The organism is Ruegeria sp. HKCCA5763 (genome assembly GCF_013034545.1).
Taxonomy (GTDB): domain Bacteria; phylum Pseudomonadota; class Alphaproteobacteria; order Rhodobacterales; family Rhodobacteraceae; genus Ruegeria.
Genome location: NZ_WQGF01000009.1, coordinates 169,920 through 226,758, shown reverse-complemented (window position 1 = coordinate 226,758; position 56,839 = coordinate 169,920). Strand labels below are relative to the sequence as shown.

Below are 56,839 nucleotides of genomic sequence, written 5' to 3'. Positions count from 1 at the left end.
TAGCCTCACGAGGGGCACCGTTGGCCCGCACGAATGTTATGACGCATGGCACCCAGCGCTGGACCATGCTTATCACTTCAAATGCCGGAACAGCGCGGTTGCGATTGTGTCGTACAACTACGGGCCAGTGGGCCTGAGAAGGCGGGCTGACCTACCGCCTGGCCTCGACGTATACGTGCTGCCGGTCAGCGCTTATGGGTTGGGGACGGCCGCGTATCTCTACGTCAGAGAAGGCATGGAGGTCGAATATGACGAAACAGCGCTGGCTCTGCATCATCACACCCAAGACATTGAATTTGCATAACATTACCTAATGGACGGGTTTTTGGTTTACAGGACAAATGTTCTGAGCAATGGTATATGAGTCGGTGCTTTACGGCCCGTGGGCCAAGGACCAGTGAGTGGGGTCCGAGGTACACCGAGCGCTGACACCTAGAAAGGAAACCGAGTCTGTCTGTTCCGCTCCGGCGGGCCGGACATAGCCCGTTCAGCGCTGAGGCTGGGCGGGTCAGGCAAACCTTTACTAGGAGGCTTCTTATGGCCAACGATATGACGACGACCGAACTGCCGCTGCCCGAAGACGTGGGCAAACTCGAAAGCGTAGCAGGCCCCGACCCCGAAATGATCACCTTTGCACGCGAAGCTGTCCGGCTGCGCAAACTGCGCTATTGGCGGCTGGGCTACAAGACGAAGCTCATCAGCAAGCGCGAGTGGTACGAATATCTGGCCGCGACTGAAGTCCCTGCCAAAGCCTCATAATAGAAAACCCCCAACGCCGGAACATCGAGCGCTGGGGGTTCAGGATTTGGTGAAAATGACTCCACACTTGCAGGGGTATATTACGCCAGATCCTCTAACATTGGCAATTAGAGGAAGTACCAATATGACCGAAAGCCCCACCAGAAAGGAAACCTCACCTTTTAATCTGGAGGACCTTTCATGGCCGCTAATGACGATAAGAAACACAATAGCGCTGACGCAATCGACTTGGAGCAGGTATTTGTCATAGAAGACAGAGATGAGGTTGAAAAGGACGACCATCACCAAGGGCTAATTGATCTTGACGTTGGCGGAAAAGACCGCACCTCCTTTTTACGCCACCCATTAGAATGGCAAATCCAGACGCTTATCGTTCATCCCGCTTTTCAGGAGGTACTTAAAGGAGTGCCGGAAAATACCCAGCGCGTGTTGATTGAGTCAGCGCTGATTGGGGACATTGCGTTTGACTCAAACCTGCCGCAATACAAAGCCAAGGCCAAAATGGGCATGGTCGTGATTAAGAAGCACCGCAAAACGCTGCGCGCGCTGTTCGATAAACACTGGCCCGAAGAAAACGTAATTATGGGCGATGCGAGTTACGGGTTGGCAAAGGAGGCTGACAGGTTATTCCCGCCACTGATCTGGGCGCGCGAACAGCGCTGGATGATGTATCAGAAAGGCCGATGGGTTCAGGTGACAGAGGTCTATGTCAAAAACCGACTTCGTAAGCTGGCAGACGGCCTGATCTTCGAAAAGCCCAGCTTAACGACTGCGCCCGGCCTCAGCCCCATGTCAGCAGCAGCGCTCAACACTTGCTCGATCTCATCGACACTCAACACACGCTGACGGACCGCGCTCGCTTTTATCTTCAACCGATAAGCGACGGGCTGGCAAAATTCCCGATCTGCGAGCCAACCGATCACCGAACTGAGCAGACGCGCCCCAGCCGCCGCCGTCGAAGGTGTTTTACGCCGCTTAAGGTCGTCGACCATGGTAACCACCGTCCCACGGGTCATGTCCTTCAAAACCGTCCCCTGAGCGGTTTCAGACAGGTCCCGTTTCCAATGGAGCTTGATTTGGTCGGGCCGTTTCAAGTTCGGTTCTGCGTGCTGTTCCCACCAGAGATCGAACCCGTCCTGCAATTTGACAGGTCCTGTCGGCGCTTCCGGCTTGACGTTAATGTTTTCGCCACGTTCGCGCCTGTCCTTTGCAGCGCTGACGTAGGCCCTTGCATCAGCCAGACCCATCTGCGGGTACAAGCCGATCGTCTGAGTCTTTTGCTTACCGTCCGTCAGCAGACGCATGAGAAAACGGGTGCTGCTGGTGCTCTTCCTGACGCCGAGGCCAGGTACTGACGCATCCCACAGAACTACAGCGCTCTTACCTTGCGGCACTTTGGCGGTGTCGATGAGCCGCGCGGTCAGCGGCTTCTTAGCGGTTCTTGACATAGCTTTTCCTTTCTATGTCGCCGCTCGGTGTTTGTCTATTTTCATCTAATGTTTAGCTAATGATATGCCACTTAGAGTGGTCAACCACTTGCCGGAAGGGTGAGCAGCAACCCCGCTCAAAATCGACCAAAACCCTTGTAATGTATATAGAAAATAGCTACGAATGGGGGCATATCCGACCACATCGATTTGTAGAGGCAATTTCTTACAAATCAGTTGCTCTACCAGCTGAGCTATAGGGGCACTGGCAGTCGATTACTTCCTCTGGCGGGGGACTGCAAGCCTCATTTTCAGCTTGAACTAAGGTATTGTCGGTTTTCCTGAGAAAGTGCAAAAACCACTCAGGCAGAAACCCCACATACGTCTGGTACAGCGAAGGACATGTGCGAGGTTGGGTATTGTATGTGAGGGTACGGAAGTCGACATGCAGGTAATCATTCATGCCGGTGCAGCCTTTACCGATGAAGGCCACATTTTGTCGTCGCTTGTTGCAAACAGACAGATGCTGGCAGAGATGAAGACTGCTCCGATGGGCCCGCGGATGTCCCGACAATTCGTCAAGATCATGTCGGACGCGCTGACCCAGGGCACATCGATCGACGAAACGCGGGACAGTCTGGCCCCTCTTTTTCCACAAGACGTCAACCTGGAGCGTGTAGTTCTGTCGAGCGACAAGTTCTTTGGGCCTCGACGGACTGCGCTGCAACATGGTCAGATTTATCCTTTTGCGGGAAGGCGGACGGCATTTACTGAAACCCTCTTGGAAGGTGCGCAGCTAGAGCTGTTTGTCGGGCTGGTGAACCCTGGAATTTTCATTCCCAAAACACTGATGTCCATTCACGAAGACCATCGGCGGGATATTCTGGCCAGCACTGACCTCAGTTGTCTCAGTTGGCTCAGCATGATTGAAGACCTGCGCGAACTTGCGCCTCAGTTTAAACTGACCGTATGGGAAAACGAAAATCTACCTCTGATCTGGGGTGATATTGTCCGGGCTATGACAGGGCTGCCCAGCGAGACACCCCTTCCCGATGAGTACTCCTTTTTGACGTCGCTCTTGACCGACGCAGGACAAGGACAAGTGCAGGAGATCCTTGGGCGGCGCACACCCTTGGATATACAAGGCCAACGCGAAGAATTGGCGCAAGTCCTCGAGGATCAAGCGCGCCCCGAGCTGGTTGAAGAAGAGTTGGATTTGCCTGGGTGGAACACGGACATATTTGACGCGTTTACAGAGCTTTACGCGCAGGACATGGCCGCCATCCGCACCATGTCAGATATTCGCGTGTTTTAGCCTTCGATCTCCGTTTCAGGCAGCACCCCAGATGCCCGTCTCTGATCCGTCATAACTCCGAATTATCCGTCATAACGACAGAATACCTGTACGTTTCGTCACATTTCACCCTGCCACCCGAACAGCCTTCGAACCATCGTTAAGTGAGGCATAAATTGGGAGGCTAAGACAGTAATGTCCTGGAATGTGTGTATCGTAGGCGCAGGCAAAATCGGGCAGATGATCGCGACCCTACTGAAAGCATCGCCAAATTACACCGTGTCTGTTGCGGATCACGACCTCAAATCACTGGCAGAAGTTGCAAAGCTTGGTGTGCCCACCAAGCAAGTCGACGCCAGCGACACACATAGTCTGGCCGCAAGTCTTAAGGGCTTTGATGCCGTAATCTCGGCGGCTCCCTTCTTTTTGACACCAAAGATTGCTGAGGCGGCTCAAAAGGCAGGCGCGCATTACTTTGATCTGACCGAGGATGTGGCCGCCACGAACGCTGTGCGCGCCTTGGCCGAGGGCAGCCAGACAGCATTCATGCCGCAATGCGGGTTGGCGCCGGGCTTTGTTGGTATCGCGGGCGCTTCTCTGGCCGCCGAATTTGACGAAATCGACAGCCTGCATATGCGGGTCGGTGCGCTGCCGCTCTATCCAACCAACGCGTTAAAATACAATCTGACCTGGTCAACTGACGGGCTGATCAACGAGTATTGCAACCCCTGCGATGCCATCGTGAACGGCCAACGGGTCAAAACCGCGCCGCTGGAAGACTACGAGGTTCTGGGGCATGACGGCGTGGAATACGAATGTTTCAACACTTCGGGCGGGCTGGGTACATTGCCCGAAACGCTTGAAGGCAAGGCGCGGTCAGTCTCGTATCGGTCGATCCGTTACCCGGGCCATTGTGACATTCTGAAACTGCTGCTGCATGATCTGGGCCTGGAACGTCGCCGCGATTTGCTGAAAGAGATTTTCGAATCCGCCCTGCCCCGTACAGATCAGGACGTTGTTCTGGTCTACTGCACAGCCAAGGGCATGATCGACGGCGCGCTGCGTGAAAAATCACTGATCAACAAAAGCTTTGCCCGTGACATCAGCGGCCAGACCTGGAGCGCTATTCAGGTCACGACAGCCGCAGGCGTTCTGGGCGTTGTCGACCTGATGCGCACGGGTGCGCTGCCTTCGAAAGGCTTTGTCCGGCAAGAGCAGGTGAAGCTGCCCGACTTCCTGAAGACTGAATTTGGCGCGCTCTATCGCGCTGGTGATGCAACCCCTCAAAACAAAGCGGCCTGAGACATGAAAGACGTTGTAATGACTGCAGAAACCACACTTTCGAAACTGGACCTGACTGTGGCTGAATTGACCGGCGGCACCTTGCAGGTGACGTCTCCGATAGATGGTCGTGTATTGGCCGACGTGCATGAAACGCCCGCCGCTGAGATGAAATCGATCATCGCCCGGTCGCAAGCTGCGTTCAAAGCCTGGCGCGTGGTGCCCGCACCGCAGCGGGGCGAGTTGATCCGGCTGCTGGGTGAAGAACTGCGCGCTGCCAAAGACGATCTTGGCGCGCTTGTGAGCTGGGAGGCTGGTAAGATCACCTCCGAAGGTTTGGGCGAAGTGCAAGAGATGATCGACATCTGCGATTTTGCCGTTGGCCTGTCGCGGCAGCTTTACGGACTGACCATCGCATCCGAGCGTCCGGGGCACAGGATGATGGAAACCTGGCATCCTGCCGGGCCGGTAGGTGTGATCTCGGCCTTCAACTTTCCGGTTGCGGTCTGGTCGTGGAACGCGGCGCTGGCGATTGTCTGTGGCGATCCGGTGATCTGGAAACCGTCCGAGAAGACACCGCTGACTGCAATGGCGTGCCAGAAGATCTTTGAACGTGCTCTGGCCCGTTTTGGCGATGCCCCTGACGGTCTGTTGCAGACCGTGATCGGTGGCGCGGCTTTGGGCGAGGCTCTGGTTTCAAGCGAAGATGTACCCGTAATCTCGGCAACCGGTTCGACGCGTATGGGTCGTGCGGTGGCGCCCATCGTCGCGGCGCGCTTTGGCAAGTGCATTCTGGAACTGGGTGGTAACAACGCGATGATCGTTGGCCCCTCGGCAGATCTGGAAATGGCCGTGCGCGCCATTGTGTTTTCGGCAGTTGGCACCGCAGGTCAGCGCTGCACAACCTTACGCCGCCTGATCGTTCACAACTCGATCAAGGACGAATTGGTGGCCCGCCTAAAGAAAGCTTATTCTGGTTTGCCCATCGGCGACCCGATGGCCGAAGGCACGCTGGTTGGGCCTTTGGTGGATGAAGCCTCGGGCGCAGCCATGACAGCTGCGCTGAAGGCGGCAGAGGCCGAAGGTGGTAAGGTGTTCGGCGGCAACTGTGTGACCGAAGGTGTCCCCGGCGGTGTCTATATGGAACCTGCGATCGTCGAGATGCCCGGGCAGTCCGATACTGTGAAGACCGAAACATTTGCGCCTATTCTTTATGTCTTGGGCTATGAGGATTTCAACGAGGCCATCGAACTGCAAAACGATGTGCCGCAGGGGCTGTCTTCTTGCGTGTTCACCCTGAATATGCGCGAGGCCGAGCAGTTCCTGACCGCGGCCGGATCCGATTGCGGCATCGCCAACGTCAATATCGGGCCATCAGGGGCCGAAATCGGCGGGGCATTTGGCGGTGAAAAGGAAACCGGGGGCGGACGTGAAAGCGGTTCGGACGCGTGGAAAGCGTATATGCGCCGTCAAACGAATACCGTGAACTACTCAGCGGAACTGCCGCTTGCGCAGGGTGTAAAGTTCGACATCTAAGGCCCGCGCTGTTCGTAAAAGAGTAGCCTCTCAAGCAAACAAGAACTGGCCGCATCGGGTAGGAAGACCCCGGCGCGGCCATTTTGATCCATTCAGCTAGCCAGCTGATCGCCGGTGCTTTGACTGCTTTATCAACCAATCCGAAAAGACCTGAACAGCTTCGTTTTTTTGCCCGGTTGGGAAAGCCACGTAATACGCGCTGCCTGACACATTCGCGACCTGACCAATCTCGACTAGGGCTCCCGAGGCCAACTCGGCCTCGATCAGATAAGACGGCAGGATCGCAGCCCCCAACCCGGCAACGGCCCCCTCGATCAGCATCGAAAACTGATCAAAGCGCATCCCCGGAAACACAGCGCGCGCACCCAATCCCAGGCTGTCATGATAGTCTGACCATTGCTCGGACCGTGAGGTGAGATGCAATAGCGGCAGATCGAACACATCTTGTTTTTCGTCAAGCCCAGCGCTGCCCACCAGTGCAGGCGCAGCCGTGACCACCAGATGCTCCGGGAACAGCTTGCGCAGCGCGGCACCCGGCCAGTCATCATGGCCAAAGTGGATGGCAACGTCCACGCGCCGCTCTTCCAAACTAAACGGCGTCGTATAGGAGTGAAGGTCCAGTACGATCTCTGGATGTGACGCTTTGAAATCGGCCAGGCGGGGCACCAGCCATCGCGTCGCGAAGGTGGGCAACACTGCCATGGTTAAAAGGGTGGCGCCGTCCCCAGCGGCAATGGCACGGTTGATTGTACCGCTCAGTCGTTCAAGATCGCCGGCCAGTTCCTCGCGCAAAGCGCGCCCTGCTTTTGACAGCCGAACGGCCCGCCCAACGCGGCGAAACAGCGTAACACCTATTGCCGCCTCCAACTCGCGCACCTGACGACTGACCGCGCCCTGCGTAACGCCCAGTTCCTCTGCCGCCATGGTATAGCTTTCGTGACGCGCTGCGGCTTCAAAACTGCGCATCAGGGCAAGAGACGGAAGAGCGTTGATCCTGGGCATGACATCCATGAGCTTTAGTCACAGAAAAGATACCTATTGAGGTGTTTTTCTCAAGTAATTTAGGCATTAGTTTCATGCTGAATTTCAAAGGAAATGACATGTTGTTCCAACGTGCAGAGCGGCTAAACGGGATCGAACTCTCTGAGATCGTGCAGATTTCCGAGGCTGCTGCCCGTTTGCGCGCGGATGGCCGCGATATTGTGGCGCTGTCAACGGGTGAGCCGGATTTGCCCACGCCGCCACATGTGGTCGAGGCGGCCCACGCCGCAGCGCAAGACGGTAAGACAAAATACCCGCCGACAGCGGGTATTCCCGACCTGCGCACCGAGATCGCTCGTCAGGCAAGGGTCGAGATGGCGCAAGTCATCGTATCGACCGGGGCAAAACAAGTGATTGCCAACGCTATGTTGGCAAGTCTGAACCCCGGCGACGAGGTGATCATGCCCGCGCCCTATTGGACCAGCTATTCCGATATTGTTCGCATGGCGGGAGGAACGCCGATTGTCCTGCCTTGCCCGATGGAACAGGGCTTCAAGCTGCTGCCCGAACAGCTTGAGGCCGCGATCACGCCCCGTACCCGCTGGCTGATGCTCAACACACCGTCGAACCCGTCCGGGGCCATCTACACGAAGGATGAGATCGCCAGCTTGGCTACCGTTTTGGCGCAGCACCCGCATGTCTGGGTTCTGGCGGATGAGATTTATCAACGCCTCAGCTTTGTTCCGTTCACCTCGGTAGCCGAAGCCGCACCAGAACTTGTCGGGCGCATGTTGGTCGTCAATGGCGTGGCCAAGGCCTGGTCCATGACCGGTTGGCGCATCGGTTGGGGGATTGGACCCGCCGAACTGATCAAGGCGATGGCGGCGGTGCAAGGTCAGGTGACCTCGGGCGCGTGTTCGATTTCGCAGTGGGCCTCTTTGGCGGCTATCACTTGTGATCCGAAGTTGCTGGAAGAACGCCGCGACCTGTTCGCCCAACGCCGTGATCTTGTGGTTGCCGGGCTGAACGCGGTTCCTGGGCTGCGTTGTGACGCGCCTGATGGGGCCTTTTATGCCTTCCCCTCTTGCGCGGAATTGCTTGCAGATCACGGCGGACCCTTCAAGAATGATGCGGACTTTTGCGGCTGGGTGCTGGAAGAAGCCGGTGTCGCCCTTGTCCCCGGTCGTTCATTTGGCTTGCCCGGACATTTCCGCCTGAGCTTCGCTTACGCCCAAGATACAATAGCAGCTGGCCTTGAACGCCTTAAATCGGCTGTAGAAAGGAAACTCTGATGAAACCACAATCCCGTCCGCAGCTTGGCCCCTTCACCTGGGAAGACCCGTTCCTGCTGGAAGACCAACTGGCCGAAGACGAACGCATGGTGCGTGATGCCGCGCGTGCCTATGCGCAGGACAAACTGCTGCCACGCGTGACCGAAGCCTTTGCCAAAGAAGAAACCGACCCTGGCATATTCCGGGAAATGGGTGAGATGGGCCTACTGGGGACCACCATCCCCGAGGAGTTCGGCGGCATCGGGTCCAGCTATGTGACTTATGGCCTTGTGGCGCGTGAAGTTGAGCGTGTCGACAGCGGTTACCGCTCGATGATGTCGGTCCAGTCCAGCCTGGTGATGTATCCGATCTATGCCTACGGCACCGACGAGCAGCGTCAGAAATACCTACCGAAACTGGCCAGTGGTGAGTTCATTGGCTGTTTTGGCCTGACCGAACCCGACGCAGGTTCAGACCCTGGCGGGATGAAGACCGTCGCCAAAAAAACCGAAGGCGGGTATGTGTTGAATGGTTCGAAAATGTGGATCTCGAACGCGCCGATTGCGGATGTGTTTGTGGTCTGGGCCAAGTCCGAGGCACATGACGGCAAGATCAAAGGCTTTGTTCTGGACAAGGGCATGGCCGGGCTGTCCGCGCCCAAGATCGAAGGCAAACTGTCGCTGCGCGCCTCGATCACTGGTGAGATCGTGATGAACAATGTTGAGGTCGCAGAAGACGCACTGTTGCCCAATGTCGAGGGCCTCAAAGGTCCGTTCGGCTGTCTGAACCGCGCGCGGTATGGGATTGCTTGGGGCACCATGGGTGCGGCCGAAGCTTGCTGGCACGCCGCCCATCAATACGGGATGGATCGCAAGCAATTCGGGCGACCTTTGGCGCAAACCCAGTTGTTTCAATTGAAACTTGCCAACATGCAGACCGAGATTGCCCTTGGCCTGCAGGCCGCCCTTCGCGTGGGTCGCCTGATGGACGAAGCCCGCGCCGCGCCCGAAATGATCAGCCTGATCAAGCGCAACAATTGCGGTAAAGCACTTGAGATCGCGCGCCACGCCCGTGACATGCATGGCGGCAACGGTATCAGTCAGGATTTTCACGTTATCCGGCACATGGTGAATCTGGAAACGGTGAACACCTATGAAGGCACACACGACGTACACGCGCTGATTTTGGGGCGCGCGCAAACGGGCCTGCAAGCCTTCGCCTAAGGACAGTCAACATGGATCGCGCAGCCATTGTGCACGAAAACTTCCTGCGTCGCGTGGCGGCGCGGGATTTCCCTTCAGGTGACGCCCCTGCTGGCCCTTTGACCCAGGCCGAAGCCGTGCGGCTGTATCGTGCACAATGCCTCAGCCGGGCGCTGGATCGGCAAAGCCGCGCGATGCAGAAAGCCGGTCAGGGGTTTTATACCATTGGGTCGTCCGGCCACGAAGGCATGGCAGCTGTCGCCGCCGCCCTGCGCCCGACCGATCCCGCCTTTCTGCATTATCGCGATGCCGCCTTTCAGATAGCCCGCTCTGATCAGGTGCCGGGGCAAAGCCCAACCTGGGATATTCTACTGTCTTTTGCTTCGTCTTCTGAAGACCCGATCAGCGGTGGGCGGCATAAAGTATTGGGGTCCAAGGCACTGTGCATTCCGCCGCAGACCTCAACCATTGCCAGCCACCTACCCAAAGCGGTGGGCGCGGCATATGCCATTGGCGCGGCTCGCCGCCACCGCCCGGAACATGCTGACATGCCGGATGATGCGATTGTCTATTGTTCCTTTGGCGATGCCTCGGCCAACCATTCAACCTCGCAAGGGGCGTTCAACACCGCGCAATGGACGTCTTACCAATCTGTGCCTCTGCCATTGCTGTTTTGTTGTGAAGACAATGGTATTGGTATTTCGACCAAAACACCGCAGGGTTGGATCGCAGCGACCTTCCAAAATCGGCCGGGGCTGAAATACTTCAGCTGCAACGGGCTTGATCTGTTCGACACATTCCGAGTCGCGCAAGAGGCGGCCGACTACGTGCGCCGCCGCCGCAAACCCGCCTTCCTGCATGTACGCACGGTGCGCCTTTACGGTCATGCCGGGGCGGACATGCCGACAACCTATCTGCCGAAGTCGGAAGTCGAGGCAGAAGAGGCCAACGATCCCCTGCTGCATTCTGCCCGACTGCTGGAACAATCCGGGGCTATGCAGCCCGAGGACGCCTTGGGCATCTATACCGATACCTGCGCACGTGTCGCCCGTGTCGCAGACAAAGCCGTAACCCGCCCGCGCTTGAAAACAGCAAGTGACGTGATGGCCAGCCTGATCCCACCTGCGCGCCCCTGTGCACCGACCAATGGCCCAAGCCCAGAGCACAGAGCCGAAATCTTCGGCAGCGATCTAAAGGCGCAATCCGAGCCTCAGATCATGTCGCGCCTGATCAATTGGACCCTAACCGACCTGATGCTCGAACACGATGAGATCGTGATGATGGGCGAAGACGTCGGACGCAAAGGCGGCGTCTATGGTGTGACGCAAAAATTGCAGGCGCGCTTTGGCCCTGATCGGATGATCGACACTTTGCTGGACGAACAATCGATCCTGGGTCTGGCCATCGGCATGGCACAAAATGGCTTTGTTCCGATGCCGGAAATCCAATTCCTAGCCTATCTGCACAATGCCGAAGACCAACTGCGTGGCGAGGCGGCCACCCTTTCCTTCTTCTCGAACGGGCAATACACCAACCCGATGGTCGTGCGCATCGCCGGGCTGGGATACCAGAAAGGCTTTGGCGGGCATTTCCATAACGATAACTCGGTCGCCGTTTTGCGCGACATTCCGGGCCTGATCCTGGCCTGCCCGTCAAATGGTGCAGATGCCGCGCGGATGCTGCGGGAATGTGTCCGACTGGCGCGCGAAGAACAACGGCTCGTTGTCTTCCTTGAGCCCATCGCGCTCTATCCGATGCGCGATCTGCATGAAGCGGGCGATGGTGGGTGGATGCAAACCTATCCCGCCCCTTCCGAGCGCATAGAGTTAGGGGAGGTCGGCGTAGAAGGTGACGGGGACGATCTGGCCATCGTGACTTTTGGCAATGGCGTCTATCTCAGCCACCAAGCGCAAAAGGCGTTGCAGGCGGATGGAATCAAAACCCGGATCATCGACCTGAGGTGGCTGTCGCCACTGCCGAAGGATGCGCTGACCCAAGCCGTAGCCGGGGCCAAACGTATCCTGATCGTTGACGAAACCCGACACCACGGCGGTGTGGCCGAGGGCCTGATGGCGCATTTTCATGAAACCGCAAATGTGCCATTGGCCCGCATCACGGCCGAAGACAGCTTCATCGCAACCGGCCCGGCCTATGCCGCCACAATGCCGTCAAAAGACAGCATCGAGGCTGCAGCGCGGCGCCTGATGGAGACCGAGGTATGAGCCAAGAAAAACAGACCGCCGTTGTCATATGCCCCGGTCGGGGCACGTATAACAAACCCGAACTGGGGGTGTTGGGGCGGCAATTCTCGGACAAGGCTTTGTTGGCGCGGTTCGACCAGATGCGCAGCGCACAGGGACAGGAAACTCTGACTGAGTTGGACGGTGCAGCGCGGTATTCAGTTGCGAAACATACGCGCGGCGATAACGCCTCGGCCCTGATCTATGCTGCGACGCTGGGCGATTTCCGTGCCATTGACCGCAACAAGATCGACGTGGTGGCGGTGACGGGTAACTCGATGGGTTGGTATTCGGCCCTGGCCTGCGCGGATGCGCTAACCGCCGAAGGTGGGTTCGAGGTTGTCAACACAATGGGCACGCTGATGCAGGACAACATGATTGGCGGGCAACTGGTTTATCCATTTCTGAACGCGGATTGGCACCCGGATCCAGCCCGCAAGGCCGAGCTGATGGCTCTGATCGACCGGATCGACGGCACGAGCGCAACGCTGACTCTGTCGATTGATCTGGGAGGAATGTTGGTTCTGGCCGGGGATGAAGCCGGGCTTGCTGCGTTCGAACAAGCCGTACCGGTGGTGCAGGAGCGCTTCCCTTTGCGCCTCGCCAACCATGCGGGCTTTCATTCACACCTTCAAGCCCCCGTCGCCGCACAGGGGCGCGCGCGACTGGGTGTAGATCTTTTCCACCAACCCGGTCTTCCGATGATCGACGGGCGCGGCCATATCTGGTGGCCCGGAGCTTGTGACACGCACGCGCTGTGGGACTACACATTGGGTCATCAGGTCACGGAAACCTACGACTTTACCCATGCGATTGCGCAGGCCGCTCGAGAGTTCGCGCCGGATCTGTTCATCGTCACCGGCCCCGGCACCACGTTGGGCGGGGCTGTGGCGCAATCCCTAATCCTCAGCAATTGGGACGGGCTGGGTGACAAGGCCGCCTTCCAAAGCGTACAACGCACCGCACCATTTCTGGTTTCAATGGGGATGGATGATCAAAGAGCACAAGTCACCTAGCCTTGCCCTCTTTTTTGGTTTCTGCCTTTGGCTGGCGGGAAATACCGCTACAGGTTGACGAGTTTGTGCTGACCGTCAGACCCCAGAAAGCTTGTTTGGCCGGACCCAAACGCCGCCTGAAAGGCTTTGTCCGTCTTGGCCCATTCCAGCAGCGCCTTGGCCTCTTTCAGCGCGTCAGGTCCTGTTGGCGCAGCAGAGATGGCCGCCAGGATTTGTCGCAGTTTTGAGTTTTTGTCCGCGACGCTTGCCCCGACCTCAAGCACAAGGCCAACAACCGGTGGCGGGGTATACACATAGTCCGCATCGGATTGCGCCGCGATACGGGCCTGCAGGGCCGGAACGATGTCGACTGTGTCATGGACATAGGTCCAACTGGTGGACAGCCCCTCGATCATGGGATTGTCGGTCCCGGCCAGCATTGTGATCGGTGTGGTTTTGTAGATCACGATCGGTTTGCCGGCCGCATAGGCAATAGAGGATTCAACCAGACTGCCCCCGTCAGGCACACGCCCATCCATGTTGAAAACCAAACATGTACACCGACCGATCAACTGATAGATATCCAGCGAATAAGTGACTTTGCGCACGATCGAGAGCGCGATTTGCCCTTCTTGCGATGAAATCTGGGGATCAAGAAGCAAAGCCATCAGCTTGCCAACTTCAAGCCCGTCCCTCTGCGGCAGATAGGTTGTGAACCCACCGGCCTCAAGCACGGCGGCAATGTTCTGCTGCTCCCAAAGATCCCCGACGCTGAACATCGGCCCCGAGCAATAAACGATCTGTTCTGACATTTGAAAAAGCTCCACAAATAAACTTCAGGTATTAACGGCAGTAAAAACGCGGGATGCCCTTTGCGCATCCGGAGTGTCTGTGCCGGGCTCGAGTGCCTTGAGAACAGTCGCCAACCGATTTCGGGTGGTCCGATCCTCGGTTCCGAGTACGTCATCCAGCGTCAGCAAAGCCCGCAACTCCAACGAGCGGGCATTGTTGCCGCGTGCCAGGTCCACAGCTTCGGACAGGCTTTCGACCGCTGCGGTGCGGTCACCCATCGTTGCCTGCACCACACCCAACAGACGTTTCAGTTCAGCGTCCCAGAAATGCTGACCCAACATCGCCGACATCTGGCTGCCTGTTTGCAACACGCCCAGCGCTATTTCGGGGTTGCCCTGATCCGTATGCGCGCTGGCCATAATGGCAAAGCCCAGACCCACAGCAGACTGACTGCCGCTGCCGGACAGGATGCCAAGCCCCGCTTCGATGTCTTGCAGGCGTTGTGCAGGCGGATCAACCTTTTGACCCGCGCGCAGTAGCAGGCATAACCCTTGCCAAAACGGTATCCCAAGATTGGCGCAGAACATAACTGTTTCGTCCGCGACCTCATAAGCCAACGCCTCATCCCCTCGGTAATGATGAATGAGCGCCAGATAAGAGCGTGCGGCGGCAAGGCTGAGGGCGGATTCAAGCCCTTCGGCAAGGGCAACCCCCTGACATGCCCGTCTGAGACCGGTTTGCGCCGCCCCTAACCACCAATGCGAGGCCGCAGCAGCCCCATAGGCCACAACACCCTGATCGGTACCGACACCGTAGGTCACATTTGCAAAATCTTCGGGTTGATACAGCGCGACCGCCGTTTCCGCATGGTCCAGCGCGTCTTGTACATCACCGATCTGAAACTTCGCATTTGCCAGTGAAGAATGGGCCCGAAGCAACCCAATGCGATGATTGGCAGGTTCTGACCACGACAATATCTGAAGCGCAAAGTCACAGGCTTTGCCGCAGTCGCCCTTCCCAATCCAATAGGCGGCCAACCCATTCAGTGCCGAGGACCGCTCATCATAGTCCTTTAGCGTTTCTGCTATGCTCAGCGCACGTTCCCATACCGGAACGATTTCATCTGATCCAAACCCGCGCACTCCCATCAAAGCGTTACCCAGCAATATCTGTAGCGACAGCTCAGAGACGTGGCGCTCGGGCGATTCCGGTGCGCCTTCCAACGCTTCTAGCGCGCGCCTGTACAGGGTTGCGGCGTCCTCGACCGCAGCCTGTTTTGCTGCGCTTCGACCTGCTTTTTTGAACCACTCCGCAGCTGGGTTGAACTGCTCGGACTCAAGCAAATGGTAGGCCACCACAGACGGAGCCATGCCTCCTTGCCGGCTGAACTGGGTCGTCAACTGATCTGCCGTTACTGCATGAAGCGCCTTGCGACGCTGACGCAGCAAAGTGCTGTAAGCCCCATCGCGGGTCAGGGCGTGGCGGAAGAAATAGCTGTCTGGTTGACCTTCATGCCGCCGGATAAGATCAGCCTCCAGTAGCTGGTCAAGCGCCGCATCCAATCCATCGGCGTCGAGTTCCGAGACCGCTGCCAGAAGCGTCCGATCAAACACCTGCCCCAGAACAGAAGCCACCTGAGCGGTACCTTTCGCGTTGCCCGACAGACGGTCAAGCTGTTGCATGACAAGACCGTCAAGTGATGTCGGTATGAGGGAATGACGCCCGGCCTCATCACGCAGCGCTTGTCGCGTCAGTTCTTCCAGAAACAACGGCACACCCTGCGCCCGATCAATCAGTTGCTGTATGTCTTCGGCGCTGAGACGCTGAGCGTCATCGATCACGCGAATGAGCTCACGCGCCTCAGTGTCTTCCAGCGTCGCCAGTTCGATAACGCGGCCTAGCAGTTTCTTTGCCACCCCGTCTTTGGCATGTCGCGAAGTGACGACGCACAGGACCTTCGCAGGCGTATCCCTCTCCAACATCAAGTTCAGCAAGTCGATCGTCGTCGCATCGCTCCAATGCAAATCTTCGCAAACCAAAACGACAGGGCGCTGATTAGACAGAAACTCGATCCAGCGCACCAAGGTTTCCAACGTCAGCTTGCGCAGACTTTCTGGGCTCTTGTTCGCCAGCTCTGAGGATTCCGGCACATGGATACCCAGAAGGTTGGCAATGACGGGAAACGCATTGTCCGGCCTATCGTCCCAAGCTGCCAAACCGTCTTGCAACCGGGACGCGGCGTCCTCAGTTTCCTGTGGATCTGCAATCCCCAGACTTTTCAACGCCAATTCGATGAACGGATGCAGGGCCGCGCCGGTCTGCAATACATCACACCTGGCCTCAAGCCAGGTATGCGGCGTTTCATTAAGACCGGCCCGAAACCTGTCGATCAACGAACTTTTTCCCAATCCGGGCTCAGCAACGATGCTCACACTGGACCTAGAGCCATTAAGAACCGCCCCAAATTCTGAGGTCAGCGCGGACAGCTCCTCGCTTCGACCCACCAGAGCATTCATTTGCCGCACCGCAGATCGCTTTGCCGCCGCGGATCGGCGCAATTGATGAAGAACTACTTTGTCTGCAATCCCCTTCAGCTGAACCGGTGGCTGGGGTCTTGAAGCGAACTTTCCTTTCAGCAATTGCAGTGCGGATTCACTGGTGAAGATCGTGCCCGGCGATGCTGCTGATTGAATACGCGCAGCAACATTCACGGTCTCACCCAATAGAATGTCACCCAGACCTTCGCTACTTTGACCGACGACCACTGGCCCGGCATGGATACCGACACGCGCTTGCAGCGGCGCCTTAAGCCGGGACTGACCGACTTGGCCCAACCCCTCCAGCATCTCAAAAGCCGCGCGCACGGCCCGTTCTGCGTCATTTTCCTGCGCTTGTGGGTACCCGAAATAAACAAGAAGCCCATCACCCAGATAATGCGCGATTTTTCCACCGAATTTTTCGAATGCCGCACTTCCGAACTTTTGAAACGCCAACATAAGATCGGCGAAATCTTCGGAATCCATCTTGGTGCTTAGCTCGGTAGAGCCCACAACATCGACAAAAGCAAGAACAAGCCGCCGCCTCTCACCGCTGAGTCCAGAGTCTTTATGAGTACCAGCGGAGGTCTTTGCCATAAGGTCACCTGCGCGCAAAAATGAAAAAACAGTCTAGTTAAAAGCAAGCTATTGTTCAAACAAACACGCAAAGGTGTCACTAGGTCAAGTTTTGTGATACCTCTCAGAAATAGTCAGCCCTCGTGTTCAAGACGAGCACGAGGCAACAAAACGTTATTAAAACATATATATTGGGTGGATTATGGGCGACATCAGATATGTCTGTCTTTCGGATATGCATTTCGGGGCGGATAACAGTATTTTAACCCGTCTGGACGCAACCAACGGGCAAGTAGACCCGATGCACCCAAGCGATGTTCTGATCCACCTGGCGAACTGCCTGAGGCACCTGATCAACGAAAACTCACGCGACCGACTGCCAACGCTTATTCTGAATGGCGACATTCTTGATCTGGCCTTCAGCACCGAAAATGTCGCTGCAATGGCGTTTCGGCACTTTCTTGAACTGACCATGCCGGAAGACCCGGCCGCCCGGCTTTTCGACCCCGAGATTGTGTTCATTCCCGGCAATCACGACCATCACCTGTGGGAAACCTGTCGAGAACGCCAATATGCAGAGTCTTTGAGTTCCGCCGATTGGAGCAATCCCCTGCCCCGCCCACCGCACATCACTCCGATGCGCGACCCGCAAGGGGTGCCAAGCTATTTCGTGAATGCAATCACACACAGCCTTCCCTGGCTTTCAGAAACCCGGATCAAAACCGTTTATCCAAACTTCGCCATCACGTCCGGGAACAGGCTGATCGTGGTCAGCCATGGGCACTTCATCGAAGACGCCTATCTGATGGTCAGTGAGTTCGCAGATCTTCTGTACCCAAAGACTACTCCGCCCGAGACGATGGAGGCATGGGAGGCGCAGAACTTTGCCTGGATCGATTTCGTCTGGTCGGTTCTGGGCCGATCTGGGCACATCGGGGTCGACGAAGAAAACGTCTATAATACTGAAAACAGCCCCAAAGCGATTGGATCACTGCTGGGTAGTGCTGCCCGAAATCTGGTTCTTAAAAAGGGCGGCGCGAGCGGGAAGACACTTGCCAACGGCGTCGGCGAGATGGTCAGCGCGCTGGTCACAGATTATTTTGAACGTGGGCAGACTGATACATTGCTCAGCGACGACGGAGCCGGCGTCAAACGGTTCATGCAGCTCCCTGTTCAAGAGCAAATAAAATCAGAGTTCGGCCCGAGCGTTCCTTCACAAATTTCTCTTGTATTTGGCCACACACACAAACCTTTTGAATCGATCATGCCGTTGGAACATTTTTTTGTGCCAAGTTTCGCCGCCTACAACAGCGGCGGCTGGGTTGTCGACAGCCCCGAAGTCAAACCGCTTATCGGAGGCGCAATCGTGTTGATTGACGAGGACGCCAATCTCGCCTCGTTGCGCATGTATAACGAGGGCCACGACACATCGGACTATCGCGTCTCGGTCCAAATCGCCGAGAACCAGGACGAAGCGGATAACCCGCTATTTGCGCAACTGTCCAAATCCGTTGACTCCCAGAAATGGCCCTGGTCGGATTTCTCCAAGGCCGCAGCCGTAGCCGTAAAACAGCACAACGCGCGCTTAGCCGATTTCCTTAAAGGCAAAGACAGTACAGGACAGGGTTAATGGGCCTATGATCAATTGAGCATCACGAAGCCGTGCAGCCCAAGGCCGAAATGACCATCTAGAAAGCACTTAAAAGTTCAGCCAAAAAAGGTGCCGGGGCGGAAGCGAACCACCGCCTCGAGAATTTTCGATCAAGTTTCATACTTGATTTTAAGAAGTTACAAAAAACTGCGTCACGTTGTGTAGAGCTTATGGAAACTGGGTTTCAAGAGAAAGCGGTGCGCCGATCACACTTCTGCGGTGCAGCTCCAGGGCATGAGGCGGCTGATATTGACCCGTTTCAAGTCGGACAGTGATTGGTTGAGCTAGGAGTGCGGATTCTCGATAAGTGGCAGATAATTTGGTAACGAGCCCCGGTTGGCTTCGCGTGGGCTGGGTTGGCGCTTGATCAGGCAGACGTTTGCTTTGTCCTCGACATGGATCGCGATCTACGCCGTCTCGATACCTTCCGGCGCCAGTCCACACTTATTGAGGCAAATCTTTTCAGACCTGCACCCGAACTGCTTGTAGTCTGCGACCCGCTTCTCTGGCTGAACGATGCGCGCCGCTGTCCGGATGATGATGATCCCATCATCCTACTGGTCAGTCCGAGACCGAGCCAGCAGAACAACAGAAATAGCCTCGCCCGCTCAAGAATTGATCCTGACGAAGCAAGCACTATTTGCGGCGGGAGCCTGCAAAGGGATGCTCGTCCGCCGCAGAATGTTGCCGACTTATTTTGTGTTCACGATTGGTGGATTTTTGCAGCGTCCTAAACAGTAATGAACGCCAGCAGCGGCTCCGGGTTGTAGTGTCGGTGGTGGGGTTGTGGGAAACAGCATGTCAACACACGCGTCAGGGTCCACCTTAAAGTACGCAGCGATGCGCGGTGGCATTCCCGCAGTAGCGCTGGTGTACATCTTCCATGCTGGATTGCTATTTTTGCTTTTAGCATTCGCCTCCCAGTAGTTTACAACGCGAATGTTTCGCCCATTTGCATACAACTTATAATTCAAGTTTTGATTGTCCGGCGAATCTTTGATTTTCAAACCCGTTGCATTAGCCGCGGCCGGAAAAATGTTGTTGGGATCGTTGTTGTTTCTTTTTTCGACGCGAGCGCTTGATGCTTCAACGTGGAAATACTGATAACGGAACTTATTGTTTTTGTTCTTAGCTTTGGGGATTTCGGTTACCATTAGAACGCAAAGTCGTAAGTTGCCATTCTCGTAATGGTAGCCCTGCAAAGCCGGGTCATGAGCGCATTTTTCTAGGATTTGGCCTTTAACAAAGACCTCCGTTTTCCCGTTTGCTTTCCTGCCCGCTTCTGCAACTCGAACCAAAGATTGACCTGTAATTCCCGACAAACTTCCAAACTTCTTGGTGTCATTCTTTAGTCTTTGAATACAAGCGTTCAATGAACCATTTCTTTCGCACTGATCCGGCGCAAGTACATGCAATACATTTACGAACTCTTGCTCATCCAGATCTGCTATTTTTTTTGGAGGATCGTTACGGTTACCGTTAGATCCTCCAGCTACAAATTTTAGATCTGGGATGCTTTGTACATTAAAGATTTCTCCTGTTTCCGAGTTAATTGGCCCTTGTGTACAGCCAGTCAGAACAAAACCCATGGATGTCGCCAATACTGTCCCCAACAAGTACTTTCGCATAATCGCCTCCAGACAAAACAGTAAGTTATATACATACCACAAAGTGCTTCAAAAACTCAGTGATTTTGCAAAAATGAATCTTGGTACTATCATAAGCCGTAATTTGGGTCAGCTATTCGATCCTGGCGAACCGAATTGAATTTCGACTTCTCTAACGATTTTGTCCGTCAGAAGATCGTGAAATCTTATCGGGGAATCCTCTAAGAGTTTCTTTGCTTTAGCGATCTGACTGGCAGCCTCTTCTACTTCGCCTTTGCAAAGGCATGCTGAGGCAAGCAATGTGTGAGAAAATGCTACGATCTGACCCGACCCGGTAGCTTTGTATCTCTCTAGACCCGACCGTATCCTTTCGATGCCGCCATCTGCGCTTCCGCATTTGGCTTCTGCCCAACCAAGAATGATGCTTGACCACGCTTCCCAATACTGGAACTCGATCTTTTCGCTCGTTCGATGTGCTTCGGAGGCAAATTCACGGGATCGCTCGGGGTCGTTTACAGTACAATAGATCGTTGCGATGATGCTAAGTGCATAACATCTGGTAAACTCGCTTGTTTGCGCGTTAGTGAGTGCAATCGCGGCCTCAAGCTCATCTTGAATTGCTTCGAGCTTCAATTCCTTCAGCGCGATGGCCCAACACCGCATCACGGTGTCAACGACGGCTGAGTTTGCCGGATAGTAACGGTGCAGATCCTCGGGGTCTGATTGTTTGTGAAATTTCAAGGCGAGATCAAAATGAGAAATCGCTCGGTCAAATTCACCCAACAGAACAAGCGCCATCCCCTTATAATGGTGACAAAGGGTATGCATAGCCGATGACGTTTCGGTTTCTATGACAAGCGCCATGCGTTCACAATGCTCGAACGCGACGTCTGGCCGTCCGGCAATGAGATTGTCCCCTGCGAGTTGATTGAGGTTAGTGAAAACGGCCTCTTTATCTCCGACCTTCTCTTTGAGTTGGATCAAACGGTCGAGGTTCACGCCAATATCAGGAGATCCCCAACCACGCATTTCGAGCGCCAAATATAGGTTCTGTCGCAGTTCGATTTCAATCTCATCCGACCCAGCATCCCAGTCCAGACTATTATGCGCTTCAAGAGCAGCTGAAAGGTGCGCGACTGCTTCTTGGCTAGCGAATTTCTGCAAACTTACTTGAGCTGCCAGCTTCCACTGATCCCGAGCTGCCGCATGGTTTTCGGCTTCTTTAAAATGAAGGGCAAGGATCTCCGGGTTGCGATCGCAGTAATTGGGGAAATCCCGCGTCATTACGTTTGCAATACGATGGTGTAGTTGCTTGGCCTTCTGAGGTAGTATGGCATCGTAAGCAGTGTCGCGTATTAGCGCGTGTCGAAACGAGAAACTATCTTCTCCCCTGCCTGATTTCATGACCAGTATCTGCGCACGAACAAGCGTGTTAAGTTCGTGTTCTATTTCAGAAACATCTCGACCAGCCATTGCCGCCACTAGTTGCAACGAGAAACTTCGCCCCAATGCAGCGCAAACTGAAATTGTGTCAGGTGCCACCTTGAGGTGATCAAGCCGGGCACGAAACAAATCTTTCAAAGTCGTTGGAAATTCTGAATCGTCGTTTAGCGGAGCGTCTTTTACACCGTCCAAACCAACACGCTGAAACATGTTAACCAGTTCTTCGACGAACAGGGGAACACCTTCTGATCGCTTTGCGATGGTCGCTTCAACGGTACGACGTATATCGCTTGAATTTAGTAGCACCTCCACAAGATGGCGCGTCTCATTGTTACTCAATCGTGACAATGAAAGAGTAGTGACCTTGGAATTGCCATGCCAACGCGGAACATACTCAGGTCGATAAGTGCCGAGTACCATCACGCGTAATTCGTCCAATCGGTCGATCAAATTGCTCAGCAGTTCTTCTGATGATGGGTCCACCCAATGCAGATCCTCAAAAAGGATAAGGACAGGGCTTTGCTCGGCCATCTTCTCAACATATCGCAGCAAAGCGTTCGTTATTCTAGATTTGGTTCCTTCGGGCGACGAAAAATCAATTTTTCCAACGCCTTCGATCGACAGAAGCTCTGAAAGCGGTGCAAGAAACTCCTTCGTGTATTGCTCGCCTGAAGCCACAAATGATTGTAGTTTCCTCAGTTTCGTTTCCTGAGTGTCCCCATCTTCAAGGCCGATAACATAATCAAGGTGTGACTTGACCGGATAAAACGGGCTGTTTTGATGGTAAGGCGAACATTGAAACACTAGGCGTCGCCCATTCGCTAAAGCCAAGTGTTTAAGAGTTTCTTCCGCAAGTCGCGATTTTCCTATTCCGGCTTCTCCGGAAAGAAAGACCGCCTGTCCTTCGCGCTGGCAGGACATCACCCAACGACCGCGTATTAGGTCTAGTTCCGACTTGCGCCCAATCAGAGGTGTCAGATCGCCACGTTTGCGCTTGTCAAAGCGGAGTTCGGTGTTTTTGGCTCCTTCAACCAGCCAAACTTTAACGGGATCAACGAACCCCTTCAATTGGTGATTACCAATCGCCTTGCATTTGAAATTGCTTCCCAACAGTTGCTGCGTGCGTTCAGAAATCGCAATTTGTCCAGGTGTCGCGACTGTCTGAAGTCGAGCAGCCAAGTTGGGAATATCTCCTAATGCGATGTTGTCCATGGATTGACTGGTATGATCCAGGTCTGCGACAACTACATCACCCGTAGCGATACCGATACGTGCAGATAACTTCTGCGGTACCTTCATATCCCAAAGTCGAATTTTCTCCATTATCTGCAAGGCACTTAACGCGGCTCGCTCAGCATCATCTTCCTTTGCGTTTGGAAAACCAAAATATGAAACTATCCCGTCACCAACAAGTTGGGCAAAAAACCCAAAGTTGTCATGAATGGCCTCGGTGCTACACTGCTGGAACTCCTTTAAAATATCTCGGTAAGCCTCAACACCAAGCTCCTGCACTAGACCGGTCGAATTCACTAGGTCGACAAACATTATTGTCATCTGACGCAGTTCACCAATCAGCCTTTCAGAGGTGGTCGATCCCTCGTGGATGCTTTTGACAGCTGGTTCTTGGGCATGAATTGACGCAACGGTCGAGTTTTCCCCCAACAATTGTGCGGCTCGTATTAGGCGTTTTCTGTCGCCTAAGGGGATATTGAGACGGGCTAGGTCTTCGTCAGTCAATAAGGCAACAACATCGAGGTCAACAGAGTTTTCCTCAAAAGTTGCGAGGTATCTTTCCATTTTTACGGAGGCCAACCAGGCTTTTAGATCACTCACAGCCTATCCCCCAACCAACAGCACATCGAAAAGAAGGTATTGAATGTGTAGATATTAACGCGTCGCAAAATTCTGCATCAAGCCGACGGACTTGTCAAAACGATCAATATTAACTCTTTGAGGATTGACCTTCCATTTGATCGTCAAACGGCCGAATGGAAACGAACTGAGCTACGAGGTATTTGTTCACTTCGGCAATAGCATTTAGAGACCAGATGTTGTTTTACACGACCCCTTGAGCAACCCGGTCTGACTGCTCCAATTTGATTATTCTTATATGATTGGCCTCAGCTCCACCCAGATGAAGGTTTCGGGCGCTGGCGGGCGATAGCCCAGTGCACTTCGCGGTCTCATCGTATTGTAGTGTTTCCTCCGCTGTTCGATCAGAATTTGAGCCTCGCGCAAGCTGTAGACTTCTCACCGTTGAGAAGTTCGTCCCTCATTCTACCGTTGAAGTTTTCGCAATATCCGCTTTTCCAGTGTTAACTTGGCGCGATTTAGGCGATCTTCGCGGTATCAGAGGCGATAGGGTTCCGAACGGCTTGTACAAAGAATTCAGACCCTTTATCCGACCGGGTAAAGGCAGGGGTACCACGCAAGATGAATAGATCGGTAAGCCGACGTTGAGCGAGACGTTTAGGTGTTGCGGCCACAACCCGATTTGCCGACATTCACCTCCAGAGAAAAATCTGGCGCGCGTGAATTCTCTAATCAAGAGACACAGCCGCTATCTGAGCAAAATGGTCGAATGACTATTTCAAGCTCAGTGCATCAAGATCAAACGGCTCCGTTAGGTCGTTTTATTGGGGCGCTCAAGGCACAAAAAGCTAAGCTTAGACGAACAGAATAGACCCAGACCAGACTGTAGTAATGGATTAGCCCGATCTGGTAGCGTGGCAAGCTGTGCCAATTTGAGTTAAACCTTCTGAACTTCCAGATATAGCATTGCGTGATCCGAGAATTTCTTCACCCAAGCCTTCCTCTGCGCCTTGTTAGATTTGTCATTCCAGCCGCTTACCTTTACATCTGCGCCGCCGAATGATTTGAATTTTAGATGATCCATCGCCACGACATGGTCCAGATCACTTGGACCATAACGCTCGCTCCAATAGGTTGCGCCTTCGCTTTTTGTCAGCAATTGCATGTTCCTGCGCTTGGCAGCGGCGGCAAGCTCCTTTATCTCCCTCTCTCCGCTGATGTCCTTGTCTGAACCAAAATACTCCATGCCCATTGTATTCAGATCCCCCAAAAAAATGTAGTTCGGGGTCTTTCCACCCGCCGCCTTCTTCAGGACGTTTCGGAAATCAAATGCCTTGTCGATCATGTAATTCCGAATGCCAAACCCACGCGGATCGGGCATTGACTTCACATGGAGGAAGAGAATTGGATAGGCCTCGCCATCTATCGTCGGTGTAACCAGCAATCCGGGGCGTAGGCTTGTTTGTCCGGCCTGAAACTCGTTCTTCTGTGTAACGAACGCAGGAAGAGTTTTCCGGATTCCGACCAAAATCTCCTGCATCTGCTCACCTTCGGTTATGAAGAAGAAATGGTTGGGCATCGAGTTCATCAAGTATTGGGCCACGATGCTGCTGCGCACCTCGATGATCGCCACAATGTCTGGATTGACTGCCGCAATCTCATCAATGATTGGTTGAATTGGTTTCTTTGGTGTTTTCTTCTTTTTGTCGGTTGCCCCGAAATGCTCGACGTTCCAGGTCAAAACAGAAAAAGCCTTTGCCATGAAAGTGCTCCTTATACCAATGGTGAAACTATAATACCAATAGTGAAACCATAGCCTGGACGAGGTAGCAAAGATAGAGAGACCCCAACACAGAGCACGCACTGCATTGCATTGGCAATTTAATTCATTCGGCTATTCTCGCCTCCAAGAGCCAACGGCCCGTAAGGGCCGTTGCACAGTTGGTATTGACGCTAAGGCGCGACCCATCAAAAGCCGCAGTTCGCTGAAATCGCTCGATACTGGCTGTGAAGAAGGGCCGCCGTGCGGACAAAGCCGCCTAGTGCGAATTGACAACCTTTCGTAGTTTGCCTGAATAAAGTCTGAGTGTCCGTCATCAAGTATTTTGGGACAGATTGTGTTCTGATCTAAGAGAGAGTGTTTCGCATTTATTGATGTTATGCTGTCGAAGGCGTTTGTATTGGCGAACAGAATAGACGCCGCGAAACAGTGTGAACGCTCTACTGGAACTTCGAATTGCGCAAGGAGGCCAAAAGATACGGTGCGGCTCCAATTTTTAGATGCATCCCAAAGCAGTTCGGGTTGCATCGCTCCGTTGTCGCAAAACTATCTACACATAAATGGTGGTCATTAGGGTGGATGAATGAAGTAAATAGTGGTTTTTTTTGAATTAAAGTTAATGAGTTAAAGCATTGAGATGGTGCCGGGGGCGGAATCGGAAAAATACGGTAATAATTTAAAATTAAACACGAAAATCATATCTGGTTTCCTTCAATACCCCCTGAATTACCCCCAATGAAATTCTCATATCATTTCAAGTATTTGATTTATATATGTGATTCCGCGTTTTGGAATCGCATTGAGCATCCTGCTGGGTCCAGGCGGGTTCTGTGAGAAACAGCATAAACCATTGTCGAAGTCGAAACTACTGCTGGCAGGAACGAGGGGTCCGACCCGGCTTGCGAGACGAAAACCCAGAGGCAGCGGACCACCCTTTGACGGAAATCAAAGAAGTAATCGACGAGGCTTTCTACAACCGAGAAACTCGGGGATTCGAGCGCATGCCACCTAAGGTTGACAAAGCTTAAAGGCGGTGATCACGTTCAGTAACGAGCAGTAACGCCAGCGTTACAATTTGGCAGAAAATCGAAAAAAAATGGCCTCGACCACAAAGCCTTTTGCCTGGCGAATGCCCAGCTAGAAGCAAGGAGAGAGCCACAGGATTAAAGGAGCTTTTTCATTGAGTCCGCAGATTGAACAATTTGTCCGCAATATTCGTGAGAAACTGCCGAACTACAGCAGCCCGGAGAAGTGCGCTGAGGTTCTTAGGGAAGATTTTGAGCGGATCGCTGGTCCTCTTCCACCTGCGGTTAGTGCAGATATTGATGCCGCGTTGCAGATCGTCAAAGCTGCCATTGAGGACGTGGAAATCCTTCGCCGTTCTTCGCTGATCAAGAAACGGGAGGACTGGTACAAAGGACCCGGTCCTGGCGATCGTCACTGGCCCGCTTTGAATGGCTACCTCCTGAATGAAAAGGGCTGGGCGAAAGACGCGATTGAGTCGATTGATGACGCATCCAGTGAAGTCGTGTCGTTACTTGCAAACCCGGCGCAGGAACAATTCTGCTGTCGCGGCCTTGTAGTTGGTTACGTTCAGTCAGGCAAAACTGCGAACATGACAGGTGTGATCGCGAAGGCAGTTGATGCCGGATACAATCTGATCGTTCTTTTGGGCGGGATGACAAACAAGCTCCGCGCACAGACACAGCGACGTCTCGAAACCGACATCGTGGAACGACATCGCCATCTATGGCAGCTTTACACGACAGCCGAGGACGATGGCGATTTCATCATGCCTGCGAACAAGTCGTTCACGATGCCAGTTCCTGGCCGTGCGCAGATCGCCGTTATGAAAAAGATCACTTCACGCCTGAATAGTTTCCACAGAACGATTGAACGAACGCCCCCCCAGGTTTTGCGAAAGCTCAAGGTCTTGCTGATAGATGACGAGTGCGATCAGGCATCAGTCAACTCAGCACGCGACGATTATGATATGACCAAGATCAACGAGGCGATCCGAAAGATTATCCGCTCTCTTCCTGCTGTATCCTATGTTGGGTACACGGCCACGCCATTTGCCAATGTTTTCATCGACCCGTTTCCCCACAATCGGGAAGAACTGGACGACCTTTACCCAGAAGACTTCATTACTGCGTTGCCGCGCCCGGATGGTTACTTCGGAACAAAAGAAGTGTTTGGAACTGACCCGCTGGACGCGGAGAACGAAACGGAAGCAGAAGCCGGACAGGACATGATCCGGATTATTCCTGATGAAGAACTGGACCGCCTCCGCCCTGCGAGAGCCGCTGACAAAGAAATTTTCCACCCTGAAGTAACAGAAGACCTTGAAGATGCACTGCTCTGGTACCTTGCGACATGTGCGATCCGCCGAATGCGCGGAAAGAGCAGGTCGCATATGACGATGCTCGTTCATACCTCGCCAAACATTATCCAGCATACCCGAATGGCTGAAAGCATCCGCAACTGGATTTCTGCAAACGAATCCGATCTCATTTCCGGCGTCGGACCCGCTTCTGAGCGCCTCGCGGCCGTGATGCATGAAGAGTTCAAAAAGGTTCCGGATAATGGAAGGGATTATCTTCGTCCCGGCACTTTGAGCGAATTGATTCCGGCACTTCGGGAGGTTCTTGGCGATCTCGAGGTCGCTATTGAAAACGGAGAAAGCGAAGAACGTCTCGACTACACGGCTGAAGCTAAAACCTACATTGTCGTCGGTGGCGCGGTGCTTGCCCGGGGCCTCACCCTTGAAGGTCTGTGCGTTTCCTTTTTCCTTCGTACAGCAAAACAGTATGACACGCTCCTGCAGATGGGCCGGTGGTTCGGCTACCGTTTTGGATATGACGACCTACCGCGCCTCTGGACCACTCACGATCTTGCCTCCAGCTTCCGGGCCCTCGCACATATCGAAGAAGAAATCCGGGAGGATATCTCGGCTTACCGGGATAGAAAGACAACACCTCTCGAGTTTGCAGTGAAGGTTCGAGCTATACCAGGAATGGCCATCACTTCGGCCTCTAAAATGAAGCACGCCTACCGGACGAGCATCAGCTATGAGGGCCGCCATGTGCAGACAATCCGCTTCGATCACCTTAATGACGATGTGGTTGCCGGAAACTGGGCTGCCGGGTCTAAACTTGTGGATGAGATAACGGCTATCGCCGATGTGACGGAATCCCCCGGAAGGGTGCTGTACCAAAACGTTCCTTCTCAAGCGATCCGGAAATTCCTGACGGCATATAACATTTCCAGCGCACATATGGATCTGCGAAAAGACCATCTTCTGGGCTTCTTCGACAGTTCCCAGTCGCGTATGCCGACCTGGAACGTTGTGCTGGTCGCGCCAGAAGAAGGAAAACCATCAAAAAGAAGCCTCGCAGGCAGAGATGCCGTTGGTTTGAACACACGCTCCCGGCTCAAGGAGCTGACCGAAGAAGGACATGCGGATATCAAAGCTCTGATGTCGCTAAGAGACATTCTGATTGATGTCGAAAGCCCGCCCGAACGCATTAAGGGGCTGAAATGGGATGAGGTAAAGGTGTTGCGCCCGGGCGTACCGCTTTTGCTGCTCTATCCGATCGACGCCATTTCAAGTCCGAAACCGAATTCGACTAAGAGAGAAGAACTCAATGCCGCGAGCGATCTGCTAGGTATCGGTCTGGTGTTTCCGGGAGAGACTGACCGCTCGGGAGATTATTTCCAGGTCATGATCGATGCTCCAACGCCTGAGCAGCTTGATGAGGAAGAAATAGTTGAGGAGCTCGAGCCGGCGGAGATTATCAATGAACAGTAATCCGGAAGAAGTCTGGAACCAACTGGCACAGTCGAGGAAAGGGGACGGTGTTGTTGACGTCGTCAGCCGGTCGGCTAAAGTGGAAACAGGATACGGTTCTGCAAGATTTGCACTGGGGCCGCTTGGAGAGCCAAGGCTACTTGTACCCTGCGCGAAGGGAACATCCGGACAGTCGCTGCAGGACGGGCCGAAACTTGCGGTTTCGGTCGCGAACTACAATGCCGTCACAGGGCGGCAGCTTTTCATAGACGTCCTGTGCATCGACATTCGGCTGAATGCTGTTTTTGCGGAACTCTGCAAAGAGATACTCAAAAGGCTGTCCGAAGGCGAAGGACCGGTGGCTGCAGTATCAGGCACCATTGGTGATTTTCGTGAGCTACTACTCGCCAACGCGACCGACAGTGTTTCCCGTTCAAGGACCGCTGGTCTTCTGGGTGAACTCTACGCTCTCAGAATGCTAGTTGCACACAGTCCGGAGGCGGCTGCCGCTTGGAAAGGCCCCTATGATCAGCGACATGATTTCCGGCGCGCAAATCACGCAATCGAAGTGAAAACGTCCACCAGATCCGACGCAACAAGGATATCGGTTCACGGAGCCGATCAGTTGCTCGAACCCTTGCACGGAAAACTGGCCTTGTTTCACATCAGAATGGAGCTCGCCGATCAGGGCAGGCTGAGCGTTGAAGCGCTGTTTGACGAGCTAGTGCATCGCGGTGTCGATCCAATGACTCTACGAACTGGTCTGGCCGAGATTGGCTGCGCTGATCCGAGAGACTCTGCATGGAACAAGTACAAGTTTGAGGTTCAGGGGTTCGATGCCTTTGCGGTAGGGAGCGATTTCCCGAGAATTACGTCGAAGGACTTTCCCGGTGATCGGGTTCCGCAGGCGATCTCTAGGCTAACCTATGAGCTGGATTTGTCAGCTGCCGGAGGTTTCCGCGTTGACGACGGCTACGTTAATGAATTCATTGAGGAAATGTTCCAATGACATCGCTCAGTATCTTCAGCGAACCTTTCGCGCGCACGGGGAACATCTCTGCGGAAGGTTTCCGCAAGCTGCTTGGTCGCCCTGCTCTCGGGGTACTCCAGACAGTGCTCCGTGAAGCCATTCAGAACAGTATGGATGCCGCGAAAAACGGCCGGGGACCGGATATCCGGCTCAGGCTTCGCACACTAACTGAAAGCCAGCATCAGGTACTACGAGAGAAAATCTTTGGCTCTCTGCCAGCCAATGGCCAGTCTAGCGTGCTAATTTCAGGTCTGCTCTCGGGAAAGAGGCTGCGTGTTTTTGAGATTGCGGATTTCAACACAACTGGCCTCGCCGGTCCTACCCGAGCCGACGCCCCTTCGGACGATTTTGAAGATCCGGACTTTGTGAATTTTATGAGAAACGTCGGAGCAGCAAGGGACACACACCATGGTGGAGGAACATACGGCTATGGGAAAACCTCGCTCTACTCGATGAGCGAGGTGTCAACTATACTGGTGGATTCGGAAACAACTTCTGCCGGGCAGCCAGTTCGCAGGCTCATGGGTTGCCATCTTGGCAGTGCATTTGACGCGCAAACAGGAACCGGTGACAGGCGACGCTTCACGGGACGCCACTGGTGGGGCATTCCGGACGAAGACGAGGGGGTTGAACCCGCGCAGGAAGCGGCAGCCGTACAATTGGCTGAAGAACTGGGCATGCCATATCGCGAACGCGGAAATACTGGCACGACGGTCATGGTTCTCGATCCGTTTCTGTCGAGCGACGATTTGTCGGTAGTGCAGAAGGAGCTTGTCGAGACGGTCCTCTGGAATTTCTGGCCAAGAATGACAGAGTCTACGCCGGAGAACAGAAGACTGCGCGTTGGAATCGAAATCGAGGGTCTGAGAGTACCCGTTCCGCGGCCAGAGGATTTTCCGCCTCTCGATCTATACGCCGAGGCAATGAGCGACCATCGAACGAAGTCTGAGCATCTAATGGGTATTCGAAGTCAGCGCCCGTCAAAGCAACTAGGGCATCTCTCGATCAGAAAGGGCATGCGGGCGGAAAGATCTGGAAACACTTCAGCGGAAGGCAGCCTTATACCGGAATACAGCAGTCACATAGCACTTATGCGACCGGTTGAACTGGTCGTGCGTTACATCGAGGGCGAAGCATTTCCAGATCGGCGATTTGAATGGGCTGGGGTGTTCATCTGTTCCGACGCGGACGATATTGAACAGGCATTTGCTAGTGCCGAGCCGCCCGCTCACGACGACTGGGCGCCTCAGAACCTGCCAAAAGGCTATGCCAAAACCTATGTAAATGTCGCCCTGAACAAACTGAATGAGATCGCACGAACATATGTGACCCCCCGGGGAGAAACGGGATCGGGAGGAGAAAGAGGCCCATCTCTGGCCGGAACAGCAACAATGCTCGGCCGTTTGCTTGATGCAGTCTCAACTCAGGGGCCCGGACGTAAGACCGGTGAAAGAAAAGGAACTTCAAAACGAAGACTGACCGCAATATCTCAGCCCGAGTTTGTCCGATTGTCGCTAGGAGACAACGGCGAACCCAGGGCAGAGTTTGAGGCAACCCTGACAAACGATGGTTCAGATCCGTCTCTATCAGTCGTGGCAGAACCGCACCTTGTGGCTGACGGCGGTGTAACCGGTGCTGAAGACTTGCCGCCAGAATTTGCAGTAACGGCAGCTTCCGTTGAACTGGAAGGAGAAGGTTTGGTCTCGATTGGGGACCGGCTTGAAGTTGGACAAAGAGGCGGTCGCTTACGGATCGCAGTTCAAATGCCCGCAGCCGCTGCTGTAGGTTTGAGGCTTCGATTGCAGGGGGGGGCTGGATCATGAAACGTCGGACAGCATTTCCATTTCTCACGCTGCCTTCGGAAGTTGTAACATTTGGAGGATGGATGATCGGCGACCCCGGGCAACCATTGAGCCCTGCACAGGATATTCTTTCGGCCTGGGACTACGAAAGAGATATCGAGGTTTCCGCGACCCTAGAAGTCGATGTTGCCGAAGCCGCTCTGAGTCTTCAACTTGATCCGGACAAATTGGTCCTCGCGGCCGTTTTTCGAAATGGCACCGGCGCGGGTTCTATGCCTCGCCATTCTCAAATCTGCGCGACAGAAATGATCAGTGCATCAAGTTCGTCGGCCACACTTTCTACAAGGCTGGACTCGACGAGGCTTTCAGGTCGGCTAAAGGTTGAAGTCAGCCTCCTCCTGCAGAGCGAAGCAGAAGGGTTGCATGCATTATCACCGGTCGTACCCGGATCTCGGCTTTGGTCGGTAGCTAAGGACGTCCTGATTGAAGACGGAGGAGACTCCCGTTTTCCAATTGAACTAGTGAGCTTCACATCCTGTTTTCCAGGCGCTCCACACGTTCATTCACCTTGGTATGTAGACTGGAAGCCCGGAGTGCTCGATGCGGACTTTGGTGGCGCAGTTCGGTTGTACGTGAACTCCGACATCGAGGATATCGCAGACAGATTTGTCGAAGGCGATGCTCTAACGCTGCAGGCTATGCTATCCGATGTTATGTCCCAGATGGTTGCTTCTGTTGTGGCATTGGAGGAGGCCGAAGATCTTCTCGCTGATTGTGCCGACGGCAGTGTCGGCCAACAGGTCCGCACCTGGATGGATTTGGCTTTTCCGGGGCATCCTGTTTCTACGATAAGATCGATAAACGAACATCTACCCGGAAAATTCAGGGCTGCGCTGCTGTCCGCTTCTGACGTAGGAGAGGTGGCATGACACGAGTATCTTTGCTTCCCCGGCTTAAGAGTGCGGGCGTAGACGTTCTTCTCGAAGAAGCCGGAGCGCAAAGCCGGGAAACAAGGCGAGCCTTGAATCTGCTTGATGAAAACTCTGCGCTGGTTTCATTTTCGCCAAGCGGCGGTGCGAAGGACCCGGACGCAGCAGTCCGGATATCCCAAGTCATTAGGGAGGTTGCGGAAAACTGTGGGTTTCCGAACCAATCTTCAATTGAACAACGGGCTGACTTCGACAGAAAAGCAGCAATCGCGTTGGCACAGTGTCCCGAGCTCCAATCAGGCGAAGCCCTAAGAGACGACGTCTGGGCATACATGACCACCGTGCTGGCCCCAGACGTTGTTGCATGGCGTTTTCCGAAACCCGCATCTCATCGTTTCGCAGGGGGTGTTCGAAATACTTTCCAACGGCTTTGGATGCGCGGTCGCGTTCTCGACCGTGGACCCGAAAACCCCGAACGCTGGCACCTTCTGAAGAGTTTAAGCGAAGATGCAATGGTTCAGATTTTCGAACGAGCTTCGTTGTCCACCAATAGACACCTCGCTCAAGCGATCGCTGAAGAATGGGTGCTAACCGCTGAAGAAATTGGACGTGGCCCGATGGAAAGCGTGATGCGGCGAGCTAGCAAACTTGTTCGCTTGAGAAACGAGATAATTGACCTTGCGTTCCTCCCCAAATCAAACTTGGCGGCCGAAGTAAAAGCCTGTTTTGAACAGTCAGTACGAGCGCAAACACCACCCGAAACTCCAAATGTGGAGCAGGTTCCATCAGAGCGCAGACCTCGTCGATCGTTGTCCAATCTATTTGGGATGCGTAGTGTCGGGTAATGGAAGCCGACTCGATTTTTAACGCCACAAGCATTGCGTCGCATGCTGTTGATGGCTGGATACTCACTCTTGCTCACAGAGCGCAGCAATCGGCCCAAACCTGCCTTTCACCGATTGGTCAAGATGCTGCAGTCGCAGCCCGCTTTGCGGTCATTCGCTGCAAACGCAAACCAAGGGCAACGCGAACTCAAGCTATGGACGTCGATCCTCAGGCCTGGCTCACATGGGTGCTTGCCCAAATCACCGACCACAAAATCACGCGCCTCGACGAACTCCTCCCTTGGCGTTACGCTGCTACAGCCGCGTAACAGGCGCCGCCAAAGCTCTACAGGGTGGGTTAAACGGACGGATACGGAACTGTAGGGGTTACTGCAATGAGTTATCGTAAAGAGCGTGATAACCGTGTTGACGTCTTCGGCTTTATCTTGAGCCGTTTGGGTAGTTGGACATTTGTACGGGCTTTCGGCGAACTCACGATACTGACACGAGCATCAATCACAACTTTGATTTTCGTTCCCGTTCTTGCGGCGATTTGGCCCACGGCTAGAGGGGTATTTGAGAGTGTATCGCTAACCTTGCCCTCAATCTGGGCAGTTGCCTTTCTTGCTTCATTGTCCGCTTTGATCGGCAACGTCCTATACCAGGTCTTTGCTCCGACCGTGGTCAAGCAATACAGCCTTGACGACTACGTGCATCAGGAAGTGTCACGTTATAACGAAAATCCCATACGAGAGAAATTTAGGCATGCACTAACTTTCTTGGGTTCGGAAGACACGGAAATAGACTTTGGAGGGGGCCATAACGTCAGAGTTGAGCTGGCCGTAAGAAACTTCGAAGCTGGCAATGAGGAAGACCGGCTATCGAAAGTAAACCACATAATGGCCCTTTACGCGGAGCGCGTATATCTGCTCCAAAGCCGCGGGAGTGTCTTTGCCCTGCTTGCAAGTATCCCGCGCACAATGGCGGGGTAGTGCGAAGAAGACGAACAACGAGCAGTTCGGTTTACGTACCGTCTCACATCAGAACGGATTTGCAGCACTATTGCAGTCGGTGTGCCAGCCTTGATCTCGTTTGTGGGCCTATCGTCAGCCTAGTTTTGCCTACGTGTGTATTTATCAACTGACATAGAAAACGGCATGAAAAGCGGTTCGCTGCGCTCAAAGCCTCTACTGTGTTGGCGAGATGCCTTGAACCGTGCCAAAATTCCCCATGATCGATTTCCACCAACGGCCTGACGACCACCCAGACTTTGCGTATTCGCCCTTGCTGCGTGCGGCTGTGCTGACCCTGCAGTATGCAGAAGACAACGGCGGTATTGGACTGACACAAACCAAGGCGTTCAAGCGGACGTTCGTGAAATGGGCTGCTGAACACTTCGACTGGCCGGGTATGAGCGCAAAAAAGCTGTTTCAATACAACAAGGTCCTGAACGAGTACGATTTTCCACCGCTTGAGCTGCTTCACTTCCTGCTCGTCGAGCTCAAGCTGGGCAGGCATTACAAGGGTGAGTTCAAGCTGACTAAACTCGGCAAAGAGCTGCTTCAGCACCCAGCACAGCTCTTCAATACGTTAATCCCGTTCTACATCATCAGCATCGACCACAGCAGCTATGGGCGTTTTGATGAGCAGCCCTTTGGAAACTGGGATGTGTGGCTGAATGTAATGAACGTGGAGATGGACCAAGGCTCCACAGAACAGCATCTGTACAAAGTCTTCTATGGCGATGAAGCGGATGACGGCGACATTGGCTGGCGTGATCTCGCCGTGTTCGCATCATTTGTGCTGAAGCCCTTGGTTTGGTCAGGTTTGATCTTCGAACAAGAGGCCATAAGCAACGACAGGAAAGAGCGGCACTATTTCAAAACGCCGCTTTGGCGATCAGTGCTAGAGCTTGAGTTGGACGACACGCTCCAGCCCATACAGCAGCACTAGGCTCGGTAATTCACCCTCGGAACTTCAGATGTCAGGACGCAAACGCTGGGGCACGGATTTCCGCTTTGGCGTTTTCGAGCCAGTTCTGCACGGCACCCTCAGCACCAAGCCCAACACCAGCAACGCCGAACAAGTGGATTTCAAACAGCACACTATCGACCCGCGCGAGCTCATCGTTCCAAAGCCCGCCGTTCTGCACGACCAAGTCACGTGCTGTGCAGATCATGCCGGCAGACTGCTGCAATGCGTCCACGGCGCTTTGAAGAAAACTCTGCTCTGCCATGTCCTCCTCCCTGCTGTTTGGTGCGAAGATGGTATCGTTGGCGTGTGACTGCAAGATGTCGGCGTCTCCTGAAAGTCGCGCTCAGGATCATGGGAAAATGAAAATCTCATAGAATAAGCAATCTATGAGATTTTCGCCTAAGTCATTGAAAAATATGTAGATCAGGCATGGCCTGAATTCGGTCGACCATCCGAAACCTCAGACTTTACTGTTGTTTGCAGCAAAGGATTAGATTTTCGGAGGTCCTGCCATGCGCCAAGCTCAAACGCTCAACGAAGCTCAACTGCGTCGCGTTTTACACTATTGCCGCAGCCGTCGTCATCCGGTCAGAGACCAAACGATAATAATGGTCAGCTTCTACGCAGGGCTGCGGGCCAAGGAGATTGCAGCACTGAAGGTGGGCGACGTCTTTGATGACGAGGGCAATGTACGCGAGCAGTTCATCTTGCAGGCTGCGCAAAGCAAAGGCGGCAAGACCCGAACTGTGTACCTAAGCCAGCGCTTGCGCCGTTCACTTAGCGAATACGGCGACACGATCCGGCTGAGTGACCCTGCGCGTCCGCTGTTCGAGAGCCAAAAGGGTGGGCACTTCTCTGCCAACACCATGTGCCAGCTGTTTCTCGATATCTACAAAGCCTGCGGGTTCAAGGACGCCAGCAGCCACAGCGGGCGAAGGACATATATCACAAGGCTTGCGAACAAGGGTGTCGGAGTGCGCTTGCTGGCTGAGCTAGCGGGTCATAGCCACATCTCGACCACTCAGCGCTACATCGACGTTAACGCCGAGCAGCTGGCGGGTGCTGTTGAGCTATTGTGAACGCGAAATTTGCAAAGCAGCCGTTCAAGCAAGCTGCGGAGAACGCCCGGATCGAGCCCTAAGTTCAAATTTCTGCACCGTGCATCAATGCCGAAAGTGCAGAAGAAAGCTGTCGTTGAGTGTTATATTCAAACCGCACCTTCTTCACTTTTTAGGTTGTGCTTTTGCTCCCAAGGGGTGTCTCATACAAATTGTAATGTGATAATTGGATCTTAGCCGTGTTCGACGCGTCGACATACCTCGCGATAACATCGATTGCAGTCATCGGCACTGTTCACGTCTTCTGCGTGTCTTTTTACCGGAGATTCCCCGCCCTAGCAGGCTGGCTTTCTGATTTTTCATCAGGGATCGGACTTGGCTATGCTTTTCTTTTCCTGCTGCCAAAAATTGGTGAATTGTCCACCGGTTTAGCTGCAAGCGGGAAATGGGAAAACTCGCTGTTCGGTTATTCGCTCCTAGGATTTCTCATTTACTACTTGCTGGAGGCCAGTCGCGACGTAGGGGCCGACAACAAGTTGTCGCTTGGCTTGGACACAGTGGCCCTCGGGACCTATAACTGCTTGCTTGCCATTACCGTCATGCAAACGACGGGAACATCACCTGAGCTGTACGCTGTTGGAACGTTGGCCTATTCATTGCATTTGTTTGGGGTGAATATCTTTCTCTATAAGACCCACCCCGGACACATGTCTGGATGGCTACGCGCATACTTTGTCGCGTCGCTTGCGGTCGGCATATTGATCGGTCTCAACGCAGACAAAAGTAGCATGATCTATTCAATTTCGACTGGGTTAACAGGGGGTGTGATAATAGCCCTGTCTCTTCGGGTTAAACTACCCAGCCTTTCGGCAGTGAATACAAAAGCTCTGTTGATTGGTGTGGTGTTTGCTGCGGTCGCAGTCGAGGTCACCCGGTACTAACCCGACGACACTGTTAAGTCTTTCCGTAGTATAAGCCGAGCCATTTGGCTCAGCTTACTAGATTTAGATAATCTGAAATTCATTTACTCAAAGTCTCTGCAATACCTTTCATCACAACCATAGAGTCCAGGTACATAGGTGTATTTTGAACGTCTGGCTGGCTTGATAGCTTCACCATAACCACATTGGCTTTTTGGTTCACATACAACAGCTGCCCATAGACACCAATGCCGTAAAACGCACCTTTTTCTCTGTCTTTCACCCAAACTTGATTACGGTAGTGGAAGCCTTCAAACACCTCCGCGTATGCGCTTTTCTCATAAGCTGCGATAACGTCATCATTTGCTTGAATCGTGTCAGCTATCCAATCTGGAGGAATAACTTGAGTGTCGTTAACCTTTCCGTTGTCCAGCATCATTATGCCAAATCGCAATAGGTCACGAGAGCTGGTAAATAACCCACCACTCGTTTGCACAATCCTTTTGGGTCCTAGTTCGCTATATGCAGGGTCCTGAGCACCGATGTCCTGCCACAACTCGGCCAGTACATCCAGATAGCTTTCTCCAGTCGCCGACTCGATAACCATACCCAGCAGCGCAGATAGCACTGAACGGTAACTATAAACTTCACCGTCTTCTACCAAGGTCTCGCGATCACTAAGAGAGATCATGTACTCCTTAACGCCAGACTCTGTATCACAAATTTCAACTTTTTCAGAGAGGTCCTGACCAAACGCACAGAACAGATCACCGGCGTCGTCTAAGTAGCCGCTAGAAGCATCTTTCCAATCAACAGCAGCGGTCATATCAAGTAGGTGTCTAACCGTTGTATTTTTGAATGCTGGGCCTTCCAACTCTGGCAGGTATTCGGTGATCAGCTTTTTGGGATCTAATTCTCCCGCCTCAACCGCCAGCCCTGCTGCCATACCCAACACTGTCTTGGTGATCGAGTGAATGCGGTGAGGCGTATCAGCTCTCATGCCATTGAAGTACTTTTCAGCGACCAATTTGCCATCGTGATAAATCAAAAAGCTATCGGTATGTGTTTGATGCAACCAATCGTTGATATTCTGTTCTTCATTATTGCTAGCTGTGAAAACAAAAGTCTCAAGCTCAGTTGGGTATGCCGCTTTTTCCAAAGTACGTACCCAATCTGACGGTGGAACTCGTGCCAATTCGCCAAAAACATTTATGCCTTCAAATATCCAAGGGCTTCTATCTACAGACTCAACGGTTTCATCCCAGAAATAACCAGCCTCTGCGCTTGCTGGTTGTGTAGAAGCAGTAAATACCGCACCGGAGGCCAAAAGAGCGATAGCAATAGCGGAGGTCACTAACGGCTTGTTTGCATGACTTTTCATTTTTGGGGATCTCCGAAGGATTGGGCAATCTCCAAGCAACCCAGCCATGCTTCAGCTCTGGTGTCTAGCCCCTTGTGCCTGGACCACGGAGCGGTCAGACGACTGCAAACTACTCTACGATAGGACAGCTTAGTAGTCGCAAGCGGTTGTGGGCTGATAAAATTGCGCTGGTCGCCTCATGCAATGCCCTCTTGGTCCGCATCTGTGAGGATGTAAAGCTCGCAATGAAGGTCCGCTTCCGGGCTGCGACCGGTTATCAGAAAGCGATGAGCATAAGGCGGCTTTGTCCGCAAGGCAGACGCTCTTGTGATGTGCATCGAAGGTCCGCTTTCGGTGTTTCCAGCTCTAATAGCTAGATTTCACCGCCCGAAGCCTTCTGCTCAGCATACTCCTCAGCCGATAGCTCGTACCGCTTGCCGGTGAACATATCCTTCTTCATGCGTGGGGTCAGGTGGCTGTAGTGCCGCTCGATCATCCCGATTGAGGTGCCCATCTGCTTGGTCAATGCATGGATATCCATGCCGTCATTGACGAGCGCAAAAGTCGCGTAGGTGTGACGCAAGCTGTAGAGCGTGCGATCCTGCCCTGTTTTGGGGCACTTGAGCAGGCCAGCGTCTTTGAGGAACGCCTTGAAGGTCTGACGTAGGTGCTCAGTCACTGTTCCGTCCGGCAGGCAGAACACCGGCAAATCCAGTTTCTGCTTGAGCATGTCGTAGAAGTCGATGTCTTTGATCGCGTCCGTGCGCGAATGAATGCGCTTGAGGTAGTCGATGGTGCCAGCACGACCTATGGCCTCGTGGGGCTTGGTTTTTCCATCAAGGTAAAACTCCACGTACTCCAAGCCGTTTTCCTTGAAGACTGTCACGTGTTTCCAGCGCAAGTTCTGCGCCTCGGTGCCGTGTCGCATGCCGGTGTTGGCAAGTATCAGAACATAGTCGCGCAGCAGGTAGCGCATGTCGCGTGACTTGCCGCCTTTGCCCTTGTCAATCCAGTGCGGCAGCTTGCGGATCATCTTGCGATAATCTTCCAAGCTGAAGTCAGGACGCCGTTTTGCACCTTCGCCCTTGTTGGCGAGGATGGGGACTTTGCCTTGTGTGATGAAGCCACGTGCCACAGCCTCAGCATAGACTTTGTTCATGGCCGAGTTGTGGGTGTTGAGCGTCGATGCTTTGGGCGCACGACCGATCTGCTCCACCCGCCAAGCGTTGAAGGCTTGGATTTTCTCGTGGTCGATGTTGGTGATGAAGGTCTTGCCGAAGAACGGGATGAAGTACTTGTTGAGGGCCTTGATGTAGTCTTTGAACACCTTGCGCCCTGCACCTGCATCCAGCTGCTTCTGCATATCAGCAATTGCTAACTTCGCGACATCTTCAAAGCGTTTGGTGACAACGGGAAGGTCGTGTTTGGCGCGGAATTTGTAGTCGAGGTACTGATCACGGGCGACGGTCTTAGCTTCTTCCAGATCGCGCTTGCCCGTGCTGATGCGCACCCAGTGCTCGTCGATCTTGAACGTGGCCTGCCAGCGCTTGCTGTTAGGGCGCTTGTAGACCTTCACCTCCCCATCCAACAGCACATGCGTATCTGCGCCCAACTTGGCCATTCCCGCTCCTTGATTGACTCATCACACACTAAGTTCCTGTGTTGGAGATGTCAGCCGGAAATCGAGGATTGTAGGAGCTTAGTTGGCGCGAGCGACAATCAAAGAAGCAGGTATGGGAGCGCGCCATTTGTCACCGTCAGAAAAGCGGCTACGCACTTTTTCGGCCACGGCTGCTTTGATCGCTGCATTGTTTGCCTCGGGCTGTTGAGACAGAAGATAGCCTCCGCGAGGAGCTCCGTTTTGGAAGATCTCAGCCAAGTCTCCGGGCTCATCCAGCACCCAAGAACAATCGAGCTGTTCTTGTTTTTCCACCTCGAACCCCGCGTCTGACAGGATCGATTTTGCCATTTCCTCGTTCGCAAACTGATGGAAATTCGGGCTATCAGGCATCGTCACAGAAGGGTCACCATGCTCCTGGACACTGCTATAAAACACTTGGAAGACAGGGGATACGTCCGGACCACACCACGAAGTCATGATGAATTGTCCATTTGGCTTTAGAACTCTGCGAATTTCCGAGAGTGCCTTTGGCTGGTCGGGAACGTGCATCAAGCCAAAGCTGCAGACGACACTATCAAAACTGTCCTCCTCGAACGGCAGGTCTTGTGCATCAGCTTCGATGAAATCGCCAGTTGGGAACCGCTTGCGCGCATGCGAAAGCATCTTTGCGGAGAAATCTGCGCCGGTGACGGTGTGACCTGCGTTTGCAAGCGCCTCAGTGACATTGCCCTGTCCGCAACAGAGGTCGAGGACCCTGCTGTTACTTCCAACTTGTGACACTACGGAAGGAATGGCCATGTCACTCGCTTCAGAGAACATGGTCACGTAACCTGACGAGATTGTATCGTTAGACCAACCCTGCGTTTCCAGCTCCGCAAATCCCTCGTACGCTGCCATTTCTTGGCTCCTCCCAATTTCCTGCATTTGGTAACACAAATGCCCATTTCTCACTATGTGACTGCCAGAAACCGAGTCCTACATTCGGCTAGCTGCTAGGCACGTAGGCTGCTTGTCAGATGCACACGGACATTCATTTCCCTAACGTTTGAGCCCAAAGAACCGCATCTTCTAGACGGTCATCGCCCCAAAACACTTCGCCGTCGACGACGAAGGTAGGCGATCCAAATACTCCAAGTGCCATAGCCTCCTCGGTCGCGGCAGAGAGAGCATTTGCGATGCTCTCAGATTGTGCGGCAGCGAGAACTTTAGCGGGTTCACAACCGATTTCCTCAAGGCTGGATGAGAGGTTTGGCTCTTCACCAGCCGGTTCGCCAGCTTCAAACCAGCGCTTGTAAGTGGCCCGCGTGTACGCTTCGACCCAACCCTCGTTGACGCCTACCATTGCAACCTGATTGGCCAGAACCAAACCCGGCAAAGGGTAAGGAGCTGGTACTTTCGGTGACAGGCCGTATCTTTGCGCTCGGCGTTCGATGTCGCGCCACATGTAAGCAGCCTTAACTGGCTTGCCCTTGAATGGGATGTTGTTCTGTTCAACCATCACGTGCCGAACATCAAAAGGCTGCCAACGAAACTTCACATTGTGCGCTCGTTCGGCCTCGGGAAGACGCATGACCGTCAGGTAGCTGTAGGTGCTACCGATCGAATACCAGAAATCGATTTCTGCCAAGGTTTCTCCTCCCAGCGTTGCTATGACAGGGGTCGGCCCTTAAAGGCCCTCGACGAGGATGAGGTCCGCGTCCGAAATCTTCTCTCTGACGGCACGTGCCTCTGTGTACGCATCGGACTCGTAGAAGGCCCGAGCCGCATCAATACTTTCGAATTCAATGACGATGGCCAGTCCTTGAGCACCACCTTCGCGATGGTCCGGCGATGGGTTCCTCACAAGGACTTTGCCGTTGTGCGCTTTGATTGCAGCGCCCGATAGTTGCTTGAACTCCTCAAAGGCGTCCTTGTCGTGAACACGGATGTGCGCGACCAGATATCCTTTTGCCATTACAGTCCTCCCGTATCTTGTTAGTATGCTTTGAAAGGTAACTGCGGTTCGAAGACTGTGTCTACAGGTGTTGCTCGCCCCGCTAGAAGCCCTCATGCTCCTCGAGAACCAGAGGAGGCTTCGAAGAAACTCATGAGCGTTTATGTCGTCGGTCAGTTGAACATTCACCACCCTGAAGACTACGAGGCGTATCTGGATGGGTTCACGCCGATTTTTGAACGCTACGACGGCGAACTGCTCGCGACATCCCAACAGGCGACCGAAGTCCTAGAAGGCACTTGGGCAATGCCGCGAACGGTTCTGATGCGTTTCCCAGACGCTGAGACAGCACGTGCCTGGTACGATGACCCAGACTATCAGAAGCTAGCCGAAATCCGACGCCGGAACGCGGATACGAACTTGGTAATCGTGCACGGCCTTGATTGACTAAGTTCCGACTGCGTGGCGATTGAAGCAACACATCTCTATAGTGCATCGGGTAAGAGTGCTTTCCACGAACACGCTAACTTCTTCGGTGACTTTGGACCCGACCTTTGTGAAGCGCCGATCCAAGGCCTGTTCGCTTGGGCTTCATCTGAACTACAGCCCGGTCAAACAGGGCCCGACCACCGTATGGAGATCGACGACATTCGCGTGTTCGGCAGTGTTGCTGTCGCGCAGTGCCGTGAACTTGGATTTATGGGGGGCGACTGCGACGAGGTCTTCATGCTGGTGAAGTCTGCTGGCGGCTGGTTGATCACTAACAAATCCTGGGCAGATATTTAGACGCAAGTAGCACTTCCGTCGCAAGTATAAATCAAACCGGGCTCGCAAACGCTGTGGCCCGGTTTCCGGTCTAAACAGCGGCCTCAGTGGTCTGCATAAAGCTTTTACCATATGCTGCCGGTGCAGTGAAACTTGCGATTGAGCGACACTTCCTATGCCGAATTCAGCTTCGGTGGTAAGAAGTGAAACCAGCAACAAGCGGGGACGTTCAAGGCATGACCAGATACAGAAACACCCTACCCCAACTCAATGACGACTTGTTCCTTGTCTATGTGGGTATGGAAACTGACCTGCTTTTCACCCAGGGCGTCAATCTTCCCGGGTTCGCTTCATATCCTCTGCTCGAAACGCAGGAAGGCCGCGACCGTTTGAACGGCTATTTCCAAGACTTGATCGACGTTGGCAAAAAGCACGATGTTGGGGTCATTCTCGAAAGCCCAACCTGGGTGGCCAATCGGGATCGTGGGAAAAGTATAGGATACGAACCTGAGAAATTGATGGAACTAAACAAGCAAGCCGTCGCTCTTATGTGCGAAGCCAGAACAAGGATGGGCGACCTACCAACTGTAATCAGCGCAAATGTTGGGCCACGCGATGACGCATATGCTCCAGGTGAGCAGATGAGTGCTGACGAAGCGGAAGCTTATCACTCCGAACAAATCGCGGCGCTTGCAGAAACAGACGTAGACTTGATCAGTGGTTACACACTTGCCTATCCGGCCGAAGCAATCGGAATCGTGCGCGCAGCGAAGCGTTTTAATTTACCGGTCGTTATAGCATTTACGGTTGAAACAGACGGGCGCCTTCCAACGGGAGCGCCACTAGAAGAGGCGATCTCTGAAGTAGACGCGGCAACCGACAACTACGCAACATACTTCATGATCAATTGCGCTCATCCGGATCACTTTCGATCTACACTGACCGATGCGCCATGGATGAAACGCGTTCATGGCATCGTCGCAAATGCCTCCAGATGCAGCCATGCTGAACTCGATGAAGCTGAGGAACTGGACGCTGGAAATCCATCCGAACTTGGCAAACAGCTTGCGGAAATTAGACAGACGTTTCCGTGGGTGAGCGTCTTGGGAGGGTGTTGCGGGACAGATATGCGTCACATATCAAACATCGCTCTCGCCACTAAATCCCAGTGAAATTGCCTCTGAGAGGCAAGTTGCTTTCCACTGTCTTCGCAAACACTGTGGGGAAGAAGTGTGTTGCAGTTACTGTGGGCAAACAGTGTGTTGCGAACAGTGTGTCTAACACCGCGATTCCAAACACTGTGTTCAACACAGTCTTTCAGCCCCAAACTCACCCAGCAACGCACGAAAAACTGTGCAATGACTGTGCAACGCAGGAAGTAAAAACTGTGCGATACTGAAGTACCTTATTTTTATGGTTGAAGTGGTGCCCGGGGGCGGAATCGAACCACCGACACGAGGATTTTCAATCCACTGCTCTACCCCTGAGCTACCCGGGCACGGGAACGATGTACATCGTTGGGTGGGGGCGTTCTATGACTTGCTACCGGCAGTGTCCAGAGGCTTTTTTACATTTTTTCAATGCGGTCGTTTTGGCATAAGGTCTTGGGCTTCAGCCTCGGCTTCAAGGTCCTCTTCGCGTTGCGATGGGACAGCATATGAGCCGTTCAGCCACTTGGCCAGATCAATGTCCGCGCAGCGTTTTGAGCAGAAAGGGCGGAACTTTTGCACCGTGTCTTCTCCGCAGATCGGACAGCTCATTTCAGGATCTCCGCCAGCGGCAAGCGGCTGCGTTTGCGTTGCAATTCGAAATGCCCCAGCGGGGTCCAGCCTGCCAGGATCGTCTCATCCGGGTCCGATTTAAAGGCCGCTCGAAGGGCCGATTCAAAGCCACGCCGATCTTTTTTCGGCATCGGCGCCAGATCCAAGGTGATCTGCCCCGCCAACCCACGCACACGCAGAGCCCGCGGCAACAACTTGGCGCAAGCGAAATTGGCTTTGGTGCCCGCAGCGAGAGACGTATCTGAACCGGTATTCACATCCACTGCAACCAAGGCACGCGTGGGTTCGACATAAAGATGCCCACCGCCCGGCAAAAGCTCGGACGTACCGCGAGCCATATCGAGCGCATCCAAAACACCGTGACTTTCGAATCCCCCGGCCTGCGTGACAACCTCAGCCGGGTCGGTCCAGTCGCGCCAGGCGAGGATATGAGGGCCATCCCCTTCGCTCAGCACCTCTGTCTCTGTGCCATCGTCATTCATCACCTGATCCGCCTGGGCCAACATGGCTGAAATATCCTCGGCAATGTCATCGGCATCCGCACCTGCACAGCAGGAACGAAGGATCAGACCATAAGGGCTGTCGCCCATCTGTTCGTGTGCAATTTCCAACAACTGGTCGCGGGTATCGTCATCCCTGATGCTGCGCGAAATATTCAGACCCGGCGCTTCGGGCGTGACAATGGCATAACGGCTTTTGAATAGGATCCGGTTGCTGACAGGGATCGCTTTTCCTTGTTCGGCATAGCCACTCACCTGTACCAAAAGTAAAGCCCCCGGCGCCAAGCCTTTAACTTGACGCAAGAAAGCGGGCCCATCTGGCGTTGTCAGAAACATACCGCCCTGCCCTTTGACTGGGCGGTCTGCGCGGGCGCGGTAGATCGTGCCGGGCGTGGGCGCGTCAGCTGAAATCAGGAAATCATCGAGCTTTCCGTCAACCATAAGGGCCGCGGCTTCGCGGTCCTCGATGTGGTCCAGAACGATAGTGCGGCCCTTCATGGTGCCTCGCGATAAAGTGGATAGCCGATACCCTGCAACAGGGCGGCGGTTTCGGACAGAGGCAGTCCGACAATGCCGGTGAACGATCCCGAAATCCAGGGTATGAACGCACCTGCGGGGCCTTGAATGGCGTAAGCTCCAGCTTTGCCCTGCCAGTCCCCTGTCGCCAGATAAGCATTGATTTCGACATCGGACAGGCGTTTGACCCTCACCTGCGAGACCACGTCACGCTGTAGTATTCGATCCCCAGACCGTACAGCTACCGAGGTTATGACCCGGTGACGGCGACCGGACAATGCGTGCAGAAATTCGGCGGCCTGGCCCGCATCTTCGGGCTTTCCCAGAATGCGCCGCCCCAATGCGACCGTGGTATCTGCGCAAAGCGTGATGTCACCGCTATCCGCCTGCACCGCCAGCACTTTCTCGCGCGTTATCCGACTGCAATAAGGAACCGGAAGCTCTGCTTTCCGAGGCGTTTCGTCGATGTCAGGGGGGCGGATGGCATCGGGCTGCACACCAAGCTGGGCCAACAGGTCCAGCCGTCTCGGGCTGCCCGATCCTAGGATAAACGCCATTGCGGCAGGCGTTACTTGAAGCGGTAGTTGATCCGACCCTTGGTCAGATCATACGGGGTCATTTCGACCTGAACTTTGTCGCCGGCCAGAACACGGATGCGGTTCTTGCGCATCTTGCCTGCCGTATGTGCGATGATCTCATGGCCGTTTTCCAGCTCGACCCGAAACGTCGCATTAGGCAGGAGTTCCTTCACGACACCGGGAAATTCGAGCGTATCTTCCTTGGCCATGTTGTCTCCATCATTACGTTGCACCCGCAGAATCTGCGGGGATGAGCGCTTAAATGAGCCTATTTTGCCCTTATTTCAAGGGCGGAATCACCTAAAGGTCGGATATTGTGACCGATTCGACTCGGAGGGCTTGTTCTTCCCAATGCGTTCGGTTCAACACATGACCATCGGCACGGACTTCGGCAATGGCTGACAGATCGATCTCGGCATAGGTCCAGCCGGGCTGATTAAGCGTGCCCTCGGCCAGCACACCAGTGGCTGGAAAGCCTTTGTCAGGCGGGCCGAATATGCCGCCCGTACCAGTGTTTTTGTCCACGGCCTCGGACCAATCATTGTCACCTACCAGCGACGCCATAACTGTAACACATTGGTTTTCCAAGGCTCTTGACATCGCTCCGATACGAACCCGCCAATAACCCGAAAGAGCTTCGGTGCAAGACGGGACCAATATCAGATCCGCCTCGCTCAGCGCGCGGCCCAGCAAAGGGAATTCGCTGTCATAGCAGATGAGCACCCCGATCTTGCCCAGCGCGGTGTTGAACAGCTTCAGCGGACCACCGGGGGCAATGTCCCAATCTTCACGCTCGAACCGGGTCATGATCTGCTTGTCCTGATGGTCGCAAGCGCCGTCCGGCGCATAGAACGCGGCGCGGTTCACTGGACGACCGTGGCCATCCACAACCGGGGCGGAAGCGCCCAGAATATATGTGTTGTATGTCTTCGCAAGGCGGCTGTGCAGGGTTTGCACATCCCCCATCCGGTCAGACACAGCATGGATCGAACGTTCCAGATCGCCTGCCACGGCGACCCCGTCGAGGGTCGAAAGCTCCATAGCCCCGTATTCAGGAAAGACCAACAACTCGGCCCCCTGACCTGCGGCCTCAGCAACCCATCGGTCCAACTTGTCTTCGTACTGTGCCCAACTGTCGAGCCAGCTGAGATCGTAAGCAGCGGTGGCGACTTTCATGATTTCGTATCCAAAGGAACTCAGTCGGCGCGACACTAGAAGAGGACGGCGCGGTATGTACAGGGCATTTGTTTCCGCACCGTCCTTCTGACCCGCACCCAAGCGCTGTGGAGGTTTTACGAGACGCTGACCCAACGATCAAACGATAACCCGCCAAAAACCAGCTTGCCATCAACAATGTAATAACATTACATTATCGGCAATTTATAGCGGGGGAGGATAGGCAACCGCCTGTACCCCGAAACGAGCCATATACACAGGAGCACATTCCATGAGTGACACCCGACTTCCGGTCACAGTACTGTCCGGCTTTCTGGGCGCGGGCAAAACAACCCTCTTGAACCGCGTACTCAACAATCGCGATGGCCGCCGGGTGGCCGTGATTGTCAACGACATGTCCGAAGTGAATATCGACGCTGATCTCATACGCGCCGATACCGAGCTTTCCCGCACAGACGAGACACTGGTCGAAATGTCGAACGGCTGCATCTGCTGTACGCTGCGCGACGACCTGCTGGACGAGGTACGCAGACTGGCATCTGAAGGGAGGTTTGATTACCTGTTGATCGAATCCACCGGCATTTCCGAGCCTCTACCCGTAGCGGCCACTTTTGACTTCCGCGATGAGCTTGGCGAAAGCCTCTCGGACGTTTCACGCCTGGACACGATGGTGACGGTTGTAGATGCGTTGAACCTGCTCAAGGATTTCTCCAGCCATGATTTCCTACGCGACCGTGGCGAGACGATGGGCGAAGAAGATGAGCGCACGTTGGTACATTTGCTGACCGATCAGATCGAATTTGCAGATGTGGTCATTCTGAACAAAGTTTCTGACGCCGGACCAGATCGCGTGGATGCTGCGCGCAAGATCATCCGAAGCTTGAACGCGGACGCCCGGATCATCGAGACCAACCACTCGGACGTGGCCGCAGATGAAATTCTGGATACCGGGCTGTTCGACTTCGAAAAGGCGCATGAGCACCCGATGTGGGCCAAAGAACTTTATGGTTTTGCGGATCACGTGCCAGAGACCGAGGAATATGGCGTCACCAGCTATGTCTACCGTGCGCGGCAGCCCTTTATCCCTGAAAAGATCCTTGAAATCCTGAACGGCGATCTGCCCGGTGTGATCCGGGCCAAAGGCCATTTCTGGATCGCCACGCGCCCGGATTGGTTGGCCGAGTTTTCGCTGGCGGGTGCCCTGTCCTCGGTACAGCCGCTGGGCACTTGGTGGGCCACCGTGCCCGAAGACCGCCGCCCAGATCACGAAAGCGCACGAGCTTACATGCAGGCCCATTGGCAAGAGCCGTGGGGCGATCGGCGGCAAGAGATAGTGTTCATCGGCAGCGGTATTGATTGGCCCAGATTGAAAGCCCGGTTGGATGCTGCGCTGCTGCCCGCTGTCGCAGCAACTCGTCTGGAGGATCTACCCAATCTGGCAGACCCCTTCCCGATCTGGCGACGGGCAGAGGCTGCAGCATGAGTATTGTTCAAAACATCATCCAAGACGCCGCCATAGGGGTCGAGATTTGCACCACGCCCAACGACCTTTCAGCCATTCATCAACCCGGATGTGCTGCGGCAATTTGGAACCGGCAACCGCTGCAGGGTTTTCAATCCTGGCTAAACGGGATCGCGCCCGAACAACTGCCCAAGACCCGCGTGATCCTGCGCCCCGAGTTGGTGCGCGAGGCTGTTTCTGAAGTATGCGACGCGCGCGGCACCCCACCGGGTGCAGAGCGCGACCGGCTGGTGGACGACATTGCAGCGCTGTCTGATATCTTTGCCGGTCTGATGAACGCGAAATGGCTGCGGCTGCGGTTGGACGTGATAACGACCAATGCATGCCGCAGGTTCCACGTCGATGCCGTGACCGCGCGCCTCGTATGCACCTATAAGGGAACGGGAACGCAATATGGGGTCTCGACAGGTGGCGCAGACCCATCGCGCGTTTTCACGACCCCAACCGGCGCACCAATTCTGTTATGTGGCACGCTCTGGCCCGCACAACCAGACTCCGGTTTTCTGCACCGCTCGCCTCCGATTGAAGGCACGGGCGAGACGCGGTTGGTGCTTGTTCTGGATCCGGTCCTCGACCCTGAAAGTGAGTTTGACCCGATCTTAGGGCACTGAAAACAAATACCCGGGCATGCTCTGCCCGGGACCTACTCTATGTCCTGCACAGACGGGAACGTGAATTGGCATCTGCGGTCTGACGTGCTTGAATGTACGAAGGAGGCTGGTGATGCAAAAACAGGAAGAATTCGAGAAGTTCTATTTCGCCAAGGTTGGGATGGGCGAAGCCTGCGGATGCGCCGAGCGTGTCATTGACGTCTATGAGTTCAACCGCAAAGGCGGTCAGCAATCCAAGAAAGCAGTGAAACAAGACAAGCGTAAACGCCTGTCGCTTCGGGCTTGGGCCGTGAAATACGGTTTCTTAAGCCGCAGGCGCGCACCGTAGATGGTGACTACAGATCCCTGATCCAGAACTGTAGCGGTTTGAGCGTCTCGCCGTCTTCTCCGATGTCTTTCCAGGAAAACTGTGCCATGACGCCGGGTAGAGGCGTGTAACCGCGCGCGCGCCAGAAGGTGTCGAGCGGGCGGTATTGTGCAGGTCTCATCGGGTGGTCGTCCGGGCGTTGCACTCCGCAGAATGCAGCTTTGGAGAACCCAAGACGGCGAGCATGGGCTTCACGTTCGTCAAAGAATTTGTGGCCGACACCTTGCCCACGATACTCCGATAACAGTACCGACTCTGCGCAATAGAAGATGTCGCCCAACTCAAGGCCTGTGCCTTCAAACGCTGCGGCGAAATCTTCGGCGTGATCCGTCAGGGGGGCGCCGGTTGACGCGCCGATCAGGCGGTCGCCGTCGAAAGCACCCACCACGATGGCCTGATCGCTGTCCCGGTAGGACTGCAGGTATTTACGCTCGTATTCGAGGTCGCCATCATAGAGATAAGGCCAGTCGTGAAAGACCTTGATCCGCAGACGGGCGACATCGTCCAGAGCAGCCTCAAGCGCCGCTCCGGTCAGGGGGCGGACAGCGTTGACCTCAGCCATTCGAGACCTGTTTGGTCCAGTCCGTAAGGTTATAAAAAGTGGTGACGCGGGTGATTTTGCCGTCTTTCAGATCAAAGAATGATCCGGCAGGCAGGCGATAGGTCTGGCCGTGTGCTTCGGGCAGGCCCTCGTCGGTCTCCAGATAGGTGCCGTTCACGATGAATTCGGCCGCAGCGCGGGTGCCACCCTGGGCATCGAACACGACGATATCTGTCAGGTTCTCTTTGTAGCAGCGATTCATATGGGCGCAGAAGGCAGCAAACTTTTCCTTGCCCACACGGATTTGGCCCTCGTTTACGTGATGGGCCACGTCGTCGGACAAACAGGCCAACATGCCATCAACATCACCGGCGTTGAATGCCTCGAAATAGGTTTGAACGGTCTGGTTCATGGTTCACTCCGTTGGTTCGCCCCAGCGGTCTTTCAGATGCTTGATGATCTGATCGCGGGTCTGTCGGTAGTGGTGTAGCTTTGTTTCCCGTGTCTCACCCATTCCAGTAGGGTCCATTATTGGCCAATAATCGACATCGAGGTGAAAAATCCGGGTCAGTTCCAACGCCTTGCGTTGGCTGGCGGGGGACAAGGCGACAATCAGGTCGAACGAACTGAGGTCATCACCCCACTCTTCCATCTCGTCGAAGGATCGGGTGCGGTGGCGGGATAGCTCGACCCCGATTTCGTGACAGACGGAAATACAGAAGCCGTCAATATCCAGATCGTTGTGGACTCCGGCAGACTGCACATAGGTGCCGGTGCCGTAGAATTTCTTCATGATGCCCTCGGCCATCGGGGATCGAACCGAGTTGTGGTCACAACAAAACAGGATCGACTGCGGCAGAGGCGTCACCCGTTAGCCTCCGAAATGCAGCACGCAGATCAGCGTGAAAAGGCGGCGGGCGGTGTCGGTGTCTACGTCGGCCTTGCCCTCTAACCTTTCCTGCAAGACGCGGCTGCCTTCGTTGTGGATGCCACGCCGGGCCATGTCGATGGTTTCGATCTGGCTGGGCGGCAGAGACTTCACCGCGTCGAAATAGCTTTCGCAGATCTGGAAATAATCTTTGACCACTTGCCGAAACGGACCAAGCGACAGATGAAACTCAGCCGCTTTCTGTTCTTCCTCGGTTGCAACGTCAAAGACCAACCGCTTGTCGCGGATCGACAATTGCAGGCGATAGGGCCCGTCGGGCACAACGCGGTCATCGCGTTTGGGCAGAGAGAAACTGTTCTCTTCCAGCAAATCATAGATGGCGACCTTGCGCTCCTGCTCGATCTCTGGCGTCGGCGGAGGCAGGTTTCGGTCATCCAGTTCGATATGCGAGATGCGGGTCATCTTTACAGCTATAATCCTTGTGTCAGCACAGACCTATAACAACGAAATTGGCGGGGCAACGCGCAGAAACGCCACATCGGCCAAGTCTTTGCGCCATCTCATCCATTTAGGCGGTTCAATCGCGCTGCTACCGACAGCCCATGCGCCTCAAGGCTTTCCGATTGGGCCAGTTGTTCGGCGGCTGGACCTATGGCACGCAACGCTTCGGGGGTCATGTGGCTCAGTGTGGTGCGCTTGAGGAAGTCCATCACGCTGAGCCCCGATGAGAACCGCGCAGACCGGGCGGTCGGCAGAACGTGGTTCGGGCCGCCAACGTAGTCACCGATGGCTTCGGGCGTATATTGGCCCAGAAAAATGGCGCCAGCGTGGATCGTCTTTTCGCTCAACGCCAGCGGATCAGAAACGCACAGTTCCAGATGTTCTGGCGCAATGCGGTTGGACAGGATTGCCGCCTCGTCCAGGTCGCGTGCGGTGATGATAGAACCGAAGTCACGCCAACTGGCCCCGGCGATTGCGCGGCGTTGTAGGGTCTCAAGGCGCTTTTCCACCGCGTCCGCGACGCGTTGCCCGAAAGCAGCGTCATCGGTGATTAGGATGGATTGCGCGCTTTCGTCATGTTCGGCCTGACTGAGCAAATCCAGCGCGATCCAGTCGGGGTCGTTATCCTTGTCGGCAATCACCAAAATCTCCGACGGGCCCGCGATCATATCAATGCCGACCTTTCCAAAGACACGGCGTTTGGCGGCTGCAACAAAGGCATTGCCCGGGCCGGTGATCTTGTCGACCGGCGCGATAGTGTCGGTGCCATAGGCCAGTGCGGCCACAGCCTGCGCGCCACCGATTCGATAGATCTCGTCCACGCCCGCCAATTGCGCGGCCAGCAACACCAGCGGGTTCACCTGCCCGTCTGGTGTGGGAACCACGATGGCCAACCGCTCTACGCCCGCCACTTTAGCCGGAATGGCGTTCATCAACACCGACGACGGATAGGATGCCAGACCGCCCGGCACGTACAGCCCTGCGGCGGAGACTGCCGACCAGCGCCAACCCAGCGTCGCCCCGGCCTCATCCGTCCAGCTATGATCGGTGGGCATCTGTTTTTCGTGATAGGCCCGGATGCGGGCTGCAGCCAGTTCAAGCGCCTCGCGATCCTCGGTCGAGACTTGCGCCACCGCATCCACAATTTCCTGCGCGCTGAAGGCCAAAGTTTTCTGTGTTAGCTCCAGACGGTCAAACTTAGCAGTCAACTCGATGACCGCCACGTCACCGCGGTTGCGAACATCATCAATGATCTGAGCCACAACCGAATCCACATCTGGGCTGTCTTCGCGCTTGGCTGACAGCAGCGTTTGGAAGGCACCCTCAAAATCGGGTGATGTGGTGTCGAGGAAAACGGGCATGATCAGGCACTCCGGGCGTTGCGACATGGGACATATCGCTGCGAAGGTCGGGTCTCAACCCTCAGTCGTCGGGGTGCAGCGATTTGCGCATCGCCAAGCAGGACAAATCCTGGCGGTCACTGCACCGCTCGGTATCTTCCCACCCATGGCGTAGATAAAACTTCCGCGCCGTCCGGGTCGCATCCAGATGCGCCTCGGTGCAACCGCACGCAGCCAGTTGCTGTTCTAACCGATTGAGCAGAGCGGCCCCAACTCCGCTGCCCACATGACCGGGATCAACGTAGAGCAAGGTGATCTTCCCGGTCTCGAACAAACCGCCGACGGCAGCCACCCGCCCTTCATGCTCGGCCACCCAGATCTGCGACCCTGATTTGAACCAACCCCTGATGGTTTCTGGATCTTTGTTTGTAGTCCACTCTTTCAAATGGTCAGGATCATTATTGTGGTCGGCCACACAAAGCTGCGTGATCGACCGGATCAGCACCCGGCTGATGTCGAACACGTCGAACACGGTGGCCGGACGCAGCGCGATGCCTCCTGGCAGTCTAGACAACGCCTGAGAGATACCGCGCTTATTCTGCATCTATTCGGGGTGATGCGGGGCCTGACCCGACGGGGCCTGATACGGGCGGGTTACATCCTTGAGGGTCACATCGACGGCTTCAACCCGCAGGCGGATCACACCATCCCCTGCCAAAGTCAGCAAGATATGGCCTGCGCCATCCTCGCCCGCTTCAAAATCGACGGACAGAAGGGACATGATCATGTCCTTGTCGCTGCGATCGATGCCCTGGCTGGCCACGGACAGTACCGAATCAAAGACCAGCACGGATTGCACCCGTTCAAACGGGCGTTCACGGCGGGTGGCCGCATCTTTGTCTTCCCAGCGAAAGCGGTTCAGCAGCAGACCAAAACGGCGCTGCGACGGCTGCCATTTCATCTCGGTCGCCGGGAAAACCGCGTCCTGCGCCAAGGTCGAGATCACCTGAAGGTCGTCGCTGTCCTCAGCACCCAGATTCAGCGGGGCCTCGCGCCCGTCTTCAAAACTTGCGTCTGTCATTGGCCCTTGATCCGTTCGATTTTTGCACCCACGCCTTCCAGCTTGCGCACCACATGCTCATATCCGCGGTCCAGATGATAGACCCGGCTGACCGTTGTTTCACCTTCTGCCGCCAGCCCCGCCAGAATCAGCGAGACCGAGGCGCGCAGGTCCGTTGCCATAACAGGCGCACCTTTCAGGCTTTCAACACCGGTAACTGTGGCTGTGCCACCATGCACCTCGATATTCGCGCCCATGCGCACCAGTTCGGGTGCGTGCATGAATCGGTTTTCGAAAATGCGTTCTTCCAGCACCGAGGTTCCTTCGGCGGTGCACATCAGCGCCATCATCTGCGCCTGAAGGTCCGTCGGGAATCCCGGGAAAGGTTCGGTCACAACATCCACGGCCTGAACGCGGCCATTCTTTCGCGCGACTTTCAGTCCCTTTTCGGTTTCCGTAACGCTGACTCCTGCTGCGTCCAGCTTCTCGGCAAAGGATTCGACCAGCGACATGCGCCCGCCCAGCAATTCAACTTCACCGCCGCAAATCGCCGGAGCCAGCATATAGGTACCCAGTTCGATCCGGTCCGTAACGACCTGATGCGTGGCACCATGCAACCGATCGACACCCTGGATTTCAATGGTCGAGGTCCCCTCGCCCGAAATCTGGGCTCCCATCTTGCGCAAGCATTCGACCAGATCGACAATCTCAGGCTCGCGCGCGGCATTCTTCAGAACAGTGGTTCCCTTGGCCAGCGTCGCAGCCATGACGATGTTTTCAGTTGCCCCAACCGAGGCAAAGCGCATCTCATGCACCGCGCCTTTCAGCCCGCCCTGTGCCTTGGCGTGCAGATACCCGTCTTTCAGTTCGATCTCTGCACCCAGCGCTTCCAGCCCCTCGACATGCAAATCCATCGGACGCGCGCCGATCGCGCAACCACCAGGCAGTGACACAACGGCCTGACCAAACCGCGCCAGCAATGGCCCAAGCACCAGATTAGATGCACGCATCTTACGCACGATGTCATAATCTGCAGTCTGACTGGTCAGGTTATGACTCGACATTGCGATCACCTGCCCGTCCTGCAGCGCCGACACCTCGGCCCCAAGCGATTGCAGCAGGGCAGTCATCGTTTTGATGTCGCTCAGCCGTGGAGCGTTGGTCAGTGTCAGCGGTTCTTCGCTCAGAAGCGTCGCGGGCATCAACGTCAGGCACGCATTCTTGGCCCCCGCAATCGGAATTTGCCCGGTCAGCGGGCCATTGCCCGTTACAAGAATCGAATCCATCTGCTCTTATCCCTCGTCCTTATCGGCTTTGTCCCCCGAGGCCGCCCGCGCCTTGGCCTGCGCCTTGCGCCGCGCCATGTTCGCCTTCAGCGCCGCCTTCAAACGCTCTTCTCTTGCGCCCCCGGATTTGCCTTGTTTTTTGGGTGAATTTTTATCTGTCATGCTCTTTCTCTACAGGAGGCGAAAAAAACCGTCCAGACACCCTTGCGCCGCGTTTCGTTTGAGTCTAATCACCCGCCCACAGCGCTGCTGTAGCTCAGAGGTAGAGCACTCCCTTGGTAAGGGAGAGGTCGAGAGTTCAATTCTCTCCAGCAGCACCATCTTTTCAATAACTTAGAAGATCGTGTCTCGGAAGTGTGTGGACTGTTCCCACCCCATTCCCACCCCGATCTCTCAGTTCGCTTCCATTTGACCAATGGATCGAAGCGCTCTTCTTCGGGCCAGTTCGATACTCGCGATCTGGTCGTCGGCGCTGTGGACCAGATGCAACAGTTGAGCGTCCGTCAACTGGGTGTGATCCTCAACAATCAAAGGGGGCGACATTGCTACTCGCATCGCCTGAACACCGGCCTGCTCTTCCAGTTGCTTTTGGGCGGGCAAGTCTTCGAATGGAACCAGCACGTCGGTCGGCAGATAGTGGAGTGTATCCCCACGCGACATTTCAATCGCCCACTCGTGTCGGACCTGAGCAGGCGACATCCGACCTTCGCACCGGATGAAAGTCGCAGCTAACTTCAGCGATACCCGCCACTGTCGTTCACTTACAACTCGGGGGTCATCGTCGATCTCAGCGCCACTTCCGACCGCATAGCAGGCCTTATTGTAGGCGTGTGCCGCTCGGTGGATTTGCTGGATGGCGGCAAGTTCGTCGCGCCTGCGCTGCAAGTCCGTTGGGTTCTGTTCGACAAAGGCTGCAATCACGGCATCCTGTTCAGCCTGCGGCGGGTCGATGATCTCTCGTTCGCTATCAGGCAGCTGCAT

55 protein-coding genes, 2 tRNA genes and 2 pseudogenes (2 of these 59 only partly in view) are annotated in these 56,839 nt (G+C 54.7%); 28 read left to right on the top strand and 31 right to left on the bottom strand.

The genetic code is table 11. From position 1 onward, the window contains the following. From GOV89_RS16405 to GOV89_RS16395, 3 genes are all read left to right on the top strand, one after another. Window positions 1-304 carry the 3' portion of a hypothetical protein gene (locus GOV89_RS16405; protein ID WP_171238653.1) on the top strand. The gene continues 164 nt to the left of window position 1, outside the view, so only the last 304 of its 468 coding nucleotides appear in the window; its start codon lies beyond the left edge, outside the window; it ends in the stop codon at window positions 302-304. 233 nt (window positions 305-537) lie between these two features. Then, on the top strand, window positions 538-759 hold the full coding sequence (locus tag GOV89_RS16400; RefSeq protein WP_171238652.1) for a hypothetical protein: 222 nt from the start codon (window positions 538-540) through the stop codon (window positions 757-759). A gap of 180 nt (window positions 760-939) precedes the next feature. Continuing rightward, window positions 940-1,605, top strand: coding sequence for a hypothetical protein (locus GOV89_RS16395; RefSeq protein WP_171238651.1), 666 nt, complete (start codon window positions 940-942; stop codon window positions 1,603-1,605). Window positions 1,606-1,946: 341 nt separating this feature from the next. Here the strand turns inward: GOV89_RS16395 and GOV89_RS23100 are convergent. Beyond that, window positions 1,947-2,207, bottom strand: a pseudogene (locus tag GOV89_RS23100) (Arm DNA-binding domain-containing protein); the annotation flags it as partial. Between the two features lie 424 nt (window positions 2,208-2,631). Here GOV89_RS23100 and GOV89_RS16390 point away from each other — a divergent pair. The 3 genes from GOV89_RS16390 to GOV89_RS16380 all read left to right on the top strand — a co-directional run bounded on the left by GOV89_RS16390 (window position 2,632) and on the right by GOV89_RS16380 (window position 6,297). Then, entirely contained in the window at window positions 2,632-3,501 is an 870-nt protein-coding gene (locus GOV89_RS16390) for a hypothetical protein (RefSeq protein WP_171175767.1), read from the top strand. A 174-nt stretch (window positions 3,502-3,675) separates the two neighbouring features. Further along, on the top strand, window positions 3,676-4,782 hold the full coding sequence (locus tag GOV89_RS16385; RefSeq protein ID WP_171238650.1) for a saccharopine dehydrogenase family protein: 1,107 nt from the start codon (window positions 3,676-3,678) through the stop codon (window positions 4,780-4,782). 18 nt (window positions 4,783-4,800) lie between these two features. Next, window positions 4,801-6,297 (top strand): aldehyde dehydrogenase family protein, encoded by a 1,497-nt coding sequence (locus tag GOV89_RS16380; RefSeq protein WP_371732354.1) that lies wholly within the window; start codon window positions 4,801-4,803, stop codon window positions 6,295-6,297. 96 nt (window positions 6,298-6,393) lie between these two features. On the opposite strand, the gene GOV89_RS16375 is transcribed toward GOV89_RS16380, so the two are convergent. Continuing rightward, window positions 6,394-7,308, bottom strand: a complete 915-nt coding sequence (locus GOV89_RS16375) for a LysR substrate-binding domain-containing protein (RefSeq protein ID WP_171175773.1) — start codon at window positions 7,306-7,308, stop codon at window positions 6,394-6,396. An 89-nt stretch (window positions 7,309-7,397) separates the two neighbouring features. On the opposite strand from GOV89_RS16375, the gene GOV89_RS16370 reads away from it, so the two are divergent. Genes GOV89_RS16370 through GOV89_RS16355 form a run of 4 tightly spaced genes read left to right on the top strand, consistent with a single transcriptional unit; the run spans window position 7,398 to window position 13,007 of the window. Further along, window positions 7,398-8,570, top strand: a complete 1,173-nt coding sequence (locus tag GOV89_RS16370; protein WP_254451540.1) for a pyridoxal phosphate-dependent aminotransferase — start codon at window positions 7,398-7,400, stop codon at window positions 8,568-8,570. Further along, window positions 8,570-9,772: an acyl-CoA dehydrogenase gene (locus GOV89_RS16365; protein ID WP_171238648.1), complete on the top strand. Its 1,203-nt coding sequence runs from the start codon at window positions 8,570-8,572 to the stop codon at window positions 9,770-9,772. Before GOV89_RS16370 ends, GOV89_RS16365 begins: the two co-directional genes overlap by 1 nt. Window positions 9,773-9,783: 11 nt before the next feature. Further along, complete coding sequence (locus tag GOV89_RS16360; protein ID WP_171238647.1) at window positions 9,784-11,973, top strand: alpha-ketoacid dehydrogenase subunit alpha/beta; 2,190 nt, start codon at window positions 9,784-9,786, stop codon at window positions 11,971-11,973. After that, window positions 11,970-13,007 (top strand): ACP S-malonyltransferase, encoded by a 1,038-nt coding sequence (locus GOV89_RS16355; RefSeq protein WP_171238646.1) that lies wholly within the window; start codon window positions 11,970-11,972, stop codon window positions 13,005-13,007. The genes GOV89_RS16360 and GOV89_RS16355 overlap by 4 nt, the downstream gene beginning before the upstream one ends. A gap of 47 nt (window positions 13,008-13,054) precedes the next feature. Here GOV89_RS16355 and GOV89_RS16350 read toward each other — a convergent pair whose 3' ends face one another. Further along, the gene (locus GOV89_RS16350) at window positions 13,055-13,798 is read right to left on the bottom strand and encodes a nucleoside 2-deoxyribosyltransferase (protein WP_171238645.1); all 744 of its coding nucleotides are present in this window, start codon (window positions 13,796-13,798) and stop codon (window positions 13,055-13,057) included. Window positions 13,799-13,822: 24 nt separating this feature from the next. Then, window positions 13,823-16,912 carry an AAA family ATPase gene (locus GOV89_RS16345; protein WP_171238644.1) on the bottom strand — a complete coding sequence of 1,030 codons (3,090 nt, stop codon included), beginning with the start codon at window positions 16,910-16,912 and terminating at the stop codon, window positions 13,823-13,825. Between the two features lie 181 nt (window positions 16,913-17,093). Between GOV89_RS16345 and GOV89_RS16340 the strand changes: the two genes are divergently transcribed. Next, window positions 17,094-18,521 (top strand): metallophosphoesterase, encoded by a 1,428-nt coding sequence (locus GOV89_RS16340; RefSeq protein ID WP_171238643.1) that lies wholly within the window; start codon window positions 17,094-17,096, stop codon window positions 18,519-18,521. 713 nt (window positions 18,522-19,234) lie between these two features. Here the strand turns inward: GOV89_RS16340 and GOV89_RS16335 are convergent. The 4 genes and pseudogenes from GOV89_RS16335 to GOV89_RS16320 all read right to left on the bottom strand — a co-directional run bounded on the left by GOV89_RS16335 (window position 19,235) and on the right by GOV89_RS16320 (window position 25,166). Next, entirely contained in the window at window positions 19,235-20,170 is a 936-nt protein-coding gene (locus GOV89_RS16335) for a hypothetical protein (RefSeq protein WP_171238642.1), read from the bottom strand. Window positions 20,171-20,278: 108 nt separating this feature from the next. Continuing rightward, a complete protein-coding gene (locus GOV89_RS16330) occupies window positions 20,279-23,425 on the bottom strand; it encodes an adenylate/guanylate cyclase domain-containing protein (protein WP_171238641.1) in 3,147 nt (1,048 codons plus the stop codon). Window positions 23,426-23,698: 273 nt separating this feature from the next. Beyond that, a pseudogene (locus tag GOV89_RS22900) lies at window positions 23,699-24,042 on the bottom strand (transposase); the annotation flags it as partial. Between the two features lie 299 nt (window positions 24,043-24,341). Then, complete coding sequence (locus tag GOV89_RS16320) at window positions 24,342-25,166, bottom strand: endonuclease/exonuclease/phosphatase family protein (protein ID WP_171238640.1); 825 nt, start codon at window positions 25,164-25,166, stop codon at window positions 24,342-24,344. Between the two features lie 1,198 nt (window positions 25,167-26,364). Here GOV89_RS16320 and GOV89_RS16315 point away from each other — a divergent pair. The 8 genes from GOV89_RS16315 (at window position 26,365) to GOV89_RS16280 (ending at window position 35,512) form a co-directional block, all read left to right on the top strand. After that, window positions 26,365-28,995, top strand: a complete 2,631-nt coding sequence (locus GOV89_RS16315) for a Z1 domain-containing protein (RefSeq protein ID WP_171238639.1) — start codon at window positions 26,365-26,367, stop codon at window positions 28,993-28,995. Beyond that, on the top strand, window positions 28,985-29,983 hold the full coding sequence (locus GOV89_RS16310; RefSeq protein ID WP_171238638.1) for a PD-(D/E)XK motif protein: 999 nt from the start codon (window positions 28,985-28,987) through the stop codon (window positions 29,981-29,983). Before GOV89_RS16315 ends, GOV89_RS16310 begins: the two co-directional genes overlap by 11 nt. Then, window positions 29,980-31,827: a hypothetical protein gene (locus GOV89_RS16305; protein WP_171238637.1), complete on the top strand. Its 1,848-nt coding sequence runs from the start codon at window positions 29,980-29,982 to the stop codon at window positions 31,825-31,827. The genes GOV89_RS16310 and GOV89_RS16305 overlap by 4 nt, the downstream gene beginning before the upstream one ends. Continuing rightward, window positions 31,824-32,735 (top strand): hypothetical protein, encoded by a 912-nt coding sequence (locus GOV89_RS16300; protein WP_171238636.1) that lies wholly within the window; start codon window positions 31,824-31,826, stop codon window positions 32,733-32,735. Before GOV89_RS16305 ends, GOV89_RS16300 begins: the two co-directional genes overlap by 4 nt. Then, a complete protein-coding gene (locus GOV89_RS16295) occupies window positions 32,732-33,580 on the top strand; it encodes a DUF6339 family protein (protein WP_171238635.1) in 849 nt (282 codons plus the stop codon). The genes GOV89_RS16300 and GOV89_RS16295 overlap by 4 nt, the downstream gene beginning before the upstream one ends. Beyond that, window positions 33,580-33,888, top strand: a complete 309-nt coding sequence (locus tag GOV89_RS23095) for a transposase domain-containing protein (RefSeq protein ID WP_371810646.1) — start codon at window positions 33,580-33,582, stop codon at window positions 33,886-33,888. The genes GOV89_RS16295 and GOV89_RS23095 overlap by 1 nt, the downstream gene beginning before the upstream one ends. A gap of 66 nt (window positions 33,889-33,954) precedes the next feature. After that, window positions 33,955-34,551 carry a hypothetical protein gene (locus GOV89_RS16285; RefSeq protein ID WP_171238634.1) on the top strand — a complete coding sequence of 199 codons (597 nt, stop codon included), beginning with the start codon at window positions 33,955-33,957 and terminating at the stop codon, window positions 34,549-34,551. A gap of 238 nt (window positions 34,552-34,789) precedes the next feature. Then, window positions 34,790-35,512, top strand: coding sequence for a hypothetical protein (locus GOV89_RS16280; RefSeq protein WP_171238633.1), 723 nt, complete (start codon window positions 34,790-34,792; stop codon window positions 35,510-35,512). A 31-nt stretch (window positions 35,513-35,543) separates the two neighbouring features. On the opposite strand, the gene GOV89_RS16275 is transcribed toward GOV89_RS16280, so the two are convergent. Continuing rightward, window positions 35,544-35,795 (bottom strand): hypothetical protein, encoded by a 252-nt coding sequence (locus GOV89_RS16275; protein WP_171238632.1) that lies wholly within the window; start codon window positions 35,793-35,795, stop codon window positions 35,544-35,546. 250 nt (window positions 35,796-36,045) lie between these two features. Here GOV89_RS16275 and GOV89_RS16270 point away from each other — a divergent pair, with 250 nt between their 5' ends. Both GOV89_RS16270 and GOV89_RS16265 read left to right on the top strand, forming a co-directional pair. Next, entirely contained in the window at window positions 36,046-36,612 is a 567-nt protein-coding gene (locus GOV89_RS16270; protein WP_171238631.1) for a tyrosine-type recombinase/integrase, read from the top strand. A 218-nt stretch (window positions 36,613-36,830) separates the two neighbouring features. Continuing rightward, window positions 36,831-37,532: a hypothetical protein gene (locus tag GOV89_RS16265; RefSeq protein ID WP_170469003.1), complete on the top strand. Its 702-nt coding sequence runs from the start codon at window positions 36,831-36,833 to the stop codon at window positions 37,530-37,532. 79 nt (window positions 37,533-37,611) lie between these two features. On the opposite strand, the gene GOV89_RS16260 is transcribed toward GOV89_RS16265, so the two are convergent. The 5 genes from GOV89_RS16260 to GOV89_RS16240 form a co-directional block, all read right to left on the bottom strand. Then, window positions 37,612-38,892 carry a serine hydrolase gene (locus GOV89_RS16260; protein WP_170469006.1) on the bottom strand — a complete coding sequence of 427 codons (1,281 nt, stop codon included), beginning with the start codon at window positions 38,890-38,892 and terminating at the stop codon, window positions 37,612-37,614. 352 nt (window positions 38,893-39,244) lie between these two features. Beyond that, entirely contained in the window at window positions 39,245-40,492 is a 1,248-nt protein-coding gene (locus GOV89_RS16255) for a tyrosine-type recombinase/integrase (RefSeq protein ID WP_171238630.1), read from the bottom strand. A 78-nt stretch (window positions 40,493-40,570) separates the two neighbouring features. Continuing rightward, entirely contained in the window at window positions 40,571-41,389 is an 819-nt protein-coding gene (locus GOV89_RS16250; protein ID WP_217352171.1) for a class I SAM-dependent methyltransferase, read from the bottom strand. Between the two features lie 133 nt (window positions 41,390-41,522). Further along, window positions 41,523-42,119, bottom strand: coding sequence for a 2-hydroxychromene-2-carboxylate isomerase (locus tag GOV89_RS16245; RefSeq protein ID WP_171238628.1), 597 nt, complete (start codon window positions 42,117-42,119; stop codon window positions 41,523-41,525). A gap of 39 nt (window positions 42,120-42,158) precedes the next feature. After that, window positions 42,159-42,446, bottom strand: a complete 288-nt coding sequence (locus tag GOV89_RS16240; RefSeq protein WP_171238627.1) for a DUF1330 domain-containing protein — start codon at window positions 42,444-42,446, stop codon at window positions 42,159-42,161. A gap of 132 nt (window positions 42,447-42,578) precedes the next feature. Here GOV89_RS16240 and GOV89_RS16235 point away from each other — a divergent pair, with 132 nt between their 5' ends. The 3 genes from GOV89_RS16235 (at window position 42,579) to GOV89_RS16225 (ending at window position 44,362) form a co-directional block, all read left to right on the top strand. Continuing rightward, window positions 42,579-42,872 carry a DUF1330 domain-containing protein gene (locus GOV89_RS16235; protein ID WP_171238626.1) on the top strand — a complete coding sequence of 98 codons (294 nt, stop codon included), beginning with the start codon at window positions 42,579-42,581 and terminating at the stop codon, window positions 42,870-42,872. A 15-nt stretch (window positions 42,873-42,887) separates the two neighbouring features. Next, a complete protein-coding gene (locus tag GOV89_RS16230; protein WP_171238625.1) occupies window positions 42,888-43,211 on the top strand; it encodes a nuclear transport factor 2 family protein in 324 nt (107 codons plus the stop codon). Between the two features lie 278 nt (window positions 43,212-43,489). Continuing rightward, complete coding sequence (locus GOV89_RS16225; protein WP_371810645.1) at window positions 43,490-44,362, top strand: homocysteine S-methyltransferase family protein; 873 nt, start codon at window positions 43,490-43,492, stop codon at window positions 44,360-44,362. A 251-nt stretch (window positions 44,363-44,613) separates the two neighbouring features. Here the strand turns inward: GOV89_RS16225 and GOV89_RS16220 are convergent. From GOV89_RS16220 to GOV89_RS16195, 6 genes are all read right to left on the bottom strand, one after another. Beyond that, a tRNA-Phe gene (locus GOV89_RS16220) sits at window positions 44,614-44,688 on the bottom strand. 79 nt (window positions 44,689-44,767) lie between these two features. Continuing rightward, window positions 44,768-44,950, bottom strand: a complete 183-nt coding sequence (locus GOV89_RS16215) for a DNA gyrase inhibitor YacG (protein ID WP_171175802.1) — start codon at window positions 44,948-44,950, stop codon at window positions 44,768-44,770. After that, window positions 44,947-45,969, bottom strand: coding sequence for a ribonuclease E/G (locus tag GOV89_RS16210; RefSeq protein WP_171238623.1), 1,023 nt, complete (start codon window positions 45,967-45,969; stop codon window positions 44,947-44,949). The genes GOV89_RS16215 and GOV89_RS16210 overlap by 4 nt, the downstream gene beginning before the upstream one ends. Next, window positions 45,966-46,544 carry a nucleoside triphosphate pyrophosphatase gene (locus tag GOV89_RS16205; protein WP_171238622.1) on the bottom strand — a complete coding sequence of 193 codons (579 nt, stop codon included), beginning with the start codon at window positions 46,542-46,544 and terminating at the stop codon, window positions 45,966-45,968. Before GOV89_RS16205 ends, GOV89_RS16210 begins: the two co-directional genes overlap by 4 nt. Window positions 46,545-46,555: 11 nt before the next feature. After that, on the bottom strand, window positions 46,556-46,774 hold the full coding sequence (gene infA, locus GOV89_RS16200) for a translation initiation factor IF-1 (RefSeq protein WP_005978431.1): 219 nt from the start codon (window positions 46,772-46,774) through the stop codon (window positions 46,556-46,558). Between the two features lie 91 nt (window positions 46,775-46,865). Further along, window positions 46,866-47,741, bottom strand: a complete 876-nt coding sequence (locus GOV89_RS16195; protein ID WP_171238621.1) for a carbon-nitrogen hydrolase family protein — start codon at window positions 47,739-47,741, stop codon at window positions 46,866-46,868. Window positions 47,742-48,012: 271 nt separating this feature from the next. Here GOV89_RS16195 and GOV89_RS16190 point away from each other — a divergent pair, with 271 nt between their 5' ends. The 3 genes from GOV89_RS16190 to GOV89_RS16180 all read left to right on the top strand — a co-directional run bounded on the left by GOV89_RS16190 (window position 48,013) and on the right by GOV89_RS16180 (window position 50,202). After that, window positions 48,013-49,224 (top strand): GTP-binding protein, encoded by a 1,212-nt coding sequence (locus GOV89_RS16190; protein ID WP_171238620.1) that lies wholly within the window; start codon window positions 48,013-48,015, stop codon window positions 49,222-49,224. After that, entirely contained in the window at window positions 49,221-49,874 is a 654-nt protein-coding gene (locus GOV89_RS16185) for a DUF1826 domain-containing protein (RefSeq protein WP_171238619.1), read from the top strand. Before GOV89_RS16190 ends, GOV89_RS16185 begins: the two co-directional genes overlap by 4 nt. A 112-nt stretch (window positions 49,875-49,986) precedes the next feature. Continuing rightward, entirely contained in the window at window positions 49,987-50,202 is a 216-nt protein-coding gene (locus GOV89_RS16180; protein ID WP_171091306.1) for a hypothetical protein, read from the top strand. A gap of 7 nt (window positions 50,203-50,209) precedes the next feature. On the opposite strand, the gene GOV89_RS16175 is transcribed toward GOV89_RS16180, so the two are convergent. From GOV89_RS16175 to GOV89_RS16135, 9 genes are all read right to left on the bottom strand, one after another. After that, window positions 50,210-50,803 (bottom strand): GNAT family N-acetyltransferase, encoded by a 594-nt coding sequence (locus GOV89_RS16175; RefSeq protein ID WP_171235714.1) that lies wholly within the window; start codon window positions 50,801-50,803, stop codon window positions 50,210-50,212. Next, on the bottom strand, window positions 50,796-51,194 hold the full coding sequence (locus GOV89_RS16170) for a ketosteroid isomerase-related protein (RefSeq protein ID WP_171235713.1): 399 nt from the start codon (window positions 51,192-51,194) through the stop codon (window positions 50,796-50,798). The genes GOV89_RS16175 and GOV89_RS16170 overlap by 8 nt, the downstream gene beginning before the upstream one ends. A 3-nt stretch (window positions 51,195-51,197) precedes the next feature. Then, window positions 51,198-51,650 (bottom strand): low molecular weight phosphatase family protein, encoded by a 453-nt coding sequence (locus tag GOV89_RS16165; protein WP_171091313.1) that lies wholly within the window; start codon window positions 51,648-51,650, stop codon window positions 51,198-51,200. A gap of 3 nt (window positions 51,651-51,653) precedes the next feature. After that, window positions 51,654-52,133 (bottom strand): UPF0262 family protein, encoded by a 480-nt coding sequence (locus GOV89_RS16160; RefSeq protein WP_171175817.1) that lies wholly within the window; start codon window positions 52,131-52,133, stop codon window positions 51,654-51,656. 98 nt (window positions 52,134-52,231) lie between these two features. Continuing rightward, on the bottom strand, window positions 52,232-53,533 hold the full coding sequence (hisD, locus tag GOV89_RS16155; protein WP_171176267.1) for a histidinol dehydrogenase: 1,302 nt from the start codon (window positions 53,531-53,533) through the stop codon (window positions 52,232-52,234). 61 nt (window positions 53,534-53,594) lie between these two features. Further along, window positions 53,595-54,116 carry a GNAT family N-acetyltransferase gene (locus GOV89_RS16150; RefSeq protein WP_171238618.1) on the bottom strand — a complete coding sequence of 174 codons (522 nt, stop codon included), beginning with the start codon at window positions 54,114-54,116 and terminating at the stop codon, window positions 53,595-53,597. Continuing rightward, window positions 54,117-54,593, bottom strand: a complete 477-nt coding sequence (locus GOV89_RS16145) for a DUF2948 family protein (RefSeq protein WP_171175820.1) — start codon at window positions 54,591-54,593, stop codon at window positions 54,117-54,119. Continuing rightward, entirely contained in the window at window positions 54,590-55,858 is a 1,269-nt protein-coding gene (gene murA / locus GOV89_RS16140; protein WP_171175823.1) for a UDP-N-acetylglucosamine 1-carboxyvinyltransferase, read from the bottom strand. Before murA ends, GOV89_RS16145 begins: the two co-directional genes overlap by 4 nt. A gap of 6 nt (window positions 55,859-55,864) precedes the next feature. After that, on the bottom strand, window positions 55,865-56,020 hold the full coding sequence (locus GOV89_RS16135) for a hypothetical protein (RefSeq protein WP_171175825.1): 156 nt from the start codon (window positions 56,018-56,020) through the stop codon (window positions 55,865-55,867). An 83-nt stretch (window positions 56,021-56,103) separates the two neighbouring features. On the opposite strand from GOV89_RS16135, the gene GOV89_RS16130 reads away from it, so the two are divergent. Further along, a tRNA-Thr gene (locus GOV89_RS16130) sits at window positions 56,104-56,178 on the top strand. Window positions 56,179-56,251: 73 nt separating this feature from the next. On the opposite strand, the gene GOV89_RS16125 is transcribed toward GOV89_RS16130, so the two are convergent. Next, window positions 56,252-56,839 carry a hypothetical protein gene (locus GOV89_RS16125; protein ID WP_170567912.1) on the bottom strand — a complete coding sequence of 196 codons (588 nt, stop codon included), beginning with the start codon at window positions 56,837-56,839 and terminating at the stop codon, window positions 56,252-56,254. Then, window positions 56,826-56,839: the end of a hypothetical protein gene (locus tag GOV89_RS16120; RefSeq protein ID WP_170567911.1), read on the bottom strand. 388 nt of this gene lie beyond the right edge of the window; 14 of the gene's 402 nt are visible here — the last part of the coding sequence; the start codon falls outside the window, past its right edge; its stop codon occupies window positions 56,826-56,828. The genes GOV89_RS16125 and GOV89_RS16120 overlap by 14 nt, the downstream gene beginning before the upstream one ends.

Bases quoted from the DNA above. Each gene is read 5' to 3' on its own strand.
- GOV89_RS16400 (WP_171238652.1), top strand. From the start codon at position 538: ATGGCCAACGATATGACGACGACCGAACTGCCGCTGCCCGAAGACGTG.
- GOV89_RS16395 (WP_171238651.1), top strand. From the start codon at position 940: ATGGCCGCTAATGACGATAAGAAACACAATAGCGCTGACGCAATCGAC.
- GOV89_RS16390 (WP_171175767.1), top strand. From the start codon at position 2,632: ATGCAGGTAATCATTCATGCCGGTGCAGCCTTTACCGATGAAGGCCAC.
- GOV89_RS16385 (WP_171238650.1), top strand. From the start codon at position 3,676: ATGTCCTGGAATGTGTGTATCGTAGGCGCAGGCAAAATCGGGCAGATG.
- GOV89_RS16380 (WP_371732354.1), top strand. From the start codon at position 4,801: ATGACTGCAGAAACCACACTTTCGAAACTGGACCTGACTGTGGCTGAA.
- GOV89_RS16375 (WP_171175773.1), bottom strand. From the start codon at position 7,308: ATGGATGTCATGCCCAGGATCAACGCTCTTCCGTCTCTTGCCCTGATG.
- GOV89_RS16370 (WP_254451540.1), top strand. From the start codon at position 7,398: ATGTTGTTCCAACGTGCAGAGCGGCTAAACGGGATCGAACTCTCTGAG.
- GOV89_RS16365 (WP_171238648.1), top strand. From the start codon at position 8,570: ATGAAACCACAATCCCGTCCGCAGCTTGGCCCCTTCACCTGGGAAGAC.
- GOV89_RS16360 (WP_171238647.1), top strand. From the start codon at position 9,784: ATGGATCGCGCAGCCATTGTGCACGAAAACTTCCTGCGTCGCGTGGCG.
- GOV89_RS16355 (WP_171238646.1), top strand. From the start codon at position 11,970: ATGAGCCAAGAAAAACAGACCGCCGTTGTCATATGCCCCGGTCGGGGC.
- GOV89_RS16350 (WP_171238645.1), bottom strand. From the start codon at position 13,798: ATGTCAGAACAGATCGTTTATTGCTCGGGGCCGATGTTCAGCGTCGGG.
- GOV89_RS16345 (WP_171238644.1), bottom strand. From the start codon at position 16,912: ATGGCAAAGACCTCCGCTGGTACTCATAAAGACTCTGGACTCAGCGGT.
- GOV89_RS16340 (WP_171238643.1), top strand. From the start codon at position 17,094: ATGGGCGACATCAGATATGTCTGTCTTTCGGATATGCATTTCGGGGCG.
- GOV89_RS16335 (WP_171238642.1), bottom strand. From the start codon at position 20,170: ATGCGAAAGTACTTGTTGGGGACAGTATTGGCGACATCCATGGGTTTT.
- GOV89_RS16320 (WP_171238640.1), bottom strand. From the start codon at position 25,166: ATGGCAAAGGCTTTTTCTGTTTTGACCTGGAACGTCGAGCATTTCGGG.
- GOV89_RS16310 (WP_171238638.1), top strand. From the start codon at position 28,985: ATGAACAGTAATCCGGAAGAAGTCTGGAACCAACTGGCACAGTCGAGG.
- GOV89_RS16305 (WP_171238637.1), top strand. From the start codon at position 29,980: ATGACATCGCTCAGTATCTTCAGCGAACCTTTCGCGCGCACGGGGAAC.
- GOV89_RS16300 (WP_171238636.1), top strand. From the start codon at position 31,824: ATGAAACGTCGGACAGCATTTCCATTTCTCACGCTGCCTTCGGAAGTT.
- GOV89_RS16295 (WP_171238635.1), top strand. From the start codon at position 32,732: ATGACACGAGTATCTTTGCTTCCCCGGCTTAAGAGTGCGGGCGTAGAC.
- GOV89_RS23095 (WP_371810646.1), top strand. From the start codon at position 33,580: ATGGAAGCCGACTCGATTTTTAACGCCACAAGCATTGCGTCGCATGCT.
- GOV89_RS16285 (WP_171238634.1), top strand. From the start codon at position 33,955: ATGAGTTATCGTAAAGAGCGTGATAACCGTGTTGACGTCTTCGGCTTT.
- GOV89_RS16280 (WP_171238633.1), top strand. From the start codon at position 34,790: ATGATCGATTTCCACCAACGGCCTGACGACCACCCAGACTTTGCGTAT.
- GOV89_RS16275 (WP_171238632.1), bottom strand. From the start codon at position 35,795: ATGGCAGAGCAGAGTTTTCTTCAAAGCGCCGTGGACGCATTGCAGCAG.
- GOV89_RS16270 (WP_171238631.1), top strand. From the start codon at position 36,046: ATGCGCCAAGCTCAAACGCTCAACGAAGCTCAACTGCGTCGCGTTTTA.
- GOV89_RS16260 (WP_170469006.1), bottom strand. From the start codon at position 38,892: ATGAAAAGTCATGCAAACAAGCCGTTAGTGACCTCCGCTATTGCTATC.
- GOV89_RS16255 (WP_171238630.1), bottom strand. From the start codon at position 40,492: ATGGCCAAGTTGGGCGCAGATACGCATGTGCTGTTGGATGGGGAGGTG.
- GOV89_RS16250 (WP_217352171.1), bottom strand. From the start codon at position 41,389: ATGGCAGCGTACGAGGGATTTGCGGAGCTGGAAACGCAGGGTTGGTCT.
- GOV89_RS16240 (WP_171238627.1), bottom strand. From the start codon at position 42,446: ATGGCAAAAGGATATCTGGTCGCGCACATCCGTGTTCACGACAAGGAC.
- GOV89_RS16235 (WP_171238626.1), top strand. From the start codon at position 42,579: ATGAGCGTTTATGTCGTCGGTCAGTTGAACATTCACCACCCTGAAGAC.
- GOV89_RS16225 (WP_371810645.1), top strand. From the start codon at position 43,490: ATGGAAACTGACCTGCTTTTCACCCAGGGCGTCAATCTTCCCGGGTTC.
- GOV89_RS16215 (WP_171175802.1), bottom strand. From the start codon at position 44,950: ATGAGCTGTCCGATCTGCGGAGAAGACACGGTGCAAAAGTTCCGCCCT.
- GOV89_RS16210 (WP_171238623.1), bottom strand. From the start codon at position 45,969: ATGAAGGGCCGCACTATCGTTCTGGACCACATCGAGGACCGCGAAGCC.
- GOV89_RS16205 (WP_171238622.1), bottom strand. From the start codon at position 46,544: ATGGCGTTTATCCTAGGATCGGGCAGCCCGAGACGGCTGGACCTGTTG.
- infA (WP_005978431.1), bottom strand. From the start codon at position 46,774: ATGGCCAAGGAAGATACGCTCGAATTTCCCGGTGTCGTGAAGGAACTC.
- GOV89_RS16195 (WP_171238621.1), bottom strand. From the start codon at position 47,741: ATGAAAGTCGCCACCGCTGCTTACGATCTCAGCTGGCTCGACAGTTGG.
- GOV89_RS16190 (WP_171238620.1), top strand. From the start codon at position 48,013: ATGAGTGACACCCGACTTCCGGTCACAGTACTGTCCGGCTTTCTGGGC.
- GOV89_RS16185 (WP_171238619.1), top strand. From the start codon at position 49,221: ATGAGTATTGTTCAAAACATCATCCAAGACGCCGCCATAGGGGTCGAG.
- GOV89_RS16180 (WP_171091306.1), top strand. From the start codon at position 49,987: ATGCAAAAACAGGAAGAATTCGAGAAGTTCTATTTCGCCAAGGTTGGG.
- GOV89_RS16175 (WP_171235714.1), bottom strand. From the start codon at position 50,803: ATGGCTGAGGTCAACGCTGTCCGCCCCCTGACCGGAGCGGCGCTTGAG.
- GOV89_RS16170 (WP_171235713.1), bottom strand. From the start codon at position 51,194: ATGAACCAGACCGTTCAAACCTATTTCGAGGCATTCAACGCCGGTGAT.
- GOV89_RS16160 (WP_171175817.1), bottom strand. From the start codon at position 52,133: ATGACCCGCATCTCGCATATCGAACTGGATGACCGAAACCTGCCTCCG.
- hisD (WP_171176267.1), bottom strand. From the start codon at position 53,533: ATGCCCGTTTTCCTCGACACCACATCACCCGATTTTGAGGGTGCCTTC.
- GOV89_RS16150 (WP_171238618.1), bottom strand. From the start codon at position 54,116: ATGCAGAATAAGCGCGGTATCTCTCAGGCGTTGTCTAGACTGCCAGGA.
- GOV89_RS16145 (WP_171175820.1), bottom strand. From the start codon at position 54,593: ATGACAGACGCAAGTTTTGAAGACGGGCGCGAGGCCCCGCTGAATCTG.
- murA (WP_171175823.1), bottom strand. From the start codon at position 55,858: ATGGATTCGATTCTTGTAACGGGCAATGGCCCGCTGACCGGGCAAATT.
- GOV89_RS16135 (WP_171175825.1), bottom strand. From the start codon at position 56,020: ATGACAGATAAAAATTCACCCAAAAAACAAGGCAAATCCGGGGGCGCA.
- GOV89_RS16125 (WP_170567912.1), bottom strand. From the start codon at position 56,839: ATGCAGCTGCCTGATAGCGAACGAGAGATCATCGACCCGCCGCAGGCT.